This window comes from Microbaculum mangrovi (assembly GCF_051390635.1).
Lineage (GTDB): Bacteria > Pseudomonadota > Alphaproteobacteria > Rhizobiales > Tepidamorphaceae > Microbaculum.
Window position 1 is genome coordinate 395,983 of the sequence record NZ_JBPODT010000002.1, and the last position, 56,020, is coordinate 452,002.

Sequence of the window (56,020 nt, forward strand, 5' to 3'; positions counted from 1 at the left end):
GCTGCGGTCGCGCCGAACAGGTGCAGGAAGCCCGACAGATAGGCCCCGGAAATCGTGGCGCTTGCCGCCGCCGCGCCGGCCAGCGCGAAGCTGGCGGCGAGGAAGGCCGGGATCCACGCCCACATGCCCAGCAGTTCCCACGAATGCGCGGTATAGCCGGCGACCAGCAGCCCGGCCTCCCGGTTGCGCAGAAGCTGGTCGCTCGCCCGCATGTCGACGCCGCGTTCGTGCACCCGGTTCTCGATCGGCCGGAGGAAGGCGATCAGCAGCACCGCGCCGATCATCGGCAGGAGGCTGGAGAGGATGAACCCCATCCGCCAGCCGCCGATGGCGATGCCGAGGCCCACCGCGCCCAGCGAGGTGGCGTAGCCGACCGAGGTCGAGCCGATCAGCCATCCCATGGCGTTGCCGCGCGCCTGCGGCGGCGCCTCGTCGGCGAACAGCACGATCAGCGGCGTGTAGACCCCGCCCTGCGCGAGCCCGACCAGCCCGTAGAGCAGGAAGGCGCTCCACCAGTCGCGCGCCACCAGCCCGAACAGCAGGCTCGTCGCAGCCGCCGCGATCGCCGAGACGATCGCCATCCGCTTTGCCCCGTAATGGTCGGTCGCCCAGGCAAAGATGAACAGCGAGACGGCGTAGCCGACGGTGAAGCTGGTGACGATGGCGCCGGCCGCGGTCGCGGTGAGATCCCATTCGCTCTTGAGCAGGGGAATGGCGGCGGCGACCGTCATGAAGGTCGCGAACAGGAACACGCGCGCCACGCAAAGCCCGACGATCCGCGAAAGCGTCAGGGCAGGAGCACGGTCGAGTGCGGCGGCGGTCATGGCGATACGTTTTAGCCGCGGACCGGGCCGGCGAACAGATCGGGCCTGCGCATGGCCCCTATGTTTCGGCTCGCGTGGCGTTTGAGGTGGCTAATATTTGGTGTGGCGTCCCGCCGACCCGGCGAATACCCTCCCTTTGCCAGGCAAAGGACGGTCCGGCACCACGAGGATGTTTCGGTAGGCGTTCGGCGTTCGGGAAATCGCTTTAGGCCCTTACCGGAGGTGACGCGTCGTAAACCAAGAGGGCGGTGACCCGATGAATGTGCTTTTGAACATGATGCGCGCCGGCGCGATTGCGGCGCTGGTACTGCCCGCGGCCACTGCCACCGCGCAGGTCTCCGAAGAGACGGTCAAGTCGCTCGGCGTGCCCGACACGATGGAAACGAGCCTCGGCCGGCTCGAGTTCGCGGACGGGGTGCCGACCAGCGAGACGGCCAAGAAGGTCGCCGACGCGATGGCCTTCGCCAATGCGCTGGCCGTCTACAACAACAGCTTTCGCGGGGCCTCCGCGCTGGCGATCGCCAAGGGTCTTCGCGAAGCCGGCGTCAAGGACAACCAGGTCGGCATCTTCTCCACGCTGATGGATGCGAGTTCGCTGTTCCTGACGGCCAACGCCGACACGGTCTACTACATGTCGGTCATCGACCTGACCAAGGGGCCGGTCGTGCTCGAACAGCCGGCGGACGGCCTCGGCACGATCAACGACATGTGGTTCTCGTGGGTCGTCGACATCGGCTTTCCGGGCCCCGACCGCGGTCAAGGCGGCAAGTATCTGCTTGTCCCGCCCGGATATGACGGGCCGCTGCCAGAAGGCGGGTTCTTCGTCGCGCACGCCAGGACGAACTACCTGCTCTATGCGGCCCGCACCTATCTCGTCGACGGCGATCCGGCACCGGCGGTGCAGACCATCAAGGCGAACCTGAGGATCTACCCCTATACGCCGGGCGGATTCGGCACGAGCATCGCTACCGCGCTGGAGGGCGTGGTCCGGCTTGAAGGCAATCCGCCGCCGCCGGAGACGACATTCACCGAGCTGAGCGGCAAGGCGTTCAACACGATTCCGCCGAGCGATTTCGGCTTCTTCGAGCTGATCAACGAGAATTACCAGCAGGAGCCGGCCACCAGCTACGAGGTCGAGCTTGCCGGCCAGCTCGCCGCGATCGGTATCGTGCACGGCAAGCCGTTCGCGCCGGATGAGTCCATGAAGGCGATCCTCACCGACGCCGCCGGGGTCGGCGCCGCCGCGGGGCGCTCGCTCAACTGGCGCTTCGCCGTCTCGCATCCCGACTGGGCCTACTATCCCGACTCCCAGTGGGGAAACATGCTGTTCGAGGGCGGCGCCTTCTTCGAGACCCCACCGCCGCTGTTCGAAGACGGCATGTTCAAGCCGTTTCCGCCGACCGGCGCGCGCACCCTCGATTCGCGCACGGCGTTCTACTACGCCTACACGCTCGATTCGCCGGGTATGATCATGCGCATCCCCGACGTCGGCTCGCAGTACCTGATGGGTTTTCTCGACGCCGACGGGAACCCGTTCGACGGGGCGAAGACCTACAAGGTGACGCTGCCCAAAGGCATTCCGGCCGGCAAGTTCTGGTCGCTGACGCTCTACGACAACCAGACCCGCTCGATGCTGCAGACGCCGCAGAAATTCCCGCGGGCCGGCAGTCAGGCGTATCCCTCGCCGGCGGCCGAGGCCGATGCGGATGGCGCCACCACGGTCTATTTCGGCCCGGAACAACCCGATGGTGTGGCACGGGGCAACTGGATCCAGACCGATCCCGACAAGGGCTGGTTCACGATCCTGCGCCTCTACAGCCCGCTGCCGTCCTTCTTCGACAAGACCTGGCGGCCGACCGAGATCGAGCCGGTCGGGTGAGTGAGCCCGGCTGAATGGCGGCCGGCCGGCTAGCCCGGCCGGTCTGCCGGTTGCCCGCGCGCCTCGATGGGGCGCATCGGCTCCCTGGGGATCCCTTCGACCGTCTCCGCGATCAGGTGGTCGACCACGCGCTGGTGCGCCTCGCGCGGGTCCATGCCGTCGGCGACGGCCTCCCGCCAGATCGCGAGCTGCCGGTCGGCCGAGGTGCCGTCGGCGACGACGGCGCGGGCGTGCTCCACCGCCGCGATGCAGCCGAAATGGGCCGCGTCCTCGCGGATCAGTTCGAGGATTTCCTCCATCAGGTCGCCGAACGGCGTGGTCGAGCCCTTGCCGAAGTCGATCAGCCGGCCCGCCGCGCCGTGGCGCTGCGCCAGCCAGCGGTTTTCCTCGATCAGGAAGCGCGAGTAGTGGCGCCAGCGCTGGTTGTCGCGTCGCAGGCGCCACAGCATGCGCGCCAGGCAGCGGAACAGCGCCGCCACGGCGATGGCGTCGTCGAGACGCGTGCACACGTCGGCGATGCGCATCTCCAGCGTGGGAAACCGGGCCGAGGGGCGCAGGTCCCACCAGACCTTGGTGGCGTCCTCGATCATGCCGGCCCGCACCAGAACGTCGATGGTGCGGCGATACTCGTCCTCGCTGTCGAAGGATTCCGGCAGGCCGGTGCGCGGCATCTCCTTGAACACCGACAGCCGGTAGGACTTCAGCCCCGTCTCGTGGCCCTGCCAGAACGGCGAGGAGGTGGACAGCGCCAACAGGTGGGGGAGGAAATAGGGAAGCTGGTTGAACAGGTCGATCCGCAGCGCCTCGTCCTCGATCGCCACATGCACGTGCATGCCGCAGATCAGCATGCGCCGCACCACCATCTGGATGTCGCGGGCCAGCGCGTTGTACCGGTCCTTGTCGGTATGCTGCTGGCTCGCCCAGGTGGCGAAGGGATGGGTCGAGGCGGCGATCGGGGCGAGGTCGTAGTCGGCCGACACCTCGGCGATGGTGCCGCGCAGGTGCGCCAGTTCCGCCCGGGCGTCCTCGACCCGTTCGCAGACCGGCGTGCCGACCTCGATCTGGCAGCGCAGGAACTCCGGCGTCACCCGCTTCGGCAGGATCTCCTCGCACCGGTCCATCAGCGCCCTCGGCGGATCGACGGCAAGGTCGCGGGTCTGCCTGTCGACGAGCAGGTATTCTTCCTCGACCCCGATGGTGAAGCTGGGTTCGCTGGCGCTCATGGACCGATCTTGCCTCGCCCGGGCGCCCTTGGCCAGCGTGGCGTTCCGCCGTCAGGTCGGATGTTGCCCCGGCGTCACCGTGCCGTTGCCGGAGTCGTCGATGTGGTCGTAGTCCTCATCCTCGAGCGGCACGCGCGGATCGAGCTCCGACACCGCCGGCGAGGTGCGCGGCACGGGGACAAACGGCTCGCGGTCTTCCGGCGGGATCGCGGCGCGCCGGGTCAGGCGGTACACGGTCAGCGCCGCCAGGCCGGCATGGGCCACGGCCGTCAGCGCGAACAGGGCGCCGGGCACGGTGATCTCGACCAGCGCGGCCGCCGCGGTCGGTCCAACCACCGCGCCGACCGTGTAGATCAGCAGCAGCCCGGTCGATACCTGCACCATGTCGGAGGAGTCGGCATGGTCGGCCGTGTGCGCCGAGCTCAGCGAGTAGATCGGCATCGCGCCCGCGCCGAACAGGAAGGCGAGCCCGTAGAGCAGCCAGGGCGAATTGGCCGGCGCGATGGCAAGGCCGATACCGGCGGCCCCGGCGACGATGCAGCAGGCGGCGATGACGTGGCGGCGGTCGACGTGGTCGGAAAGGCGACCCGCCGGCCACAGCACGGCGACGGCGCCGAGGATCGACGCGGTGATGAAGTCGCCGGCGCCGCCCGCGCCCAGTCCCTGCAGGTTCGCGTAGATCGGCCCGATGGTCCAGAACGCGCCGTTCGCCAGCCCCACCGTGAACGCCCCGGCGACGCCCACCGGAGACAGCGCCACCAGCCAGCGCAGCCGCAGCTGCGGCGATTCCGGGACGGGCGGCGACTTCGACCGCGTCAGCGCCACCGGCATCGCCGCCAGCGAGATCATCAGCGCGCTCAGCGAGAACAGCTGGAAGCCTGCCGGCGGATACAGCCGGAGGAACTGCTGTCCCGCCGCCATGCCGCCGAAGTTGATGACGTTGTAGAAGGCCAGCACGCCGCCCCGGTTGGAGTTGTCCGACTTGTCGTTCAGCCAGCTCTCGATGACCGCGTACAGCACCGCGAAGCAGATGCCGGAGGTGCAGCGCAGGATGTTCCAGGTGATCGGTTCCACCACGAGCGCGTGCAAGATGGCCGCGCCCGTCGCCAGCGCCGTGCAGGCACCGAAGGTGCGGATATGGCCGGCGTGCCGGATCAGCCACGGCGCGGCGAAGCAGCCGATCATCATGCCGACGAAGTAGGACGAGCCGATCAGGCCGATCGCCAGGTCGGAAAAGTTGTATCCGGTCGCCGCCAGCGGCACGAGCGTCGATTGCAGGCCCGATCCGGTCAGCAGGATGAACACCGAGATCAGCAGCGCGGCGATCGAGGCGAGGGCGGATCTCATCGGTACCGGCTCCCATATTCGCGAGCGGCAGCAGGACTCGCCGCAGGCCTCAGACGATGGACTCGAGCAGGCGCCCCACCAGATAGGCGAGCATCGCCGCTGTCATGCCGATGGTCAGGGTTTCCGTGCCCGAACGCCACCACGAATACGTCGACCACCGGCTCTTGAACGACCCGATGCCAAAAAAAACGAGCGCCGTCATCCCCGTCGCCAGGATCGGTGCGTTCGGCATCGACAGGACGAACGGCAGCAGCGGCACCGCGCCGCAGATGATGAAGGCCGCGAACGTCCAGAACGCGGCCCTCAAGGGCGATCGCTGGATCGGCGCCAGGCCATGCTCCTCGATGAGCATCGTTTCGACCCAGTTCTTGTCCCGCGAGGTGATCAGCGCGACCAGCGTCTCCAGCTTCGAGCCGGTAAAGCCCTTGTTGCGGTAGATCTGGCGGATCTCCTGGCGCTCGCCGTCGGGATAGAGCTTGATGTGGCGCTCTTCCATCGCCTTCAGCCGCTCGTAGTCCTCGATCTCGGACTGTGTGCCGGAGAAGTTGGCGGCGGCCATCGAGAAGCCGTCGGCGATCAGGTTGGCGATGCCCAGGATCAGCACCACGCGGGTCGGCAGTTCGGCGCCGACCGCGCCGGCCACGACGGCGAAGGTGGTCACGGCGCCGTCGATGCCGCCATAGACCCAGTCGCGCAGGTAGTTGATCTTCGGTCCGTCGGCGAGCCGCTTTTCGATCGCGGCTTCGGAATGCTCGTGCTCGATCCTCATTCAGACGCCAATTCGCGTTTTCGTACCGCCGGTTAGATCGAGGGGGCGGATACACTGGCCACCCCGTGGGTCAGGGTGTATAACCCGCCCGCATCGGCGGTTAAACTGGAGAATGCCGCCGGCACTGCGACAAAAAGCGAGTGGTTTGCGTTATGGCGAAAGCATGGAGCCCCGAGAGCTGGCGGTCGAAGCCGATCGTGCAGGTTCCCGATTATCCCGATCCCAAGGCCCTTGCCGAGGCCGAGGCCACGCTGTCGCGATTTCCCCCGCTCGTTTTTGCAGGCGAGGCGCGCAAGCTGAAGCAGCAGCTTGGACGCGTCGCAGGCGGAGAGGGATTCCTGCTGCAGGGCGGTGATTGCGCCGAGAGTTTCGCCGAGCATCACGCCGACAACATCCGCGACTTCTTCCGGGTCTTCCTGCAGATGTCGGTGGTGCTGACCTTTGCCGCGGCGATGCCGGTGGTGAAGGTCGGGCGCATCGGCGGCCAGTTCGCCAAGCCGCGCTCCTCGTCCGTCGAGAAGCAGGGCGATGTCGAGCTGCCGAGCTACCGTGGCGACATCATCAACGCGCCGGAGTTCACGCCCGAGGCGCGCATCCCCGACCCGGACCGGATGCTGCAGGCCTACCGTCAGGCGGCGGCGACGCAGAACCTGCTGCGCGCCTTCTCCCAGGGCGGCTATGCCAACCTCGAGCATGTCCACAGCTGGACGCTGGGCTTCGTTTCGGGGTCCCCGCAAGGCCACCATTACAAGGAGATCGCCGACCGCATTTCGGAGTCGCTCGACTTCATGCGCGCCTGTGGCGTGACCGCCGACGCGACCCCGCAATTCCGTTCGACCGATTTCTTCACCAGCCACGAGGCGCTGCTGCTCGGCTACGAGCAGGCGATGACCCGCGTCGATTCCACGAGCGGCGACTGGTACGACACCTCGGGCCACATGGTCTGGATCGGCGACCGCACGCGCCAGCCCGATCACGCCCATATCGAGTTCTGCCGCGGCATCAGGAATCCGATCGGCCTGAAATGCGGCCCGAGCCTCGATGCCGACGAGCTGATCAGGCTGATCGACATCCTCAACCCAGAGGACGAGGCCGGCCGGCTGACGCTCATCTGCCGCTTCGGCGCCGACAAGGTGTTCGACCACCTGCCGACGCTGATCCGCAAGGTGCAGGCGGAGGGGCGCTCCGTCGTGTGGTCCTGCGACCCGATGCACGGCAACACCGTCGCCGCGGGCGGTTTCAAGACCCGGCCGTTCGACCGGATCCTTCAGGAAGTGCGCAACTTCTTCGCCGTGCACCAGGCCGAGGGCTCGCACGCCGGCGGCATCCATATCGAGATGACCGGCCAGAACGTCACCGAATGCACCGGCGGCGCCCGGGCGATCTCGGAGGCGGACCTGTCGGCCCGATACCACACCCACTGCGATCCGCGCCTCAACGCCGACCAGTCGCTGGAACTCGCGTTCCTGGTCGCCGAGGGCCTGAAGCAGGAGCGCGCCTCGCGCGGCCGGCCAAAGATCGACAGCGGTGCGGCCGTCGGGTTGTGAAGCGCGGGCCTCATTCCCTCGGATGAGGTTCACCGGGGACGGCGCGCCTGCAGCGCCGTTCCGCTTGGGCTGAGCGGGCCCGTGCCCGCGGCCTTTCGCGACCGCGAAGGCGGTCGCCAGGAGACGCGTGATTTCGTGGTCGATAAGGTCGGCTAATGCGAGATCGCCGACGGTCTGCCGCAGTCGGACGGTAGCGATTGTTGCGTTTTGATCAACAAATCGTGCAGTTTTCCCGTCTTTATCGTGCGTTCGAGAACAATAGATAGTCGTCATCGCTTCTGGATGCGGAGATGACCCATGGCCGCGATGCCTTCGCTGTTCGTGTCGCACGGTGCGCCGAACCTGATTTTGTACGATACGCCCGCGCGGCAATTCCTCGCCGACTACGCCGAGAGTATTGAGCGTCCCACGGCGATCCTGTCGGTATCGGCGCATTTTGAGACCGACCGCCCGGCCGTCGTCGCCGACCCGGCGCCCGACATGATCTACGATTTCGGCGGCTTCGAGGACGAGCTCTACACGCTGACCTATCCCGCCCCCGGCGATCCGGCGCTGGCCGAGCGCGTTGCCGGTTTGCTTTCGGACGCCGACCTGGCGCCCGCGATCGTGCGCAAGCGCGGCTACGACCACGGCACCTGGGTGCCGCTGATGCTGCTCTACCCCGGCGCCGATATCCCCGTCGCCCAGCTTTCGGTGCAGCCGGGCGCGAGCGCCGCGCACCACTACCGGCTCGGCGAGGCGCTGGCGCCGTTGCGCGACGAGGGCGTGCTGATCGTCGGCTCCGGGTCCTTCACCCACAATCTTTACGAAGCGTTCCAGAACCTGAAGCGGGGCGCCGTCGACGCGGAGCGGCCGGACTGGGTCTCGGCCTTCGTCGACTGGATGGTGCCGCGCATCGAGGCCGGCGCGGTCGACGACCTGCTCGACTACCGCACGAAGGCGCCCTTCGCGGTGGAGAACCACCCGACCGACGAGCACCTGTTGCCGCTCTACGTGGCGCTCGGCGCGGCCGGTGCCAGGCCGAAGGGCCACCGCATCCACGAAAGCCACCAGTTCGGCGCGCTGGAATTGGACGCGTTCGCGTTCAACTAGGGCGGACCGCACGCCGCGCCCTTGCCCTTGGATCGCCTGCCCGCTACGCAGGAGCCGCCATTACCGGGGGAGGCGGACATGGGCAAGGCGCAGGACGGCCCGCGCATCGTCGACGAGGAGACCGTCTACGACGGCTTCGTCAGGCTGACCCGCTATACGGTCGAGGCGCCGTGGCACGGCGGGACGCTGCGGTTCGACCGCGAGGTTCATTTCCACGGGCATGTCGCCGCCGTCCTGCCGGTTGATCCGGACCGCAAGGTCGGGCTGCTGATCCGCCAGTTCCGCCTCTCGCCGCTTCTCGACGGCGGCGACGGCTGGCTGTGGGAGGTGCCGGGCGGCCTGCTCGGTGGCGACCCGCCGCCGCGCTGCGCCGTGAAGGAGGCGCAGGAAGAGGCGGGAATTGCGATACAGACGCTTGAATCGCTCGGCGATTTACTGTCCTCTCCCGGAATCGTCCGCGAATGCGTGCATATCTTCTGGGGAACCTACGAAGGACCGCCGCCCGCGGCGACCGGTGGCCTGGATCATGAAAGTGAGATGATCGAGGTCCACGAGCTTCCGATGGCCGAAATCGCCCGCATGACGGAGAACGGCGACATCGTCGACGCGAAATCGGCGATCGCGGTGTTCCGGCTGAAGGCGCGGCGGCCGGATCTGTTCGCCGGCTGACGGCCCGCATGCGGGCGAGCCGGGGACCGGACAGGCGGGAATGGGGACAGGATTGGTCGGCGTCATGACGAACGAACTTGCGATCGCCTGCGCGCAGCTCAACCCGATCGTCGGCGACATCGCCGGCAATCTGGCGCTCGCGCGCAAGGCCCGGGCCGAGGCGGCGGAATTGGGCGCCGACCTCGTCGTGTTCACGGAACTGTTCATCTCCGGCTATCCGCCGGAGGATCTGGTGCTGAAGCCGGCCTTCCAGCAGGCCTGCCGCGACGCCGTGGAGGCCCTTGCCGCCGACACCGCCGATGGCGGTCCGGCCGTTCTCATCGGCGCGCCGTGGCACGAGGACGTGAAGACCTACAACGCCTTCTGCCTGCTCGAGGAGGGCAGTGTGACGGCGACCCGGTTCAAGGTTGACCTGCCCAACTACGGTCCGTTCGACGAGAAGCGCGTGTTCGCGCCCGGCCCGCTGCCAGGCCCCGTGCCCTTTCGCGGCGTCCGGCTCGGGGTGCCGATCTGCGAGGACATCTGGGAGGACGAGGTCGTCGAGTGCCTGGAGGAAAGCGGCGCCGAGCTGCTGATCGTCCCCAACGGCTCGCCGTGGTGGAAATACAAGCACGACCTGCGCCTCAACGTCGTCGTCCAGCGGGTGACGGAATCCAACCTGCCGCTCATCTACGTCAACCAGCTCGGCGGCCAGGACGAGCTGATCTTCGACGGCGCCTCCTTCGGTCTGCACGCCGACCGCACGCTCGCCTTCCAGATGCCGGCGTTCGAGGAAGGCGTCGCGCTGACCCGGTGGAAGCGCGATCGCGGCGAGGGCTGGCGCTGCGTCGAGGGGCCGATGGCCGCGCTCGGGGACAATGACGAGCTGATGTGGCTCGCCTGCGTGAACGGCCTGCGCGACTACGTCGACAAGACCGGCTTTCCCGGCGTGGTGCTCGGTCTGTCGGGCGGCATCGACTCGGCGATCTGCGCCGCGATCGCCGTCGACGCGCTCGGTCCCGAACGCGTCCACTGCGTGATGATGCCATACCGCTACACCTCCAATGCCTCGCTGACCGACGCCGCCGACTGCGCCGAGGCGCTCGACGTGCGCTACGACAGCGTCTCGATCGTCGCGCCCGTCGACGGCTTCACGGCGGCGCTGTCGCCGCTGTTCGACGCGCTGCCCGCCGATACCACCGAGGAGAACCTGCAGTCGCGCGCCCGCGGCACCACGCTGATGGCGATCTCCAACAAGTTCGGGCCGATGGTGGTCACTACCGGCAACAAGTCGGAGATGTCGGTGGGCTATTCGACGCTCTACGGCGACATGAACGGCGGCTTCAATCCGATCAAGGACCTCTACAAGACCGAGGTCTACCGGCTCGCCGCCTGGCGCAACGCCAACCGCCCCCAGGGGTGCCTGGGCCCCGACCATCCCGTGATCCCGACGAACATCATCGCCAAGGCGCCGTCGGCGGAGCTCAAGCCCGGCCAGACCGATCAGGACACGCTGCCGCCCTACGACACGCTCGACGACATCCTCGAGTGCCTGGTCGAGAACGAGATGTCGATCGCCGAGATCGTCGCGCGCGGCCACGACGTGGAGACGGTGAAGCGGGTCGAGAACATGCTCTATGTCGCCGAGTACAAGCGCCGTCAGGCGCCGCCCGGTATCAAGATCACCCGCAAGAACTTCGGTCGCGACCGGCGTTACCCGATCGTCAACCGCTATCGCGACACCGCGATGTGAGGACCTTTGCCACCACGATGTCCGTAACCGTCCGCTTCGCGCCGTCGCCCACCGGCTACCTGCATATCGGCAATGCCCGCACGGCGCTCCTGAACTGGCTCTTCGCGCGCCGCCGCGGCGGCCGTTTCATCCTGCGCCTCGACGACACCGATACCGAGCGCAGCAGGCCGGAATTCGCCGACGCCATCGTCGAGGATCTCGCCTGGCTCGGCATCGTGCCGGACCTGATCGTCCGGCAGTCGGAGCGGCGCGGTGTCCACGACGCGGCGGCCGACCGGCTGCGCGGCCTCGACCGGCTCTATCCCTGCTACGAGACGCCGGAGGAGCTGGAGCGGCGCCGCAAGCGCCAGCTCGCCCGCCATCTGCCCCCGGTCTACGACCGCGCCGCCCGCGCCCTGACCGACGCGGACCGGACGGCGTTCGAGGCGGAAGGCAGGCCGCCGCACTGGCGTTTCCTGCTGGAGGACCGCGACGTGGCCTGGGACGACCTGTGCCGCGGGGCTCAGAACTATGCCGCCGGCTCCCTGTCCGATCCGGTGCTGATCCGCGGCGACGGCAGCTATCTCTACACGCTGCCGAGCGTGGCCGACGACGTCGATCTCGGCGTGACCCACGTCATCCGCGGCGAGGACCACGTCACCAACACCGCGGTGCAGATCGAGATCTTCGAGGCGCTGGGCGCGACGCCCCCGGTTTTCGCCCATCACAACCTGCTCGTCGCCGCCGGCGGGGAGGGGCTGTCCAAGCGCACCGGCGCCCTGTCGCTGCGCAGCCTGCGCGCCGATGGCTACGAGCCGATGGCGGTGGCGAGCCTCGCCGTGCTGAACGGCTCGTCCGAAGCCGTGCAGCCGGTCGCCTCGCTCGACGCCCTTGCCGGGATCGTCGATCTCGACAAGCTGTCGCGGGCGCCGGCGACCTTCGATCCCGCCGAACTCGACGGTCTCAACCACCGCCTCGTCACCGAACTGCCGTATGCCGCGGTTGCCGATCATCTGGACCGGATGGGCATTGGCGGCGGCGAGGCGTTCTGGCTGGCGGTGCGGCCGAACCTAGACAAGGTGTCCGACACGCTTGACTGGTGGCGGCGTATCGAAGGGCCGGTCGCCGCCCTGATCGCTGCCCCGATCACGGATGAGGACCGGGCGTTCCTGGAGGCGGCCGCCGGCCTGCTGCCGGCCGAACCCTGGCCCGACGACGTCTACGCGTCCTGGGTGGGCGCGGTGAAGCGGGAGACAGGCCGCTCCGGCAAGGCGCTGTTCAAGCCGTTGCGGCTGGCCCTGACCGGCGTCGAGCACGGTCCGGAGCTGAAGGCGATGCTGCCGCTGATCGGCCGGGAAAGGGCTATTCTCCGCCTGACCGGTAAAGGGTGAAGCCGGGTCCCACGATGCGCACGGACTTGCCGGCGACCACGCCGACTTTCGGCGCCGACACCGCGATATAGTCCTCCATTCCCGTCACCGTGGCGATGCTGCCGGCCACCGGCGGTTCGTTGCCGGGCCGGTTGCGGGGCACGGGGATCGGCATCGCCGCGGTCGGCAGCGGCTTCAGTTTCTCAGCGACGACGCCCCGGCGCGCCCCGGTATCGCTGAGGATCATCGACCCGTCACGTCCGGGCAGGGCGACGACGACGCGCTCGCCGAGCGCGGCGGTCTGCATGCCCGCCTTGCAGCTGCAGTCGTTGACGAACTCGTTGCGGAAGCGGAAGGCGTTCGGCAGCCTCGAGATCGGCTCGCCGAAGAGGGAAATCGCTTCTTCCGGCCCCTCGCCGGGATTGCGGTGGACATACAGCGCGACGTCCGAGGTCGGACAGCTCGCCTGGCACATCTGGGCATCCATGTCGAAACGGCCCTGCACGGTGGAGAAGCTGATCGGCCAGAAGAACCCGTCGCAGGTGCGCACGCACAGCGTCCGGTAGGTGCCGTAGAAGCCCATCCCGCCGGAGGGCTCCATCATGTAGGGATCGCGTACGTAGGGATCGCGCGTGTAGTCGCGGTTGAAGAAGTCGAACATCCCGCCGCTGCGCCGCGTCGCGTAGCGCTCGTATTGCGGGCCGCACCTGTTGTCGCCGAGCATCGCCAGGAGGCGCCGCCGCTCGCCCTCGTTCACGCCCGTGTCGACCGGCATCAGGTTGCGGCGCTGGCCCTGCAGGCGCTGCAGGTTCGTCTCGAGCCTGTTGATGATCGCGTCGTGATCGCCGCAGCCGGCCGGGCGCTGCGGGCGGAAGAACAGGAAGCCCTTCTGCTGGTCGCATCCCGCCCGCGCCGCCTGCCGGCGCGCAACGTTCAGCATCCGCTGCTGCTCGATGATGTCGGAGTTGTAGCGCTGGATGGTCACCGGCGAGGCGCCCATCGAGCCGCGCTCGAGGTCTACGAGCCGCGCTTCAAGCTTGACGCAAAGGGAATAGTCCTGCGCCAGCGCGGCGCCCGTGGCGACCAGCCCCGAAATCAACAGGCCCGAAATGGCCGGAAGGACCGCTCGGGCGAATCCTGAAACGGAATGACGAACGCTGAACACCCTGTCTGTCCCTGCGGGGTCTGGTGGCCTTGCCCGCCTGTCCCGACGCATCGGTGTCGGCGTATCGGGCGCGGCCGCGGCAGTATGGAAAATCGCCCGGAGTCGGTCAAACATGTCGGTCAAACATGTCGGTCAAACATGTCGATAGAACCCGGCGGTCAAGCTTGTCGGTCTAAGCCGTCCGGATTGGCGGGCGTCACTCCGCGTCCGGCTGGTTCTCCGGCGCCGCGTCGATGAAGGCCGGGAGCGTCGCGCACGCAGCCTCCACGGCCGCGATCTTCGGAAAGGCGCCCAGCGGCACCTTGAAGCGGCGGGCGTTGTATACCTGCGGGACGATATAGAGGTCGGCGAGGCTGACCGTGTCTCCGAAGGCGTACGGTCCCGGCTGGATCAGCTGTTCGATCGCCTCGAAGCCGGCCGTGACCCAATGGGTGTACCAGGCGTCGAGCGCCGGCTGCGCCTGGCCGAACTCGCGTTTCAGGTATCCGAGCGTTCCGGAATTGTTGAGCGGATGGATGTCGCAGCCGACGATCGCCGCGGCCGCGCGCACATGCGCGCGCTGCACGGGGTCCTTCGGCAGCAGCGGCGGATCGGGATAGGCCTCGTCCAGATACTCGAGGATCGCCGGCGACTGGACGATTACGGTGCCGTCGCTCAGTTCGAGGGACGGGATCCGCATCTGCGGGTTGATCGCCCTGTAGGCGGGTTGCTTGTGCTCTCCGCCGTCGCGGACGAGATGCACCGGCACCATGTCGCAGCCGACGGCCTTAAGGTTCAGGGCGATCCGGGCGCGATAGGCGGCCGACGAGCGGAAGTAGGTGTAGAGCTTCACGCCGTGTCGCTCCCGATCGTTCCGCCGATCTCGCGCGCGATCTCGTCGGACCGCTCCATCAGCGTGGTCAGCACCCGTTCAAGTACGGCGGTCTCGTCCGCCGAAAGTCCGCCGGCGAGCTGGTCGCCGAACCGGAGCGCCAGCGGCACCAGCTTGCGATAGGTCTCCCGTCCCTTTTCCGTCAGGGTCAGATAGGCGACGCGCATGTCGGAATCGCTGATCTGCCGGTCGATCAGGCCCTTCTTCTCGAGCTCGGCGACCGCGCGGCTGACCTTGGTCTTGTGCATCCGGCTGTTGCGGCCGATGTCCGTCGAGGTCATCGTCCCGAACTGCCCCAGCGCGGCCATCGTGCGCCATTCCGGATTGGTCAGGCCGTAGCGGTCGGCGTAGAGGCGCGACAGCGACTGGCTGACCTGTTCGGCCAGCATGACCAGGCGATAGGGCAGGAATTCCTCGAGCTTCAGCGTGCGGTCGCCCGCTTCGCCGGAGCCATCGGCGACCGTGTGCACGTTTTCCCCCGGATTCGTTGACAATTGTTTCATTTGAAACTAATACTGCGACAGAATGTCCTGCAACGCTACCCCGAAGATCCGGTTTCCGGGAGCGGCAAGCGGACAATAGGCACCGATAGGGGAGGTGGCAATGGCAAGCGATTACATCCCTGTGAGCCGGGTGGAAGGCAAGGCGTCGCGGCAGGCGCATGCCGATTTGCCGGACGGGACGTTCGAGCGCGAACTCGGCAAGGAAGGGTTCTTCGGCCCCGCGGCGATGATGTACCACAAGCATCCGCCGACGGCCTGGAACAACTGGTCGGGCCCGCTGCGCCCGCGCGCGTTCGACCTCAACAAGCTCGATTCCGGCACCCCGTCGTTCTGGGACGCGCCGGCCGTGCTGCAGAATGCGTCGGTCAAGGTTCGCTACTGGAACCTCGATAAGCCGATGGACTATCTCGCCCGCAACGGCGACGGCGACGAGTTGCTGTTCGTCCATCGCGGCGCCGGCGCGCTGTTCTGCGACTACGGCCACCTGGACTACGCCAAGGGCGACTACCTGGTGCTGCCGCGGTCGACGATGTGGCGCCTGGCGCCGTCGGAGCCGACGCTGGTGCTGGCGATCGAGTGCACCAACGGCTCCTACAAGCTTCCCGATCGCGGCATGCTCGGAAAGCACGCCCAGTTCGATCCGGCGATCCTCGACAGCCCGAAGATCGACGACGCGTTCCTCGCCCAGCAGGACGAGACCGAGTGGAAGGTCCTCATCAAGCGGCGCGGCGAGATCTCGACGGTCACCTATCCGTTCAATCCGCTCGACGCGGTGGGCTGGCAGGGCGATCTGTCGGTGGTGCGCCTCAACGTCAAGGACATCCGGCCTCTGGTCAGCGCCCGCTACCATCTGCCCCCGTCGGCGCACACCACCTTCGTCGGCGACCGCTTCGTGATCTGCACCTTCGTGCCGCGGCCGTTCGAGGAGGACGAGGGCGCTCTCAAGATCCCGTTCTTCCACAACAACGACGATTACGACGAGGTGCTGTTCTACCACGACGGCGACTTCTTCTCGCGCGACAACATCGAGGCGGGGATGGTCACCTGGCATCCGTGCGGCTTCACCCACGGGCCGCACCCCAAGGCGCTGCAGCGCATGTTCGTCCAGCCCAAGAAGGAGACCGACGAATACGCGGTCATGCTGGACACCCGCGACGCGCTGGAGATGGGGCCGGGCGCCCAGGCGGTCGAGAACCCCGACTACGCCGAAAGCTGGAAGGTCGACGGCGCGCCGGTGACCAATCCGGTCGTGCCGCGCCACGCCGCGGAGTAGGCTGCACGGCCGCGGCTGTGTCCTCTCCGCGGGTTGCCGGGGTAGGGTATGGCCGCGATCCGTCGCTACACTTCGTCATGCCCGGGCCCGACCCGGGCATCTCGTCCTTCAATCGCGCCCGAGGAGCCTGACAGTTGAAACTCGCGACCCTTCGTGACGGCACCCGCGACGGCCGCCTTGTCGTCGTGTCCGCCGATCTGAAGCGCTGCACGCCGGCGGGAACCGTGGCCGGCACGCTGCAGCACGCCCTCGACGACTGGGCCGCCGCCGAGCCGGGGCTGCGGCAGATCGCCGAGCAGCTCGATCTCGGCATGATCGCCGGCGAGCCGTTCGATCCCGCCGACAGCATGGCGCCGCTGCCGCGCGCCTTCCAGTGGGCCGACGGGTCGGCCTACGTCAATCACGTCGAGCTGGTGCGCAAGGCGCGCGGCGCCGAGATGCCGGAGACCTTCTGGACCGACCCGCTGATGTATCAGGGCGGCTCGGATTCCTTCATCGGCCCGTGCGATCCCGTCCTCGTCGCCGACGAGGCCTACGGCATCGACATGGAGGCGGAGATCGCCGTTGTCGTCGACGACGTGCCGATGGGCGCGAGCCCCGAGCTTGCCGCCGGCAGCATCCGCCTGATCATGCTCGTCAATGACGTCAGCCTGCGCAACCTGATCCCCGGCGAGCTGGCCAAGGGCTTCGGCTTCTTCCACGCCAAGCCGTCGACGGCGTTCTCGCCCGTCGCCGTCACGCCCGATGAGCTCGGCGCCGCCTGGGACGGCCACCGCGTGTCGCTGCCGCTGCTCACCGCGCTCAACGGCGAGCCGTTCGGCAAGCCGCGCGCCGACGTCGACATGACCTTCGACTTCCCGACCCTGATCGCCCACGCCGCCAGGACGCGGCCGCTGTGCGCCGGCACCATCGTCGGCTCGGGCACCGTCTCCAACAAGCTTGACGGCGGGCCGGGCAAGCCGGTTTCCGAGGGCGGGGCGGGCTATTCCTGCATTGCCGAGATCCGCATGGTCGAGACAATCAACGAGGGCGCGCCCCGGACCGGGTTCCTGAAGTTCGGCGATCGCGTGCGCATCGAGATGACCGACGCCGACGGCCATTCGATCTTCGGGGCGATTGATCAGGAAATCGCAAAATATTCGGCTCCGGGAGCGAATTGATGGTTCGCGCCGCCTCCCTAGTTCCAGTCCAGTCCCCGCATCGAGGGGCATGAGCAAGAACCGGAACTGGAAAGGAATAGGATGTCCAATACCTCGCAGACCCTTGTTATCCCCATGCTGGGGCCGCTCTACAGGGCGCTGTCGCCGCTTTCGGAGCTGCTGCTGCGCCTCGTCGTCGGCGGCTTCCTCATCCCGCACGGCATGCAGAAGGCGTTCGGCGTCTTCGGCGGCGGCGGGTTCGCGGGGACGGCGGGATGGATGGGCAGCATCGGCCTGGCGCCGGGCTGGCTGTTCGCGGCGCTCGCGATCTTCGTCGAAATCGGCTGCGGCGTGCTGATCATGATCGGGTTCCTGACCCGCCCGGCCGCCGCGCTCGCCTGCGGCTTCCTGCTCGTCGCCGCCGTTTCGGTACATGCCGCCAACGGCTTCTTCGGGCAGAATGGCGGCTACGAATATTCCGTCATGTGGGCGGTCGCCGCGCTGTTCTTCGCGGTCCGCGGCGCCGGACCGGTCTCGGTCGACCGCGCGCTTGGCCGCGAATTCTAGAGAAAAAACGGAGGACGCCCAAGGATGGCGAAAACGTTCGCTTCGACCGGAGACACGGCCGAGAAGACCATCACCTTCGCCGAGATCGGCGAGGGTCTCTATGCCTTCACCGCCGAGGGAGACCCCAATACCGGCGTGATCGTCGGCGACGACTCCGTCATGGTGATCGACGCGCAGGCGACCCCGGTCATGGCCCGCAAGGTCATCGAGCGGGTGCGCACCGTCACCGACAAGCCGATCCGCTACGTCGTCTTGTCGCACTATCATGCGGTGCGCGTGCTCGGCGCCTCGGCCTACGACGCCGACGAAGTCCTCGCCTCCGAGGCGACCCGCTCGCTGATCGTCGAGCGCGGCAAGGAGGACTGGGAGTCCGAGCTCGGCCGCTTCCCGCGGCTGTTCCAGGCCGCCGACTCCGTGCCGGGCCTCACCTGGCCGACCATGACGTTCCCGACCCGGATGACCGTCTGGCTCGGCAAGCGCCGCGTCGACCTCGTTCATCTCGGCCGCGGCCACACCGCCGGCGACACCGTCGCCTGGGTGCCGGATTCCAGGGTGATGTTCTCCGGCGATCTCGTCGAGTATCACTCCGCCTGCTATTGCGGCGACGCCCATTTCGCCGACTGGCCGAAGACGCTGGACACGCTCGCCACCTACAACCCGCGCGCCCTGGTGCCCGGTCGCGGCGACGCCCTCGACAGCCCGGAGATGGTCGCCGACGGCATCGCGCTCACCCGCGACTTCCTGACCACGCTCTACGACTCGGTTGCGGAGAGCGCCGCGCGCGGCCTCACCCTGAAGCAGGCCTTCGACCGCGCACGCGAGGTCATGGACCCGAAATTCTCGAAGTTCGCGATCTACGAGCACTGCCAGCCCTTCAACGTCGCGCGGGCCTATGACGAGGCGCGCGGCCTCGACCATCCGCGCATCTGGACCGCCGAGCGCGACCGCGAGATGTGGGAGGCGCTGCAGGGCTGAATCACCAACAGGCTCAAGAACAACGCCAGAAAGGCAATCGCGGAGTCGGGAGGGAACAATGGGTGAAACGCAACACCGCCACGCCGTATTCAGCTTCGGCTACAGCCGCTCGGCCGATCAGGACGCCTCCGCGCCGGTCCGCCATCCGGTGATCATCGTCGGCGCCGGTCCGGTCGGCCTGTCCGGCGCCATCGATCTGGCCCAGCGCGGCATCCCGGTCGTGGTGCTCGACGACGCCGACCGCATCGGCGAGGGCTCGCGCGGTCTGTGCTATTCCAAGCGCTGCCTGGAGATCCTCGACACGCTCGGGGCGGGCGAGGCGGTTGCCGGCAAGGGCGTCGACTGGAAGCTCGGCAAGGTCTATTTCCACGACCAGGAGGTCTACGAGTTCGACCTGCTGCCGGAGCCCGGCCACAAGATGCCGGCCTTCGTCAACCTGCAGCAGTACTACCTCGAGAAATACCTGGTCGAGCGCGTCGAACAGCTCGACATCGTCACCGTGCGCTGGCGCAACAAGGTCACGGCCGTCGAACAGGACGCGGATGGCGTCATCATCGACATCGAGACGCCGGAGGGGCCGTACCGGCTCGTCGCCGACTGGCTGATCGCGGCCGACGGCGCCAACTCGACGCTGCGCCGGCTGATGGACATCGAATTCGTCGGCGAGACCTTCCGCGACCAGTTCCTGATCGCCGACATCAGGATGGAGGCCGATTTCCCGGCGGTCCGGCGCTTCTGGTTCGAGCCGCCGTTCCACAACGGCCAGTCGACGCTTCTGCACAAGCAGCCCGACAACGTCTGGCGCGTCGACTTCCAGATCGGCTGGGACGCCGATCCGAAGGAGGAGACCCGTCCGGAGAAGGTCCGCGCCCGCCTCGACAAGATGATGCAGGGGCGTCCCTACGAGCTCGAATGGGTGTCGGTCTACACCTTCCAGTGTCGCCGCAACGAGCACTTCCTCTACGACCGGGTGATCTTCGCCGGCGACGCCGCCCACCAGGTCTCGCCGTTCGGCGCGCGCGGCGCCAATTCCGGCATCGAGGACACCCACAATCTCGCCTGGAAGCTCGCCCTGGTGCTGAAGGGGGAGGCGCCGGCCTCGCTGCTCGGCTCTTACGATCTGGAGCGCATCCAGGCAGCAGAGACCAATATCGGCCACTCGACGCGCTCCACCGACTTCCTGGTGCCCAAGAGCCCCGGCGACAAGCGCCTGCGCGACGCCGTGCTCGATCTTGCCCGCGAATTCCCGTTCGCGCGCCGGATGGTCAATTCCGGCCGGCTGCATACCGCCGCTCATTACGACAGCCCGCTGACGACGCCCGATAGTGACGAATTCGATGGCACGGTGGCGCTCGGCGACCCGGCCGCCGACGCGCCGCTGGTCGATGCGGCCGGCAAGCCGGTCTGGCTGCTCAACGCCCTGTCGCCCGATTTCACGCTGGTCCGCGTCGCCGACGGCAACAGGCCGAACGTGCCGGAGGGCGTGACGCTCATCACCATCGGCGACGATCTGAACGACGCCTCGGGCCTGTTCAAGGCGCGCTACGACGCCACGCCGGGCGCCTGCTACCTGTTCCGTCCCGACCAGTATCTGACCGCCCGGTTCCGCTCTTACGACCGGTCGCGCGTGGAGGCCGCGCTCAAGCGCGCCAGGGGAGAGATGAATGGCTGATCTCGACACCGCATCGCGTTTCGACAATCCCGACGCCGCCTTTCACGTCCTCGTCGACGCGCATCGCGACCTCGACGCGGAGGCGAGCGCCGAGTTCAACGCCCGCCTCGTCCTGCTGCTGGCCAACCATATCGGCGACCTCGACGTCTTGCGCCAGGCGGTCTCGGCGGCCCGCAAGGCGGCGCGATAGGGCCGACCGAGGGGATGTCGGCCCCGGCGGTTGTCCCGGCGGTGGCCCCGGGGCCACCCTCGGGGATGGTGGCGCGGCTCGCAATTGTCCGTCCGCGCCCCTATCTGAAAACGGACCGCCGACCCGGGAGACGACCATGCGCGCCCTTGCCGCCCTCTGCACCACGCTGATCCTCTTCGCCTTCGCGGCCGCAGCAACGGGCCCCGCTGCGGCACAGGAGGCGGAACCGGAACTGATCTTCAAGAAGTCGACCGTCTGGAAGTTCCTCACCCCGGACCACAAGCTTGCCACTTATGCCCTCGACGATCCCAAGATCGAGGGCGTCGCCTGTCACTTCACGGTGCCGGAAAAGGGCGGCATCAGCGGCATGTTCGGCGTTGCCGAGGAACTGTCGAACGCCTCGCTCGCCTGCCGCCAGGTCGGCCCGGTTTCGTTCAAGGAGAAATTCGAGCAGGGCGAGGAGATGTTCCGCGAGCGCCGCTCGGTCTTCTTCAAGAAGATGCGCATCGTGCGCGGCTGCGACGCCAAGCGCAACGTGCTGGTCTATCTCGTCTATACCGACAAGCTGGTCGAGGGCAGCCCGGAGAACTCCACCTCGACCGTGCCGATCATGCCCTGGGCCGGCGCCGAGGCGCCCCGGTGCGCCGATTTCCTCGAGGAGTAGGGCCGATTTTCGCGAGAAACAGGCGGGTCTCGCGCACCGGAACCGGCCGACTTTGCAGCCGGCAATATTTGCCGGATTATTTTTCCCGCGATACGTGCAGTATCCGCAGGGTCCGCTATTGTGCTACGCAATATCCGGATTTGGCGCTGCAGCGTAAAGGGAGTTTACTTTGCAACCGATTGTTCGTCCCGAGGCCGTCGTCTTCGACGTCGGCAACGTCCTGCTCGACTGGAATCCCGCCTATCTCTACGAAAAGCTGATCCCCGGCGCCGAGGAGCGCGAGTGGTTCCTGACCCACGTGGTCACGCTGGGCTGGCACTTGCACCAGGACCGCGGCCGAAGCTGCGCCGAGGGGATTGCCGACCTGTCCAAGCGGTTTCCGGGCTCTAGCGAGCTGATCGCCGCCTTCTACGAGCGTTGGCTGGAGACGATCGGCGGGCCGATCGAGGGCACCGTCGCGGTGATGGAAGATCTGCGCGCCGCCGGCGTTCCGGTGCACGCGATCACCAATTTCGCCGCCGAGCTGTGGCCGGTCACGGTCGAGGAATACCCCTTCCTTGGCGAGTTCGGCGAGGCCGTGGTGTCCGGCGAGGTCGGCTACGTCAAGCCGGATCCGCGCATCTTCGACGCGCTTGTGGCCCGCACGGGGCTCGCGCCCGAAACGATGGTGTTCATCGACGACCGCACCGACAATGTCGATGCCGCCCGCCAGCTCGGCTTCCAGGCCGTGCACTTCACGACCCCCGAGGCGCTCGTCGCCGATCTCGCCGCTCTCGGTCTGCCGGTCTCAGCCGCCGCAGCCAATGCCGCGCTGCAGGCATAGATCGGCCTGGGTCATCGGCCTTCCGTAGTCCGATTTCACCAGAACCGGTGCCGCGAACAGGAAAACGGTGCCGGCGAACATCGAAACCATCGCCAGCGACATCACGAACTTACCCATCGGAGTGGCCCCTTCGATACGCGGGTGAACAACAACGTGGGCGGACGATAGAACCCCGCGCCTGAGCCGGACCTGAAGCCCCCGTTCATCCGCGGTTCAGACGGGGCAACGCCGTCGTCGGGTGGCCATTGGGAAGGGGCTCTGGCCGTATCGCTGTGACCTCCCCATCCCCACGAGATGCCCGGGCGTGACCCGGGCATCTCGTGCCGCACGCCTGAGATTGCCGGGTCAGGCCCGGCAATGACGTGCAGGAGGAATGGGGTTCCCGCTTTCTGCATCGAGGACAGAATCGCGCGGACGGGCCGGATGGGTCCCGGATCAGGTCCGGGACACGCGTTTGTTCGGATGGCACGGCCGTGGCCAAAAGCAAGGCCGCGTGCTCCGGGCTTGACCCGGAGCCCATGGACCGGAGCCGAGGGACTCGTCCCTGGGACCGGAAGCCAGGCTTCAGGCCCAGCGGCCGTATCGCCGTGTCCTCCCCATTCCCACGTCATGCCCGGGCGTGACCCGGGCATCTCGTGCCGCACGCCCGGGATTGCCGGGTCAGGCCCGGCAATGACGTTGAAGGGGGTTCCCGTTTTCTGCATCGAGGACAGAACCGCGCGGACGGGCCGCATGGGTCCCGGATCGGGTCCGGGACACGCGTTTGTTCGGGCGGCACGGTCGTGCCCAACAGCAGGGTCGCGTGCTCCGGGCTTGACCCGGAGCCCAGGGACCGGAGCCCAGGGACCGGAAGCGAGGCTTCAAGCCCTCGAACCGCATCGCCGTGACCTCCCCTTCACCCACGTCATGCCCGGGCGTGACCCGGGCATCTCGTGCCACACGCCCGGGATTGCCGGGTCAGGCCCGGCAATGACGTGGAGGGAAAAGGCGGGTTCCCGTTTTTCATCCATTAGCGAAGACGCACGGCTTTCCTTCTTCATCTTTCCCGGCGGTGCCGCTTTCGCGGCGGTGCCGCGCGACCCCGGCGCGACCCCGGCGCGACACCGCGACGGTGAGCCCTTGACGCCGGGCCCCGCATGCGCGCATATCGCCACCCATGACGGCTTCACGCGGAATTATCATTCGCTCGATCATTATTTGCGGCTAGCGCACACGCTGGCCGCGGCCGTTCCTTATTTCCTGAAAGCTTAAGGACACTCGGGCGCCCCGGCCGGCAGGCAGGTGAGGGTTTGACGTGAGTTTGCGGCTTTACAACACGCTGACGCGGACGAAGGCGGAATTCCGTCCGCTCGACCCGGCAAATGTGCGCATGTATGTGTGCGGGCCGACGGTCTACGATTTCGCCCATATCGGCAACGCCCGACCGGCGATCGTCTTCGACGTGCTGTTCCGGCTCCTGCGCCACGTCTACGGCGCCGACCACGTCAAATACGTCCGCAACATCACCGACGTCGACGACAAGATCAACGCGCGCGCCGCCCGGGACTATCCCGACCTGCCGCTCAACGCGGCAATCGGCAAGGTCACCGCGTTGACCGAGCGCCAGTATCACGAGGACGTCGACGCGCTCGGCTGCCTGCGCCCCACGGTGGAGCCGCGCGCGACCGAGCATATCGGCGAGATGAAGGCGCTGATCGAGAAGCTGGTCGCGGGCGGCCATGCCTATGTGGCCGAGGACCACGTCCTGTTCGACGTGCCCTCGATGCCCGAATACGGCAAGCTCGCCCGCCGCTCCCTCGACGAGATGCAGGCCGGCGCCCGCGTCGACGTCGCGCCCTACAAGAAGGACGCGATGGATTTCGTCCTGTGGAAGCCGTCGAAGCCCGGCGAGCCGGCCTGGGACAGCCCCTGCGGCATCGCCGCGCCCGGCCGCCCCGGCTGGCACATCGAGTGCTCGGCCATGGCTTGGAAGCACTTGGGCGAGACCTTCGACATCCACGGCGGCGGCGTCGACCTGGTCTTCCCGCACCACGAGAACGAGGCCGCCCAGACCTGCTGCGCCTTCCACTCCGAGCGCATGGCGCAGGTGTGGATGCACAACGGCTTCCTGCAGGTCGAGGGCGAGAAGATGTCGAAGTCGCTCGGCAACTTCATCACCATCCGGGAGCTGTTGGAGAAGGGATGGCCGGGGGAAGTCCTGCGTTTCGCAATGCTAAAAACGCACTATCGTCAGCCGATAAATTGGACGCACAAAGGGATAGTTGAAGCGACCTTGGAGCTCCAAGGAATTAGCAATTGGACAAGCGGCCTCGACTACGAGCCGATTTCCAGTGACGTAGCACCAAGCGTTTTGGACGCACTAAGCGATGACCTGAATACCCCTAAAGCCTTTGCGGAGCTGCACCAATTAATTGGTGCCCTTAAATCGCACTCCGACGCGGACAAGCAGCAAAGCGATTTGCTCGATCAACTGCGCAATTCACTGAGATTACTGGGTATCGGTGATTTGGATGGGTTTGACGCGAACCGGATAATCGCGACGGTCACCCATGGAAAAATCGAAGTCGATGAGGCTGAAGTAAGTGCCCTGATCGCCGCCCGCGCCGCCGCCCGCGCGTCGAAGGACTGGGCCGAGGCCGACCGCATCCGCGACGACCTCGCCGCCAAGGGCATCGCCTTGAAGGACGCCAAGGACCCCGAGACCGGCGAGCTGGTCACCACCTGGGAGATCGCACGATGACCGAAGAGGCCCCAAAACCCGAGGGGAAGCAGGCGGGAAAGCACACCTGGCACGACGACACGCCGTTTCCGAAGCGCTGGATCGGCTATGTCGTGATCAAGGTGATCGTCCTCGTCGTCGCCGTCGGTCTCGGCCTGTGGTGGGCCGGACTCTTGTAAGCTGGCCTGTTGTGAGGAGAGCGCCATGACGACCCGAATCCCGGTGATGACGGGCGGCTGCCAGTGCGGTGCGGTGCGCTATGCCGTCCACGCCGAACCCTACAACCGCCACATCTGCCACTGCCGCATGTGCCAGAAGGCGTTCGGCGGCTTCTTCGCCCCGCTCGTCAACGTGCGCAACGAGGATTTCGAGGTCACCCGCGGCGAGATCGCCATTTTCCGCTCCTCGCGCGACGTCGAGCGCGGCTTCTGCGCGGCCTGCGGCACGCCGCTGACCGTCTTCACCGACGGCGACGACCACCTGAACGTCGCCATCGGCAGCTTCGACGAGCCGGCGCGGCTGATGCCCGAGATCCAGATCGGCATCGAGGCGCGCATGCCCTGGTTCGCCGCGCTGGCGGGCCTGCCGGAGCACACCACCGAGGCTGCGGCGGAAAAATACGGCTTCATGGACGAGCTGGCCGTGATCGCCGCCCATAACCATCAGCATCCCGACCACGACACGACGGACTGGCCGCCGCAAGACCGGCCGCCGGAATCCAGGCCGAAGGAGAGCGAGCGATGAGCCGCGAACGCCTGTATCTGTACGATACGACCCTGCGCGACGGCGCGCAGACGCCCGGAGTCGATTTTTCGGTCGAGGACAAGATCCAGATCGCCGGCCTGATCGAGCGGCTCGGCATCGACTATGTCGAGGGCGGCTGGCCCGGCGCCAATCCCACCGACACCGAGTTCTTTGCCAAGAAGCGCACCGCCAGGGCCCGTTTCGCCGCCTTCGGCATGACCAAGCGCGCCGGCCGCTCGCTGTCCAACGATCCGGGCCTCGCCACCGTGCTCGATTGCGCCGCCGACACCGCCTGCCTCGTCGCCAAGACCTGGGATTTCCACGTCACCGTCGCGCTCGGCACCACGCTGGAGGAGAACCTCGAGGCAATCACCGAATCCGTCGAGGCTGTGGCGGCCAGCGGCAAGGAGCCGATGCTCGACTGCGAGCACTTCTTCGATGGCTACAAGGCCAACCGCGACTACGCACTGGCCTGCGCCAGGGCCGCCTATGACGCCGGCGCCCGCTGGGTCGTATTGTGCGACACCAACGGCGGCACGCTGCCCGAGGAGGTCGCCGCCATCGTCGCCGATGTCGCCCAGGTGGTGCCCGGCGACCGGCTCGGCATCCACGCCCACGACGACACCGGCAACGCGGTCGCCAATTCGCTGGCCGCCGTGCGCGCCGGCGCCCGCCAGATCCAGGGCACGCTCAACGGCCTGGGCGAGCGCTGCGGCAACGCCAATCTGGTCTCGCTGATCCCGACCCTGAAGCTCAAGCCCGCCTACGCCGAGGCCTTCGAGACCGGCGTCGACGACGACGCCCTGGCGCATCTCACGCCGATCTCGCGCACCTTCGACGAGATCCTCAACCGGGCGCCGGCGCGCCAGGCGCCTTATGTCGGCGAGGCGGCGTTCGCCACCAAGGCCGGCCTGCATGCCTCGGCGATTCTCAAGGACCCGGCGACCTACGAGCATGTCGCCCCGGAAACCGTCGGCAACCGCCGCCGCGTTCTCGTCTCTGATCAGGCCGGCCGCTCCAACCTGCTCGCCGAGCTCGACCGGCTCGGTATCCAGGTCGACCGCGAAGACCCGGGCGTCGGCCGGCTGCTCGATGAGGTCAAGCGTCGCGAGGCGGACGGCTGGGCCTACGAGGCCGCCGACGCCTCCTTCGACCTGCTGGCCCGCCGGACGCTGGGCAAGGTGCCCGAGTTCTTCCGCATCGAGAGCTTCCGGGTGCTGGTCGAGCGCCGTTACAACGCGGTCGGCGAACTGGTCACCGTGTCGGAGGCCACCGTGAAGATTACCGTCGACGGTGAGCCGCTGATGTCGGTGGGCGAGGGCAACGGCCCGGTCAACGCGCTGGATCAGGCGCTGCGCAAGGATCTCGGCCGCTTCCAGCGCTTCATCGACGATCTCGAGCTGGCCGACTACAAGGTGCGCATCCTCAACGGCGGCACCGGCGCCACCACCCGGGTCCTGATCGAAAGCCGCGACGCGAAGGGCAACCGCTGGTCGACGGTCGGCGTCTCTCCCAACATCGTCGACGCCTCGTTCCAGGCGCTGGTGGATTCGATCACCTGGAAGCTGCTCAAGTCCGACGCCGCCCCGGCCCGGGCACCGGCAGCGGCGCTGGCCGGCTAAGCCGGGTCCCTAACGCTTCTATGTCATGCCCGGGCGTGACCCGGGCATCTGGTGCCACACGCCCGGGATTGCCGGGTCAAGCCCGGCAATGACGTGGAGGGGAGTGAACGGCGCTCGCCGCCCGGCGGCTTTCCGCATCGAGGCAACACCATGCGGACGGGCCGGATGGGTCCCGGATCAGGTCCGGGACACGCGTTTGTTCGGGTGGTTAGGCCGCGCCCCAGTCGCCGGCCGCGTGCTCCGGACTTGATCCGGAGCCCAACTCGCGGGTGCTGGATTGCAGCGCCGTTCCTTTTTCTACGTTATGCCCGGGCGTGACCCGGGCATCTGGCGCCACACGCCCGGGATTGCCGGGCCAGGCCCGGCAAGGACGCAAAGGAGGAAGGGCGGGCAGACGCCGTCCGCCCGGCGCGACCATCGGCCGCTCGCGTACATATTCACGTTACGGTATATTTCCCTCTCGCCCGCGATATCGGGGGCGCCGAACCGCTTCGAAAAGGGCACGATGCTCAAACGCAACCGCTGGTTCATCATGCTGGCCCTTGTCTATGCGCTGCTGGCGGGGCTCGTCGGCATCGGCCGCATCGAGATGCCCGCGCTGCTTCCCGGCGACGGCGCGCGCCTGCACGGTCATCTAATGCTGTTCGGGTTCGTGACGATGATGATCTACGGGATCGCGCTGCACGTCCTGCCGCGATTTGCCGGGCGGGTCCTGTTTTCCGAGCGCATGGCCGACGCGCAGTTCGTCCTCGCCAATCTCGGGCTCTGGGTGATGATCTACGGCTGGCTGGCGCTCGACGATGTCGCGCTGGGAGTCGGCGGGGTCGTGTCGTGGCTGGCCATGGCCCTGTTCGCAGTCAATATCGCCGCGACGGTGCGGCTGTTCGGCCCGAGGGTGTAGCGACATGATGGAATACCGTGGCTGCGAGTTGCCCGAAGACGTCTATTACGACCTCGACTATCTTTGGGCGCGGCCCGGCGACGACGGGACGTTCACGCTCGGGCTGACCGACCCGGCCCAGACCATGGCGGGCCGCGTCGTCGCCGTCATGTTTCGCAAGGTCGGCACCCACCGCGCGGCTGGCCGCCATGTGGCGACGCTTGAATCGGGCAAGTGGGTCGGCGGCGTGCCGTTGCCCTTCGACGGGACCATCGAGCAGATCAACCAGGCGGTGGTCGACGATCCCGGTATCGTCAACGTGTCGCCTTATACCGACGCATGGCTGCTGATCGCCAGGCCGGACGATCCGGACGAGGCGATGGCCCGGCTCAAGAAAGGGCCCGAGGCGATCGCCGCCCTGAAGGCGTGGATCGACCGCTACGACATCGAATGCATGCGGTGCGTCGACTAGCGGCCCGCCGCAGGCGCGAGGAGACCGGCGGATGAAGGTGCAGCTTCTCGTCTCGGAATGGTGCGAGCCCTGCGACCGCGCCGAGGCGATCTGGCGCGAGGTCGCCGAGATGCGTGAGATCGAGCTCGAGGTGCTCGACATGGCGCAGCCCGAGGGGCGCGCGGTGGCGAAGCGGCTGGGTATCCGGTCCATTCCCGCGCTCGTCATCGACGACGCGCTGAAGGGGCTGGGCGTGCCGACCAGGAGCGCCGCCCTCGAATATGTGGCGGCGGCGCCGCCGCGCGCGCGCACCACGGTGCTCCATGTCGGCCTGGTGATGGGCACGTCGAGCCGGGCGGCGGTGCTGGCGGCGGTGGCCTATCTGCTGGTGGGCGGCGGGTTTTTCGCCTGGTACGGCGGCCTGCCGCAGAGCGAGCCGCCGCGTCTCGCCGCCATCCACCTGTTCACGCTCGGCTTCGTGACGTTCATGATCTATGGCCTCGGTGAGCACCTGCTGCCGCGCTTCACCGGCAATCCGATCCGCTTCGGCGCGGCGGCATGGGCGCAGCAGGGCCTGGCCCATGCTGGGCTTCTGGCCTTCGTCCTGGGCACGCTGACCGAAACGCGCATCCTCCTGTCCGCCGGCGCGACGTTGGCGTGGCTGGCGCTGCTCGTCTTCACCACGCGCATTCTGCCGGTGCTGTGGCCCGCCCCGGCGTCCCGCCCCGCCACCGGCGACGGCGCGGAGGCCGCATCGCCCGGTCCGGCTTCGCAGTGACGTACTGGGGGGGGCGGGCCGCCTTTTTCTACGTCATGCCCGGGCTTGACCCGGGCATCTCGTGCCACATGCCCGGGATTGCCGGGGCAGGCCCGGCAATGACGTGGAGGGGGATGTAGGGGGAGGCCACCTGCCGCACCCGCCTTTCCGCATAGACGGTATCACCGTGCTGAGGGGCCGTATGGGTCCCGGATCAAGTCCAGGGCACGTGTTTGTTCGGGTGGCACGGCCGTGCCCAACAGCAAGGCCGCGTGCTCCGGACGTGATCCGGAGCCCAGGGGTCGAAGCCCCATGCGGCGGAGCCCAAAGGACGCGCTGCCGCGCCTTTTTCTACGTCATGCCCGGGCGTGACCCGGGCATCTCGTGCCACATGCCCGGGATTGCCGGGTCAGGCCCGGTAATGACGTGGGAGGGGCAGGGGGAGAGGGCTCGCCGCACGGGGCTTCCCGCATCAGCGAAAACGCCGCGTGGGCAGGCTGCATGGGCCCTGGATCACGTCCAGGGCACGTGTTTGTTCGGGTGGCACGGCCGTGCCCAACAGCAAGGCCGCGTGCTCCGGACGTGATCCGGAGCCCAGAGGCCGAACCCCATACGGCGGAGCCCAGAGGCCGAACCGCGGTGCGTTTCCCCGTCATGCCCGGGCAATCCGGGCGGCGCGGCTACATCCGCTCGGCGACCTGGGCTTCCGTCAGCGCCGGCTTGGGGGCCTTTGCCGCTTCCTCGCGCAGATGCGGGATCACGTCCTCGATGTTCTCGACGACGATATAGCCCACGTCGAGATCGCGGCGGATGAAGGCTTCCTGGCGCATGTGGTCGAACAGCACCCGCAACGGGTCCCAGTAGCCGCCGATATTGGCGAGCGCCACCGGCTTGGCGTGCTGGCCGAGCTGCGACCAGGTCAGCATCTCGACGGTTTCCTCCAGCGTGCCGATGCCGCCGGGCAGGGCGACGAAGGCATCGGACTGCTCGAACATCAGCCGCTTGCGCTCGTGCATGTCCGGCGTGACCGTCAGCGTCTGCACGTCGCGCAGCATGCGTTCGCGCTCGACCAGGAATTCCGGGATGATGCCGGTGACGGTGCCACCGTGGCGCAGCACCGAGCGGGCGACCGCGCCCATCAGCCCGAGGCTGCCGCCGCCATAGACCAGGCCGATGCCGTTTTCGACGAGCAATTCGCCGAATCGGTCGGCCGTTTCCATGAAGACAGGGTCCCGGCCATCGCTGGAACCGCAGTAAACGCAGATATTCTTGATCTCACTCATCGCTGTATGAGGCCTTTTCGCCGCGAATCCGTCAAGTCGGAGCGGACTTGTCCTTTCCCTTCGCACAATATAGGTGAGGTATGAACAAGTTACGCGCGATTGCCGCCAGTTTCGTGTCACCCTGCGGCAGTCGGGGCCGGAGCAGGGGGACGCCCGGCCGCAGGATAATTCGTCCACCCGCGGAGAGCCGGGTTACATGGGCCATCAGCAGAAACTCATCCTTGCCATCCTCGTGATCCTCATCGTCGCGGGCCTGGGTGGTCTTGGCATCTACTACGCCACGCAAGAGCCGGACCGCTCCGACGTCGCCGGGACGCAGGACACGGATACGGCCGCGGCGCCGGCCGTGGACCAGGCCGGGGCGGGCCAGGAAGCGGCAACGGCGGGCGAGGCGATCGCGCCGAGCTTCGATATCGTCCGTGTCGAGCCCTCCGGCGAGGTGGTCGCCGCCGGCCGTGCGTCCGCCGGCGCGCGAATCGAGCTGCTGCTCGGCGACGACGTGATCTCCAGTGCCCAGGCCAATGCCGGCGGCGAATGGGCGCTGGTGTTCGACGAGCCGCTCAAGCCCGGCAGCTACGATCTGGCACTGCGCGCCACCGGTCCGGCCGGCGCGGGCGGGATGGTTGAGGGCGACCGTGTGACGGTCGTGATCGAAGGGGCGGACAAGACGCCGCTCGTTGCCGTCACCCGTCCCGGCCAGCCCACGGAAGTGCTGCAGACCCCGACGGCGGAACCCGGGGAGACCGTCACCGCAGAGGTGAAGCCACAGGAGCCGGCCGCCGGGTCGGAATCGACGCCCGGACAGCAGGCGCCCGGACAGTCAGCGCCCGAACAGCAGGGAGCGGAACAGCCGGCAGCCGAACAAGCCGGGGGCGAACCGCAGCAGACAGCCGAAGCCGGAACCTCGGCGCAGCCCGGCGCCGAGCAGGCCCAGCAGCCAGGAAGCCAGCAAGCAGGGGCTCAGGAGCCAGCAGGCCAGGAGCCAGCAGACCAGAAACCTGGGGGCCAGCAGCCCGCCTCCGGCGAGCAGGTCGCCGCCGCGACGCCGGAACAGTCCGCCGGCGACGAGCCGGCCGCTCCCGGCGTCGAAATTGCGATCGAGACGGTGGAGGTCGAGGATCCCGACCGGTTGATGCTGGGAGGCCGCGCCGGCGCGGGCCAGGCCGTGCGCGTCTACATGAACAACGAACGGCTCGCGGATGTGGAAACCGGCGCCGACGGACGCTGGACGCTGTCCGCCGAACGTCCGATGCCGCCCGGCCGCTACGAGGTGCGTGCCGACGCGATCGGCGCCGACGGTGCCGTGCGGGGCCGCGCCCAGGTGAAGTTCGACCGGGTTCGGGTCGTCGCGGAAGGCGACCCGGCAGCCGACGCTGAAGCGACCGGGCCGACAGCCGAGCCGACGGTTTCGGGCGCCGCGGGAGGGGCTTCGGAAGGCTCCGAGGTCACCATCGTCTCGCGCACTTCCGGTTCTGGAGCAGCCGAGGGCGGCACCGCGGTCGGCGAAGGGGCGGGCACCTCGGTCGTGGTCATCGCACGCGGCGACAATCTCTGGCGGATCGCCCGGAAGTTATACGGCCAGGGCGTTCGCCACACGGTGATCTACGAGGCCAACAGGAACCAGATCCGTAACCCGCACCTGATCTATCCGGGTCAGGTGTTCACGATCCCCGTCCTGGAGGACGAGGAGGGGCCGAAAGGCTGACGCCGGCGGTTTCGCGCCTTATATAGAACCGTCAAAACAACCGCTTTCCCCGACCGGGCGGACCGATAAACGTGAAGCAATCCCCAATCTCCCGCCCCAGCGGTCGGCAGGTGCGCGCCGACGCGTCGACGATCGAGGTGCTGCGGGACCTGTGGCCCTATATCTGGCCGGTCGACCGGCCCGACCTGAAAGCGCGTGCCGTTTTCGCGCTTTTGATGCTGGTCACCGCCAAGATCATCACCGTGCTGGTGCCCTACACCTACAAATGGGCCGTCGACGCCCTGACCGAGCCGGGTACCTTCGCCGCGCAAGTGCCGGACTGGCTGACGTTTCTGTCCGTTCCGGCGGCATTGGTGATCGCCTACGGTGTCTCCCGCATTCTGATGGCGGCGTTCACGCAGCTGCGCGATGCGCTGTTCGCCAAGGTCGGCCAGCACGCCGTGCGCGTGCTCGCCTTCAAGACCTTCGAGCACATGCACGCCCTGTCGCTGCGCTTCCACCTGCAGCGGCGCACGGGCGGCCTGAGCCGCGTCATCGAGCGCGGCACCAAGGGCATCCAGGACATCGTCCGCCTGGCGATCCTGTCGCTGATCCCGACGATCCTCGAATTCACCCTCGTCGCCGTCGTCGTCGCGTTTCAGTTCGACATGAACTATGTCGCCGTGCTGGTCGTGATGGTTTCGCTTTACCTCGCCTTCACCGTCTGGGCGTCGAACCGGCGCATCGCCATCCGCCGCGTCATGAACGACTCCGACAACGACGCCAGCTCCAAGGCGGTCGACAGCCTTTTGAACTACGAGACGGTCAAGTATTTCGGCAACGAGCGCATGGAGGCGGAGCGCTACGACCGCTCGATGGCGCGCTACGAGAAGGCGGCGACGCGGACCTATACGTCGCTGGCCGTCCTCAACGGCGGGCAGGCGGTGATCTTCACCATCGGCATGACCGTGTGCATGGTCATGTCGGCGCGCGCCGTCGTCGCGGGGACCCAGAGCCCGGGCGATTTCGTCATGATCAACGCGCTGTTGATCCAGCTCTACATGCCGCTCAATTTCCTCGGCACGCTCTACCGGGAAATGACGCAAGGGCTCGTCGACATCGAGACGATGTTCGACCTGCTCGACCAGAACCCCGAGATTGTCGACGGGCCGGACGCCCGTCCCCTCCAGGTCCGCGAGGGGACAATCCGTTTCGATGACGTGCACTTCCACTACGATGCCGACCGGCCGATCCTCAAGGGCATCAGCTTCGAGGTGCCGGCCGGGCGCACCGTCGCCATCGTCGGCCCGAGCGGGGCCGGCAAGTCGACGATCTCGCGCATCCTGTTCCGTTTCTACGACATCACCGGCGGCAACGTGACGATCGACGGGCAGGATATCCGCGACGTGACCCAGGATTCCCTGCGCCACGCGATTGGCATGGTTCCGCAGGACACGGTGCTGTTCAACGACACGATCTACTACAACATCGCCTACGGCCGTCCTTCGGCGAGCCGGGACGAGGTGGAAGAGGCCGCCCGACTCGCCCAGATCGACGGCTTCATCGCCCATCTGCCGGAGGGGTTCGAAACCGAGGTCGGCGAACGGGGGTTGAAACTGTCGGGCGGCGAGAAGCAGCGCGTGGCGATTGCCCGCACGATCCTGAAGAGCCCGCCGATCCTGATCCTCGACGAGGCGACCTCGGCGCTCGACACCCACACCGAGAAGGAGATCCAGACGGCGCTCGGCGCGGTGTCGCGCGGCCGCACCGCGCTCGTCATCGCCCATCGCCTGTCGACCATCATCGACGCCGACGAGATCATCGTGCTTGAGAAGGGCCGCATCGTCGAGAAGGGCACCCATCATGTGCTGCTCGCCGAAGGCGGCGTCTATGCGGGCATGTGGAACCGTCAGCGCGAGGCCGCCGAAGCCGCCGAGCGGCTCAAGGAAACGGTGGAAGGCGACGCGGAAGGCTATCTGGACATCAACCGGCATGCCCGGGTCGACTACCTTCCGGCCAACGAGGAAAACGACGCATGAGCCATTCGATAGTATCTGCGATCCGTAACGCCTTCGTGCCGGTGCATCGCGAGGGGTATCCGTTCATAGCGATCTGCGCCGTCGCCGCGCTGATCCTGTTCGTGCTTGACTCGCCGCTTGCCTGGATCGTCGTGCTGATCGGCTGCTGGGTCGCCTATTTCTTTCGCGACCCGCCCCGGGTCACCCCGCTTGCGCCGAATCTCGTCGTCAGCGGTGCCGACGGGCGGGTGTCGTCCGTGGCCGACGCCGTGCCGCCGCCCGAACTGGGCCTGAGCGACGAGCCGCTGCCGCGCATCTCGGTGTTCATGAACGTCTTCAATGTTCACGTGAACCGCGCGCCGGTGACGGGCCGTATCGCCCGCATCGCCTACAAGCCGGGCAAGTTTCTCAACGCCGAGCTCGACAAGGCGAGCGAGGACAACGAGCGCAACGGGTTCCTGATCGAGACGGATGGCGACGTGACGATCGGCGTCGTCCAGATCGCCGGTCTGGTCGCCCGTCGCATCGTCAGTTTCTCGCACGAAGGCCAGGCCGTGATGGCCGGTGACCGTATCGGCCTCATCCGCTTCGGCAGCCGCGTCGACATCTATCTGCCGCGCGGCTCGACGCCGCTCGTCACCGTTGGCCAGACGGCGATCGCCGGTGAAACCGTGGTCGCTGAGCTTCCCAAAGCCAAGGGCGCCAAGGCGTCCGGCGGCGAGCGCAGTTACCGCGTAACATGAGCGTCTTCGTTCATGACCCGGCCGGCCCTTTGAAGTAAGGTCCGCCCCATGTCGATGCCGTTTCCACCTTTTGACCCGGACGAACCGGGCAGCCGCCGTCGCCGCGCGCTTAGCCGTGTGCCCGTGCGCCAGCTATTGCCGAACATGATCACGTTGCTGGCGCTGTGTTCGGGGCTGACCTCGATCCGCATGAGCTTCGAGGACAAGTTCGACGTGGCGATCGCCGCGATCGTGCTCGCGGCCGTCCTCGACGCGCTGGACGGGCGGGTGGCGCGCATCCTGAAATCGACCTCGCGCTTCGGTGCGGAGCTCGATTCCCTCGCCGATTTCGTCAATTTCGGAGTCGCCCCCTCGATCCTGCTCTATGCCTGGGCGCTCGACGGCCTTGGCAATATCGGTTGGATCTCCGGCCTTGTCTTCGCGGTCTGCGTGGCGCTGAGGCTTGCCCGCTTCAACGTCGCGCTCGACGACCGGGACCGGCCATCCTGGGCCGGTCGGTTTTTCACCGGCGTGCCGGCGCCCGCCGGTGCACTGACCGTGCTTCTGCCGGTCTATTTGCAGCTTGCCGGCATTCCCGAGTTTCAGGCCGGTGCGCCCGCGGTGCTCGTCTACGAACTCACGATCGGCTTCCTGATGGTTTCGCGTCTGCCGACCTATTCCGGAAAGCAGTTCGGCGAACGCGTGCCGAGCGAGCTGGTCCTGCCCGTCTTCGTCGCGTTCATCCTGATCGTCGCGCTGCTGATCGCCTTCCCCTGGCAGGTGCTCTCCATCGGCACCGTCGCCTATCTTGCGTCGCTGCCTGTCGCCTTTAACGCGCACCGCAAGCTGGCGGGCCGCAAGACTGCCGGAGGCGGGGAAACCGCCCCGGCCACGAAGTCCTCCAAGGACGGGTAGAGGAGGCTACTCGGCCGCCTGCGGAAAGGCCGGTCCGGCATCGGAAAGCGGTGGTTCCTCGTCCCGCTTGGCCGGGGCCCCGCCGCGGCGGCCGCGCCAGTCCTGCCATTTCTCCGCCCAAACCGACGGCATCGCCAGCATCGTCGGCACGACGATCAGTGTCAGGAGGGTCGAGAAGCCGAGGCCGAAGATCACCGCCGTCGACAGCTGCACCCACCAGATCGACGTGATCCCGCCGACCTGGATGAGCCTGTTCACGAAGTCGAAGTTGATCTGCAGGGCCATCGGCACGAGACCCATGATCGTCGTGATCGTGGTCAACAAGATCGGCCGGAGGCGTTGCGCGCAGGTCTTCAGCACCGCATCGAGTCCCGGCATCCCGAGATCACGGTGCATGTGATTGTAGGTGTCGATGAGCACGATGGCGTTGTTGACGACGATGCCCGCCAGCGCCACCACGCCGGTGCCGGTCATGATCACCGAGAACTTCTGGCCCGTGACCAGCATGCCGATCAGCACGCCGACGACGGACATGATCACCGTCGAGAGCGTCAGGAGCGTCTGGTAGAACGAGTTGAACTGGGTGACCAGGATCACGAACATGATGAACAGCGAGGCCATCGCCGCCTTTCCGAGGAAGGCTTCCGCCTCCTTCTGTTCGGCGTCTGCGCCCCGGAACCGGTAGGAAACGCCGACCGGGAAATCCTGCTTGTCGAGCCAGGCGCCGATCTCGCGAACCTTGTCGTCTGGCAGAATACCCTGTTCCTTCAGGACGTTGGCCTTCACCTCCATCGCGAAACGGCCGTTCTGCCGGGAGATCGTCGAGACCTTCGGCTGGGCGGCGCGCTCGACGAAGTTGCGGATCGGCACGATGCCAGCCGGTGTCGAGATGCGCAGCGTATCGAGCCGGTCGATGGTACGCTCGCTCTCGGGCAGGCGGACCCGGATCTCGATCTCGTCGTCGGAATCGTCGGGCCGGTACTTGCCGACCAGGATCCCGTTGGTGACGAGCTGGACCATCGCGCCCACCGAGGCGACGTTGGCGCCGAAACGGCCGGCCTCCTCGCGATTCACCGTCAGTTCCCATTCGATACCGGGCAGGGAACTGCTGTCCTCGATGTCGCGCAGGCCGTCCACCTCGGTTTCCAGGTGCTTGCGCACGAACGTCGCGGCGCCCTTGACGGTTTCGTAGTCGTTGGCTGTCAGTTCGAGCCTGACATCCTTGCCGACCGGCGGGCCGCCGTCGATCTGTCGGATCTCGACGATGATGCCGGCGATTGGCGCGGTGCGCTCGCGGATCTCGGCGAAGATGTCCTCGGCCTTGCGCCTGCAGCAGTAATCCGACAGCTCGATCATCATGTCGCCGATGACGTCGTTGGGCTTGTCCTGCACCCCGGCGGGATTGACCCCGCCCGGGCCGGACTTGCCGATCGTCGTGAACACGGCGTCGATGCCGGAGACTTCCAGTATCTGCTGCTCGACTTCGTCGACCAGGTCGCGCTGTTCCGCGGCCGACAGATTGCCGCGTCCGCGCACCAGAACGACCACCTGCTGCGGTTCCTCGTCGACGAAGAACTGCACCCCGGCATTGTGCTGGCCATAATAGCTGAACACCATGAACGCGACGCCGATGGTGCCGACGATGACCGCGACATGGCCGAGCGGCCGGCTGGCGACCGCCTTGAGTAAACGGACGTAGACGCCGGTGAAGCCGCGGATATCCGAATAGTCGACATCGCTGTCGCCGGCGAGCATGCGGGCCTGATCGAGATCCTTCGGGCGCGCCGACGTCTTGCCGAAGAGGCCGCCGAGAACCGGCAGGAAGATCATCGCAGTCAACAGCGCTGCCGACAGGATGATGACCACCATGATCGGCAGATAGGCCATGAATTCACCCGCAACTCCCGGCCAGAGAAGCATCGGCAGGAAAGCGGCAAGCGTGGTGGCGGTGGACGAGAAGATCGGCCAGAACATGCGTTGAGCCGCGCGCGTATAGGCCTCATTGCGGGGCAGGCCCTCGGCCATCTTTCGGTCGGCATATTCGACGATGACGATGGCGCCGTCGACCAGCATGCCCACGGTCAGCACGAGGCCGAACATGACCATCATGTTCACCGTCATGCCGATCAGGCCGACGATCAGGAAGCCGATCAGGAACGACGTCGGGATCGCGAGCCCGATCAGGATCGCCGAGCGCATGCCGAGCGCGGCCACCACCACGATCATCACCAGCGCGATGGCTGTGAGGATCGAGGACTGCAGCGAGTTCTGCACCTCGGCGATGAATTCGGACTGGTCGAGCGTGAAACCGATCTTGATCGTGTCCGGCCAGTCGGCCGTTGCCTCGGCGACGATGCGACGGACCTCGGCGTTGTTGTCGATGATGTTGGTGCCGGTCCGCTTGATCACCTGGATGGCGATCGCCGGCGCGCCGTTGAAGCGGCTGAAGGCGGTCGCGTCCTGGAAGGTGCGGCGGATCTCGGCGATGTCGGAAAGCGTCACGACCGCGTCGCCATCGACCTTGATCGGCAGGCCGAACACGTCCTGGCCGGTCTCGAAAAGCCCGGGCACCTTGACGTTGAACTTGCCCGACCCGCGGTCAAGGAAGCCGGCCGGGATGAGCTGGTTGTTGGCGGACACCGCCCGGATCAGCTGCTCCTGGGTGACGCCGTAGGATTCCAGCCGGGTGGCGTCGATCACGACCTCGAGCAGCTCGTCGCGATGGCCGACGAGTTTGGCCTCCAGGACGGTCGAAATGCCTTCTATCTCGTCCTGCAGGCGTCGGGCGTGCTGGAGGAGGGTGCGTTCGGGCACGTCGCCGGACAGCGTCACCACGACGGTCGGCAGGAGCGACAGATTAGTCTCGGCGACCTGCGGCTCGTCGGCTTCGGCCGGCAGATCCGCCTTGGCCTGGTCCACCTTCGCGCGCACGTCGGCGAGGGCCGCGTCCTTATCGAAATCGATGTCGAATTCGAGCAGGATCGCGCCGTAGCCTTCGCTGGCGATTCCGGTGATCTCCTTGATCCCGTCGAGGCCGCGCAGGCGCGTCTCCAGCGGACGCACCAGCAGCCGCTCGGCGTCCTCGGGCGAAATGCCCTGCTGCGTCACCGAGACGTAGAAGACCGGAACATCGACGTCGGGATTGGCTTCCTTGGGCAGGCTGGCATAGGCGATCATGCCGGCGATCACCATCGCGACCAGCAGCGTCAGGACCGTCCGTGTGTGCCCTAGGATGGCGGCGAGGGCTTGCATCATTGGGAGGCGTTCCCCGTCTGCGCACTGGTGGAGGCCGTTTCGAAAACCGGCTCCACGCGTTCGCCCGGTTTGACGTAGTCCTGGCCGACGGTGATGATCGTGACGGTGTCCGGCAGGCCGGAGACCCACACGGTCCCGTCCTCGTTGCCCAGGATCTGGACCGGCATGAAGGCGACCCGATTGCCGTCGGTGAGCGTGCGCACGCCGATGACGCCCTTGTCGTCGAGGGTCAGGATCGCCGGCGAGAACCGGTGCGCCTTGGTCGTTTCGAGCGGAATGGCGATTTCGGCGGTAACGCCGTCGCGCAGCCGGCCGTCGGGATTGGAAACCGACAGTTCTATGCGGAACGTCCGGGTCGCTTCGTCGGCCGAAGTCGCCACGAACCGGAGCGTGCCCTCGGCCGTGTCGCCGGTAACCAGCCGCGCCGAACCTGCCATGCCGGGCGCGATGCGGCCCACGTCGCGCTCCGAAACCTGGGCGACGACCAGCATCGGGTCGGCGGCGACGATTTCGGCGCACGGGTCGCCGACGCTGAGCAGGGTGCCGATCTTGGCGGGCAGGTCATCGACGACCCCGTCGAACGAGGCTTTGATTTCCGTGCGCTCCAGGTCGAGCTGCGCCTCCGACAGCACCGCCCTGGCCGCGTGCATGGCGGCCTTCGCGGCACGCACCCGCGTTTCGGCGGCATAGCCCTTCTCGTTGAGCTTGCTGGCCGCGTCGTGGTCGAGTTCGGCCTGGGCGAGCCCGGCCTCGGCGCGCAGGATATTAGCCGTTCGGCTGCCGGCTTCGAGTTTGCAGATCACGTCGCCTGTCGCGACCTGTTGGCCCTTCCTGACCGGAATTTCTTCGACGAGGCCCGGCGTCTGCGCCCGAAGAGTCACGCGCTCGGCCGCCTCGGTGCGGCCGCGGACTTTCAGCTCGGCCGTGCGGTCCACCGAGGCGAGGGTGCCGACGCGAACGCGGAACGGCTTTGCTTCGTTGCCGGATGCGTCCGTATCGGCCGAAAGGCTGCCGTCCTGCGCGTCGGGTTCGGTGACGGCGGTATTGCCCTGGCCGCCGACGATGACCTCTCCGGACGCCAGCCAGCCGGCAATCGCCACGGTGATCACGACGGCCCAGATATACGATTTTCGCATGGGATTGGTCTCCGGCGCCTATACGGCGGCTTCGGTCGCGTCGGCGGTTTCGGTGGCGATCTCGGTGCCGGCACTGGCAATCAGCGCGTCGCGGTTCTTGATCAGATGGGCGCGGCTGGCCTCATAGACCGCCAGACCGTAGCCGATGGTCCAGCGCATGCCCGGATCGTCGCATTGGGCCTCGAGCGAGCGGATCGTCTCGAGCATGCGGTCGAGCTGGGCGACCCGTTCTTCGATCAACCGTGCCATGTGGGCCGGCTCGATATAGGCGGAGCACGTGGACGCCAGCAGGAACTGCGACTTGAAGATATCGGGCTCGACGGACTGGTGCAGCGCATCGACGAAGGCGGCACGCCCGGCCGGCGTGATCGAGTAGACCTTCCGCGCGGGCTTGCCGGGCTGAACCTCGTCGCGGCATTCGACGAACCCTTCCTCGGTCAGCCGGTTCAGCGCGGGATAGATCGCGCCGAAGCTCGTGTCGACGAAATAGCTGAAATCGCCTTCGATCGACTGCTTGCGGATCTCGTAGCCGGTCGCCTCGCCGAAATTGAGGATCGCGAGGCATAGCGTGCGGGCGTTCATTCTCTCATACCCTCTTCGTAAGGTCTGTTTATATATCGGGCGAGCATATGTCTGTCGAGCATATGTTTTATCGATATATAGACGGGGCGGCAAAGGGTCAATGTCGCCGCGGCGTCGCCCCGGGGTGGAACCCGTGGTTAGGTCCGCGCGCCGGGGGTGCGACCAGTCGACGCCTTTCCTTGGTCGGCGCAAAACCCGATTATCGTCGCATCAACGCAAACGAGGATCGCAATGGCCCGGATCAATCCCCTGCCATCGCCAAAGGACGGATCGCGGCGCGGCCAGCCCTCGCTTCTGCGGTTCTTGGCGCTTCATCTCGCGATCGGGGCGTCCGTCGCGGTTCTTGTCGTCACGGCGCTGATTCTGACCGACGCGCACGCGCTCGGCCGCCTGATCATGGAAGACCGTGATCCCGTCGTCGCCATCGCCATGCTGATGATCGGCTTTGTCATCACCATCGGCAGCGCCGCGATGGGGGCCGCGATCATGGGGCTGCCCTATGACAAGGACGACGGGACCAGGGGGCGCAAGGTCGCGGTCCGTGTCACCAACGAGCCGGTCCTTGCCAAGGCGGGCGCTGCCGTTCGGCGCTGAGCCTAGAACGGCACAAAAAAGCGCCGCGGAATCCCACGGCGCCTTTCACAATTCGTAGAGCGGTCGCGTCCTACTGGGAGTATTGCTCCAGGTAGGCGATGACGTCCTCGATCTCGTCTTCCTTCTTCAGGCCGACAAAAGCCATCTTGTTCTTGGGGATGAAGTCCTTCGGCTTGGTGAGGTATTCTTCCAGCGTGTCGTCGGTCCAGACGAGTCCGCCGGCTCCGGCTTCGATCATCGCGTCCGAATACTTGAAATCCGCTCCGGTCCCTGCGGTGCGGCCGATCACGCCATTCAGTGATGGGCCGACCTTGTTCTTCGCGCCTTCACCGACTTCGTGGCAGGCACGGCACTTCTTGAAGACTTTCTCGCCCTTCTCGGCATCGCCGTCGGCATGAGCCGGCAGGGCAAGCACGGCGGCGGCGGCGGCGGCGAGAACGATACGCCTGATCATTAGGCACTCCTTGTTCGTGTCCGGGGGATCGTTGTCGGGTCATCCAAGGTCTGGTTCCGACTGCTTATGATTATCATTGGCGCCATTTTTACGACCGTGTGATCAAAGGGAAATACGACAAATCGGCGCACGGGCACTGGTCAGTCAGCTGTTTCCTCGGTCGCCGGAACGGCGCAATAGATATCGTACAGGACCGAGATTACCCGTTTCACGTCCTCGCTCGCAAGGCGGTAGTAGATCGCCTTGCCCTCGCGTCGCGTCTCGACCAGACCGTCGATTCGAAGCCGCGATAGCTGCTGCGACACGGTCGGCTGGCGCAACGCCAGCATTGATTCCAGTTCGGTTACGGTTTTCTCGCCGCCCGAAAGGATGCACAGGATCAGCAGCCGACTTTCGTGCGATAGCGATTTCAGCAGGCTGCTTGCCTGCCTGGCGCTGGCGAACATCTTGTCCAGCGCATCGGATTGCGGATCGGAAGCGGTCGCGGGGAGGGCCATGGCGGCTTTCGAGCTGTTGTGAACCGAAAATTACACGCCGGCTTGATAAGGCGCGGCCGCTGCCGTGGTCAAGGACGGGCGGTTTTCGTCCGGCTCGATACGGGCGATCAGGTCGTCGAGCTGGGTCCAGAATATGTCCTTGCCGGGATACCCCATGATCCGCCCGACTTCGCGGTTGTCGTCGACAAGGACGAAGGTCGGCGTGTAGCGGACGCGGCTCTTCAGCTCCAGATCGTCGGGCAGCGGGTCGCGACGCAGGTCAAGGCGCCTCAGCGGTGCGATCTGCCCCTGCGGGCTTTCGGCGTAGTCGGGGGCGACCTCCGCATCCCAACGCGCGCACCATACGCAGCCATCGTCCTCGAACATCAGAAGCTCGGCCGAGATTGCCGGCGCGGCGATCACGAGTCCGAGAGCGAATGTGACGATCCGTAGCAACATAGGTCATTGAGGCGGCGTGCCGCCCTCCGGTATTCGGAAGTGCCACGGTATATAGTATCCCGGCAACGGGTTGCGAGCGTTCGTGGACTCACATCGGGAGCAGGTTAATGGGGCTGGACATCACCATCTGGGGCGCCTTCGTCGCCGGGCTGCTGTCTTTTGTCTCCCCGTGTGTCCTGCCACTGGTACCGCCGTATCTGACCTTCCTGGCAGGAGTCACCCTTGACCAGCTGACCGGAGAGGGTCGGACGCGGGTGCCGCGCCTCAAGGTTTTCCTGGCCTCCCTGGCCTTCGTTCTCGGCTTCACCACGGTCTTCGTCGTGCTCGGGGCCAGCGCCTCGGTTATCGGCCGCGTGGTGATGAGCTATCTGGATATCTTCGGCTACATCGCCGGCGCCATCATCATCGTGATGGGCCTGCATTTCCTCGGCGTCTTCCGCATCGGGCTGCTCTACCAGGAGGCGCGGATCCACGTGGAGCGCCGTCCCGCCGGGCTTGTCGGTGCATTCCTTGTCGGCATCGCCTTCGCCTTCGGCTGGACGCCATGCGTCGGGCCGGTGCTGGCGGCGATCCTGTTCGTGGCCGGAACCGAGGATACGGTGGCGGACGGTGCGATGCTGCTCGCCGTTTATTCGCTCGGCATCGGCCTGCCGTTCCTGTTCGCGTCTCTGTTCGCCGGCCCGTTCATGGCGCTGATGCGCCGGTTCCGCTCGCAGATGGGCAAGGTCGAAAAGGCGATGGGCGCGCTGCTGGTGCTGACCGGCATCATGTTCCTCACGGGCCAGATGGCGGCGTTGTCCTACTGGCTTCTCGAGACCTTCCCGGGCCTTGCCAGCATCGGCTGATATCGGCTGCCTGCGGGAGCCCTACTGCTTCAGGCTCCGGATGTAGCCGACGAGGTCCTGCACCTCGATATTGGTCAGCGACATGTTCGGCATCGGCGGGTGCGGCATGCGCATGAAGCTCGCCAGCCGCTCTTCGGTTGCGTCGGGATTGTCGGCCAGCGCCGGGAACGACGGCGGACCGGCCGGCACGGGTTTCGTCTGCTCGCGGTCGATGACGTGGCAGTTGATGCACCAGGTTTCCGCCAGGGCCCGGCCGTGGTCGACATCGACCGGCTGGGCCGTCGCGGGGAGGGCCGTGAGCCCGAACAGGGCGGGCAGGAGGATCGTGAGAGGCTTCATGGATCTCCGTTCGCTGCCGGGCAGCGCTTGTCGCGTTGTTGACGAATGCCGATCATGGACCAGCCCGGGCGCGAGTTAAACCGCTCCCAATGTCGTGCGTCTATGGGTTTCGTGTAATTCGGCCATCACGCGTCCTTTGTCGCTTCGATCCTCGCGGGCTCCGGTGCGTTCTTCGCCTCGCCCGTTGCGTCGGTCGCAGCGGCGGCGCTCGCCTTGGCGGCCTTTGCCGCCATGCGCCACATTTTCCAGCGCGCGTAGCGCTGGCACAGGCCTTCCTCGATCTCGTCGATATTCCAGAACATTGGTAGGCGCCGGCCCGTCGGCTCGACCGGCGCCAGGCTGAGTCCCACCGTCTCGATGTCATCGTCATCGCCGATGTCGCGCACGATCAGCTCGATCGGCCCGAGCAGGATGCGATCGCCGCGTCGCGGTTCGCTGCCGAATTCTCGTGTAAGGAAATCCGCGAGCGTCGTTTCGCCGGGGGCTTCCGGCAGCGTGACTCCGTATTCGCGGGCGATGTCGGCCATGCGCGCCTTACCGTCGAGGGCGAAATCGCCGAAATAGACGCGGTCGGTTTCATCGAGAGCCACCGCGCTGGCGAACAGGCGGTCGAGGAGGCGGATATAGCGCGGCGCGGTGAAGATGTAGACGTAGTCGCCGACTTGCGGCGGGCCGGCCTCGAGCGGCTTCATCGACCGTCCGTCGCGCACGACCAGCGACGGGCGCGCCCAGCGGGGAATGCGTTCGCCGGTCGCCACCGGGCTGTCCTCGACGATGTGGTAGGCGACGAGCTCGTGCGTCGCACGGCCGGGCAGTTCAAGCTCGACCTTCTCGACCGGTCCGATATCCGGCGGCACGACGAGGCCGAGCTTTTTCGCCACCGGCCGGATCGTCCACCCCTGCAGCATCATGGAAGTCAGAACGACGATGAAAGCGATGTTGAAGAATGCCTGGCCGGCGGGGATCGCCGCCATCATCGGCAGGATCGCGAGCAGGATGGACACCGCGCCGCGCAGCCCCACCCATGAGATGAACGCCGTCTCCTCGCGGGTGAAACGAAAGGGCAGCAGGCAGAGCCAAACGGCCAGGGGGCGGGCGACCAGCATCAGGAACAGCGCCACGACGATGCCCTGAACCCAGATCTTACCGAATTCGGACGGCGTCGCCAGCAGGCCGAGGATCAGGAACATGCCGATCTGGGAGAGCCAGGTCAGCCCGTCCTGGAACCTGCGCAGGAGCGGCATGCCCTGACGACCGAGATTGCCGGTCATCATGCCGGCGAGATAGACCGTCAGGAAGCCGCTGCCGCCCGACAGGCTGACCAGCGCGAACATGAGAAGCGCCAGGCCGAGCACGATAACGGGATAGAGGCCCGGCTCGAGCCTCAGACGGTTGATGGTGGTGGCGATCAGCCAGCCTCCGCCGATACCGGCCACGGCGCCGAAGCCGATCTGCCTGACGAAGGCTTCCAGGAATGCGATCACCGGTGCGCCGGTGTCCGGCCCGGCGATGATCATGTCGACCAGCGTTGCCGTCAGGAAGACCGCCATTGGGTCGTTGGAGCCGGATTCCACCTCAAGCGTCGCGCGCACCCGCTCGCGGATCTTGATGCCGCCGACGCGCAGCAGGAAGAAGACGGCGGCGGCGTCCGTCGAGCTGACGATGGCGCCGAGCAGCAACGAGGCCCGCCACGACAGGCCGGCCAGCACGTGGACGACCAGGCCGACGAGCGCCGTGGTGAGCAGCACGCCGATGGTGGCCAGCGTCAACGATGGCCACAGGGCGCGGCTTGCCGTCTCGAAACGGGTGTTGAAGCCCGAATCGAACAGGATCACCGCGAGTGCGACGGAACCAATAAAGTAGGCGACCGGTGCGTTGTCGAAGGACAGCCCGAGACCGTCCACCCCGACCAGCAGGCCGATTCCGAGGAACAGCAGCAGCAGCGGCGCGCCGATGCGGAACGCGATCAGGCTGGTCAGTACGGCCAGCACCAGCAGCGCCGAGCTGATCAGGATGAAAAGGAGCGGTAGATCCAGCATCGCGCCAGTATGTCACCAAATAAGGTGAAAAAGTTCCATATTTGCGGTGAAATCGGGCCGTCGCGTCTTATTCTTGGCGACGGATGACACTAAATTACCGGACCCGGACCGACGGTTTCGAGGCGGACGGCTAGAGAGGGAGTGAGTTATGAACGAGACGACGGGCCAGTCGGCGTCGTTGACGCCCATGCAGTATCTCGATCGCGCAATGGGAGCCCTTCGCGATATCGGTCTGGTGCCGAAGGAAGGCGAGGAAGCGCCGATCGTCGCGCTGCTGAACAAGATCTCCGATCTTGCGCCGGAGAAAACCGTGGTCATTGCCCGGACCCTGCAGCAGGCCTCGTTCTTCAACGAGGTGGTGCGCGAGCAGATTGCGGCGATGAACATCGGCGAGCGCTACGACGACATCACCAAGTCGTTCGATTCCATCCGCGACGACGCGAAGGGGATGGTCGATCAGCTCTCCGACGGCACGATCAGTTCCTGGGAGCGGGTGCAGAACGTCTGGATGAAGGTCAGCCGCGGCGATATCGCCGACCGGTTCGATGACATTCGGGAGAGCTATCTGGACGTTGCCCGCGACACCAAGGACCAGATCGAGCGCGAGCACGTCATCCAGGAAGCCTACAGCGATTTCCGCGGTGCCCTTAAGAACGCCGAGGTGCTGGCGCTGGAGGTCCTGAAGGCCGCCGAGGAGAAGCTCGATGCGGCCGGGAAGATATTGGAGGAAGCCTCGGCCAATGTCGCCGCGGCGACCGACGTGGAGCCCGCCGAACGCGCGCGCCTCGAGCTCGACCGCGACGAGAAGATGCGTGCGATGCAGGACGAGGACAAGCGCTACCAGGTCGCCAAGGACCTCTCGGACAACCTGACCATCGGCTACAACACCTCGGAAGTGGTGATGGCCCGCCTGATGCAGACGACCAACGCCAAGGAGCGGGTCTATCAGCAGGCGATCAGTTTCTTCTCCACCAACGAGACGGTGCTCACCGCGCTGAAGGCCTCGTTCACCGGCCTGTTCGGCCTGAATGAGTCGACCAAGACGCTAGATGCGATGAAGGAGGGCGTGTCCAAGAGCCTGGAAACGCTCGGCGAGATCGGCAATCAGGTGCAGGAAGCCGCGCTGAAGGCCGGCTACGGCCCGACGGTGCGTGCCGACGCGGTGAAGAGCCTTGTCGATTCCGTGATCGGCTTCCAGGAGCGGTCTACCGAGATCATCGCGGAGATGCGCAAGCTCGCCACCCAGAATTCCCAGGAGATTCGCGACGCGGTGGAGGACGGCAAGCGCCGGCTCGCCAAGCTCGCGGCCGAGGGGAAGACACTGGCGTGACGAACCGACCCCCGTTTGAGGTGAGTTGAGAGCCTCAGCGGAACGGACTGGGCGCAATGGCTGATCCTGCACCGAAACAGAAGCGACCCCTCGAAGAGGTCATGCTCGCGATGGACGTGGTCGACACGTTGCGCCATCGCGAGAATCTCGTCGCGCGCGAGCTGAACGAGGAGGAGCGCGACCGCCAGCTGATCGTGCGGTTGCGCGAGATCTATGCCTCGCAAGGTATCGAGGTGACGGACGCGATCCTGGCGGAGGGCGTCAAGGCGCTGAAGGAGCAGCGTTTCGTCTACACGCCGCCCGAGCCGAGCTTCTCCGTATCCCTGGCGAGGCTCTACGTGCGCCGCCGCGCCTGGGGCAAGGCGGCGCTCGGCATCGTCGCCGCGGTCGCGATCGCCTGGGGCGCCGGGCATTTCCTCGTGACCGTGCCTGCAGAGCAGCGTGCCGAAGCGCGGCAGATAGAGCTGACGCAGACTTTGCCCAAGCGGCTCAAGAACTTGTCCGCCGCGATTGAATCAGGATCGCAGGTGCCGGAAGCCAAGCAGATGGCCCAGTCGATCCAGGCGGACGGCGACAAGGCCCTGGCCGAGGACGATCTCGACGGCGCCCGGTCGGCCGTCGCCCAGCTCGAGGATCTGCGCGACCGGCTCGATCAGGAATATGTCCTGCGGATCGTCTCCCGCCCCGGTGCGACCTCCGGCCTGTGGCGCATCCCCGAGGCCAATCCGGACGCCCGCAACTATTACCTGGTCGTGGAGGCGCTCAACCGCAGAGCGCAGCCGGTGACGGTCTCCGTGACCAACGAGGAAACCGGAAAGGCCGAGTCCGTGACCCAATGGGGCGTCCGCGTGCCCGAGTCCACCTTCAACAGCGTGCGTCGGGACAAGGAAGACGACGGCATCATCCAGGAGGACATCCTCGGCGCCAAGCGCCGGGGCACCCTCGAACCCGATTACGCCATGCCGGTCAGCGGCGGCGTGATCACCGAGTGGTAGGCGCGCGCGATGTCGAAGGGCCGCAAGACGCTTGAGCGCATCGATCGCGAAATCGCCGGCTTGCGCCGTGAGGAGGAGAAACTCACCGCCGAGATATCCCGGATGGCCGAGCGGATCGCGGCGCTGCGCGAGAAAGAAATCGAGGCCTTCCGCGCGTTGGCGGCTTTCCGGCTTGGCCAGGACGGCGATGCCGAGCTCGGTGGCCGGCTCGATCGCGCGCAGGCCGAGATCCAGCGGCTCAGGTCCGCTCGGGACTCCGCGCTCGCCAACCTCGCCCAGGAGATAGAGCTGGCCTCCGCGGAGATCGATGCCCTGGAAGCCGACCGCGATCGCCTCTCCCGGCGCATCACCGACCTGCGCGCGCAGGTCGATGCGAAGGACGCGGAACTCCTCGAAAGGCTGAAGGACGATGCATCCTACCTGGAACGCATCGCCGCCGTCGAAACCGCCGAGAAGGTTGCCGTCGAGGCGGAGCGCAAGGCGGAACTCGCCAAGGACGACCGTATCGAGAAGGGCGCGCCCTACGAAGCCGACCCGCTTTTCATGTATCTGTGGAAGCGCGGTTATGGCACCTCGGACTACGGCGGGCGCGGGCTTGCCCGCATGCTCGATGCCTGGGTCGCGCGTCTCGTGCGCTATCACGGCGCGCGGCCGAACTATCACATGCTGCTCGAGCTTCCCGAGCGCCTCGGCGAGCATGCCGTGCGATCGCGCGAGGCGGCCGACGACGAAGCCAGGCGTCTCGTTGCGTTCGAAAGCGAGAAGCGGGGCGAGGCCGGCATTCTCGGACTTGACGAGAATGTCGATGCCGACGAGGCGGAGCTTGCGAAAGTCGCCGAACGGCTGAACGAGCAGATAGGCGTGCGCACGGCGCTCGAGACCAAGCGTGCGGCCGTCAATCGCGGCGAGGACGAGGCATCGAGGTCGGCGATCGACACGATCGTTGGTGCCTTGCAGGACACGAGCCTGAAGCAGCTTCACCGCGCCGCGCTGTTGACGCCCGATCCCACCGACGAGCGGCTCGTCGAGACGATCGACGATTTGCGCGACGATATCGAGGATCTGGAGCACGATCTCGACCGCCGCCGCAAGGTCGAGCGCGATCTCGAGAACAAGCTCGGAGAATTGCAGGAGGTCCGCGGCCGTTTCGTTGGCGAACGCTACGACGATGACCGCTGGGAATTCGACGACGACATGGTCGAGGATTTCCTGAAGGAGCTTCTGCGCGGTGTCATCTCCGGGGCGGCCGTATGGGCGGAAATGCGTCGGCGCGGCAAGTACTCCGACGGCCCGTCGCGACCAGGCCCCTGGGGGCGGGCGCCCGGCGGCGGCTCGATCTTCAAGCCGCGCCGGTCGGGCTCATCGGGCGGATTCGGCCGTGGCGGCTTTGGTCGCGGCGGTTTCCGCACCGGAGGCGGTTTCCGCGGCGGCGGCGGCTTCCGGACGGGCGGGAAGTTCTAGGTTTCCTGAAAATCGATGTCGACAATTCCCGAGCGGCCCGGATCGCGCGCGGTAGGCGCTGTATTCAGGCCTCGTCTACCCGCTTCGAGACGACGTGCCGCCACAGGAACGGCATCAACCCGATCGACAGCGCGATGCGCGCGATATGGTGGCTCGTGATGAAGGCGACGCCGATGTTGAGTGACAGGGCGATCAGGCTCATTTCGGTGACGCCGCCCGGCGCATAGGCGAGGATCAGGGCGGCCAGCGGCTCGTCGACGAACTGCGACAGGGCGAGGGCGGAGACGAGCGTCATCGAGAACATGATCATGGTCGCGAAGATCGCCGCGACCATCAGCTTGCCGGCGGCCTTGATGGATACGCCCGCGAAGCGGGCGCCGAGCGCTGAGCCGACGACGATCTGGGCGAATATGATCAGCCAGACCGGCGGGCTCGCCACGGTGATCTCGGTGGCGTGCAGGATGGCGCTGAGCGCCAGGGGGCCCGAGATCTGCGCGCCGGGCAGGCGTATGAGCCTGCCGCCGAAATAACCGACCACGGCGCAGCCCCCCAACAGCACCAGGTCGCGCAGTTCCATGGTTGCGCTCCCGTCCGGCACCAGGCTCGTCGGCCCGGTCGGCGTATAGATGTGCCGCATCAGGAAGGGCAGTGCGATCACGGAGATCAGTATCCGGGAAAAATGGATCAGCGAGATCGTCCGCCCGTCGCCGCCCTGGCCCTCGCCGATGATCGCCATGTCGATCAGACCGCCCGGGATCGAGGCGAAATAGGAGGTCGCCGGGTCGAACCGGTAGACGCGTCGATAGAACTGGTAGACCAGGCCGGAGGTCGCGACGATGTAGACGACCAGCGCGGACAGCGTGATCCACCATTCGCGCATCCCGGCGACGACCGCCGGCGTGAAGCCCGAGCCGAGCATCACGCCGATGATCGGCACCATCATGGTGCGAAGCCACATGGGCACGTGGACGCTGTGGCCATTGAGCTGGATCCCGGCGATGCCGATCAGGCCGACGACGAGCATCGGACCCATCATCCACGGCAGCGGCAGCCCGGCTTCCGACGTCGCCCAGCCCGCCGCCGCGCCGACGGCGACGGTGGCGAGCGTCTTGGTGGTTGCGATCAGGTGCCCGCTGGCGGCCATGGGGCGGGCATTGGACTGAAGGTGGGAACCATGGAACTGGTTTAGACGCCGGGAGCGCCTGCGACAATCTGACCGAGCCGCAAGGCAGTCATGCGAAAAGGATAGGCGGCCGGTGCGCCGGCGCTTCAGTCGACCCGCAACTTGTCGTCCATGCCGACCTTCGGCGTTTCCTCTTCCGCCGCCTCGCCGGCGGGCACTTTGCCCCTGATCGGCGCGAAATCGGCCGCGGTGATCGTTTCCCGTTCGAGCAGGAGCCGCGCCCCGGCATCGAGATCGCCGCGCCGTTCGGTGAGGATCCTGATCGCGTCCTGGAATGCGTTTTCGACGCGTGTCTTGACCGCGACGTCGATCTCGCGGGCGGTTTCCTCCGAGTATTCGCGCGTCTGGAAGGCGCCGTAGGTTTCGCCGAGGAAGGCCTGACGTTCCTCTTCGTAGACCACCTGGCCGATTTCGCCGGCCATGCCGAAGCGCGTGACCATGCGCCGGGCGATATCGGTCACCTTGGCTAGGTCGTCGGCGGCCCCCGTGGAAATCTCGTCGAAGACGATGTGCTCGGCGGCGCGCCCGCCCATCAGCACCGTCATGCGGTTCTCCAGGTCCGCCGTCGATTGCAGGAATCGGTCCTCGGTCGGCCGCTGGATGGTGTAGCCGAGCGCGCCGACCCCGCGCGGGATGATCGAGACCTTGTGCACCGGGTCCATGCCGGGCAGCGTGGCGGCGACGAGGGCGTGGCCCATCTCGTGATGCGCGACGACGCGCCGTTCGTGCTCGTTGAGCACGCGGCTCTTCTTCTCCAGCCCGGCGATGATCCTCTCGATGGCATTGGTGAAGTCGGCCATCGTCACCTGGTCGCCGCCGCGGCGGGTGGCCAGAAGGGCCGCCTCGTTGACGAGGTTGGCGAGGTCGGCGCCGGTGAAGCCTGGCGTCAGCGCCGCGATCTGGTCGAGCGAGACATCCTCGGCGAGGACCTTCAGCTTCCTGATGTGGACCTGAAGGATCGCCAGCCGGCCGGGCCTGTCGGGCCTGTCGACCAGCACCTGCCGGTCGAAGCGCCCGGCGCGCAGGAGCGCCGGGTCGAGGATTTCCGGCCGGTTGGTCGCCGAGAGCAGGACGATGCCTTCGGACGGATCGAAGCCGTCCAGCTCGGCCAGGAGCTGGTTCAGCGTCTGCTCCTTCTCGTCGTGCCCGCCGAGGGCGCCGCCGGCGCTGCGCGCGCGGCCCAGTGCGTCGAGTTCGTCGATGAAGATGATGCACGGCTTGGCCTTGCGCGCCTGCTCGAACAGGTCGCGCACCCGCGCCGCCCCGACGCCGACGAACATCTCGACGAACTCGGAGCCGGAAATCGAGAAGAACGGAACACCGGCCTCGCCGGCGACCGCGCGGGCGAGCAGCGTCTTGCCGGTGCCGGGCGGGCCGACCAGGAGAATGCCCTTGGGGATGCGCGCGCCGAGCCGGCCGTAGGTCTCCGGGTCGCGCAGGAAGGCGACGATCTCCTTTAGTTCGTCCTTGGCCTCGTCGACGCCGGCGACGTCCTTGAACGTCACCTTGGTGTCGCGCTCGACATAGACCTTGGCCTTGGACTTGCCGACGGTCATCAGCCCGCCGAAGCCCTGCTTGTCGGCAAAGCGGCGGATGAAGAACGCCCACAGCCCGAACAGCAGCAGGACCGGCAGCACCCAGGACAGGAGGTTCGACAGGAACGTGTCCTCGACCCGTCCGTCGAACTTGACCTTGTATTTCTCGAGTTGCTCCGCGACGGCCGGGTCGACCCGGTTGGTGATGAAATAGGTGCGGCCGTCCTCCGGTTCCGCGAACTTGCCGAACAGCTGCTCCTTGCGGACTTCGACCTCCGCGATCTTCCCGTCCTTCAGATACTGTTCGAATTCGGAGTAAGGGATCGGCTCGACCGTCTTCCAGGTCGTGTACCAGCCCTGGAACAGGAGCAGGAGCGCGAGCGCGACGAGCGCGTACCAGAGATTGATCTGATGCTTCTTTTCCAGCTGAGCCATGCCGCTGCCCGATCCTGGCCGATGGGTCAGACTGGTCTATTACAAGCCCGCCCGCCCGTCACCCCGTGCGATCCTTGGCCGCCCGTTTCCGCCGGCTTTGGCGGGGCGAGCCCCCGGGGTCAAAAGTCTGTTCCAGCGCATCACGCGTGGCTTCCTGCTCATGGAAACTGCGAAGGAACGCCGGCAGAGTTGAATCGGATTGTGAGGTCGGCCGCGAGGGCGAACGTCCGGAATCGATGCTTTAACGGCGCGGACTATCCGATTCATCCGACTCGTCTTTTCGCGCTCGCCGCCGCCGGCCGATTGAATCGGATTCTCAGCCGCTTGAATCAATCTGTGAAGTGACCCGGTTGCCGGGCATGCCGTCCCTCGCATAGCCTCTTGCAGCCAGCAGGGGGAGGGCACCGCCCATGTCCGAACGAGCAGTAGCGCAAGCAGACCACGCCGCCGACTACGATGCCCTGATAGATGTGATGCGCCGACGCCGCAGCGTGCGCCGCTTCGAGAAGGGGCACCGGATCGACCGGGACACGCTGATGCGGATCGCCGAGGCAGCCCGCTGGGCGCCGACTGGCGCCAACACACAGTGCTTCGACGTGCTGATCGTCGACGATCCTGACATGCGGGACAAGGTGCTGGAGGTCTTCCTGCGCCAGTCGAACCGGCTGATCGCCCACGTGAAGGGGTTCCCGGCGGTCAAGAAGACCTATCTGGCCAACACGGTCGCCATCGTCGTCGTGCTCGGCGATCCGCGCTGGAAGGCGTCGTTTCCGAATGCCACGGATTCGGACTGGGAAGACGAGTACCACGCCAACAACGAGAACATCCTGCTCGCCTCGATCGGCGCGGCGATCCAGAACGTCCAACTCGCGGTCACCGCGTGCGGGCTGACGTCGGCATGGTTGTCCGGCGGCGGCGAGGCGACGACCAATCGCGAGCTGTCCGAATTGCTCGGTTATCCCGACCCGCTCATTGCCTACGGAACGATCCCGATCGGCTATCCCGAGAAGGACGTTTCGCTGCGCTGGCGCAGGCCGGTAGAGCAGATCGTCCACTGGAACGGTTACGAGAAGGACAAGTTCCGGCCGCAGGAGCTGGTCGATTTCTATGTCGAGAAGCTGCGTCCGTTCGCCATGTATCGGGGCGTCGAGGACATGCGCGACTGGGAGGACTTCGAGGAAAAGGCCGGCGAATGGGCGGATGCGCTTACCGGGCCGACGATCGGTTCGCGTAGCGAGGACAGATAGTGGTGGCGCATAGCGAAGAGGACCTGTCCGGCTGGACGCCCCGGCCGCGCCCCTCCCGCGAGCCGATGCAGGGCCGGCTCGTCCGGGTCGAGCCTTTCGACATCGACAAGCATTCCGTCGACCTGTTCGAGGCCTATCGGCGCGATACGAAAGGCGCGCTGTGGGCCTATCTGCCCTACGGCCCCTTTGCCGACATCGACGCCTATCGCAAGCACGCCCGCACCGTGATGACGGGCGACGATCCGTACTTCCATGCGATCGTGGATCTGTCGACGGGCAAGGCCGTCGGCGTCGCCAGCCTGATGCGCATCGTTCCCGAGCATGGCGTCATTGAGGTCGGCCATATCTGCTATTCGCCGCTGCTCCAGCGCACTCCGGGCGCGACGGAGGCCATGTATCTCATGGCCAGCCGTGTCTTCGACGATCTCGGCTACCGGCGCTGCGAATGGAAGTGCAACGATGCCAATGCGGCCTCGAAGCGCGCCGCCGAACGGCTCGGATTCAGTTTCGAAGGAACGTTCCGCAAGCACCTGGTGGTAAAGGGTAAAAACCGGGACACCGCCTGGTTCTCGATCACCGACGACGAATGGCCGCGCCTGCGCGAGGCGTTCGAGACCTGGCTCGAACCGGCGAACTTCGATGACAAGGGAAACCAACGCCGCAGCCTGCAGTCCTTGACCGCGATGGCGCTGGATACCGCGAAAGGCGGCTAGGTCCTCTCTCGGATATCCTCGGCTTCCGCCTCCCACATGGCACGGACCAGCTTCCAGATGCCCCACAAGTTGAAGGTCGCGATCAGCAGGCCGGCGACGAGGTCGGGCCAGCGCTGGGCGAAATCGGAAATGGCGAGCGCGGCGACGATGACGCCGAGATCGGCGATGAAATCCCAGCGCGTCTGCCGCCAGGTCCAGCGCACGTCGTCGTCGCCGACGTCCATAACCCTGAGCCTCAGCGCGGTGATGACGTTCACCGCCAGCGAGATGGCCGCCACGGCGATCATTAGCCACGGATTGGGCAGCCGGCCGACGCCAAATCGGGTGAAGCCGATCCAGACGATCCAGAGGAAGGCGAACGCCGTCAGGCCGGCCACGATGACGGCGGCGAGGCGGTAGAGGCGCCGGTCGCGGCCTGCGAGCGCCAGCGCGGCGCCGGCGCTCAGGCCGTCGCGAAAGGAATCGATGGCGATCGCCATGACGGCGACGGAGCCGATAAGCAGCGCGACGAGCGCCTCGAAGCCGGCCAGGACGAGGCCGGCGATCGCCGCGAACCGGAGCGCGCCGGCTTCCTCGACGGTGGCGGGGGCGAGAAAGCCCTCGCCCCGGGCGCCGGGCGGTACCGGCTTCTGATCGAGTGGATCGATGTCAGGGATCACGATTTCGAGTCTCCTCGAACGAACATAGGTGATGATCGGCCTCGGCGGTTGCGCCGCGCGCGCGGACACAATAACGCTTCTGTGGTGCCGGCAGAAAGACCGGCGGCAGACGGAGGAAATGATGACTGGAAGGCTGAAGGGCAAGACCGCGTTCATAACGGCCGCCGCGGCTGGCATCGGGCGGGCCACGGCGATGGCCTTCGCTGCCGAGGGCG

54 protein-coding genes (2 of these 54 running past the window's edge) are annotated in these 56,020 nt (G+C 66.7%); 34 read left to right on the forward strand and 20 right to left on the reverse strand.

The window, feature by feature from the left end; genetic code table 11:
* Positions 1-824, reverse strand: partial view of an MFS transporter gene (locus ACSF9G_RS08275; protein ID WP_436640404.1) — the 5' portion only. It extends 421 nt beyond the left edge of the window; only the first 824 of its 1,245 coding nucleotides appear in the window; it begins with the start codon at positions 822-824; its stop codon lies beyond the left edge, outside the window.
* A gap of 256 nt (positions 825-1,080) precedes the next feature.
* Between ACSF9G_RS08275 and ACSF9G_RS08280 the strand changes: the two genes are divergently transcribed.
* On the forward strand, positions 1,081-2,703 hold the full coding sequence (locus ACSF9G_RS08280; RefSeq protein WP_436640406.1) for a DUF1254 domain-containing protein: 1,623 nt from the start codon (positions 1,081-1,083) through the stop codon (positions 2,701-2,703).
* 29 nt (positions 2,704-2,732) lie between these two features.
* On the opposite strand, the gene ACSF9G_RS08285 is transcribed toward ACSF9G_RS08280, so the two are convergent.
* The 3 genes from ACSF9G_RS08285 to ACSF9G_RS08295 are packed head-to-tail and all read right to left on the reverse strand — an operon-like array spanning position 2,733 to position 6,042.
* Positions 2,733-3,926, reverse strand: a complete 1,194-nt coding sequence (locus tag ACSF9G_RS08285) for a carboxylate-amine ligase (protein ID WP_436640408.1) — start codon at positions 3,924-3,926, stop codon at positions 2,733-2,735.
* Between the two features lie 51 nt (positions 3,927-3,977).
* Complete coding sequence (locus ACSF9G_RS08290; RefSeq protein ID WP_436640410.1) at positions 3,978-5,273, reverse strand: MFS transporter; 1,296 nt, start codon at positions 5,271-5,273, stop codon at positions 3,978-3,980.
* Positions 5,274-5,322: 49 nt separating this feature from the next.
* Positions 5,323-6,042, reverse strand: coding sequence for a VIT1/CCC1 transporter family protein (locus ACSF9G_RS08295; RefSeq protein ID WP_436640412.1), 720 nt, complete (start codon positions 6,040-6,042; stop codon positions 5,323-5,325).
* Positions 6,043-6,194: 152 nt separating this feature from the next.
* Between ACSF9G_RS08295 and ACSF9G_RS08300 the strand changes: the two genes are divergently transcribed.
* The 5 genes from ACSF9G_RS08300 (at position 6,195) to gltX (ending at position 12,452) form a co-directional block, all read left to right on the forward strand.
* Complete coding sequence (locus ACSF9G_RS08300; protein WP_436640414.1) at positions 6,195-7,589, forward strand: class II 3-deoxy-7-phosphoheptulonate synthase; 1,395 nt, start codon at positions 6,195-6,197, stop codon at positions 7,587-7,589.
* A gap of 297 nt (positions 7,590-7,886) precedes the next feature.
* Positions 7,887-8,681: a DODA-type extradiol aromatic ring-opening family dioxygenase gene (locus tag ACSF9G_RS08305; RefSeq protein WP_436640416.1), complete on the forward strand. Its 795-nt coding sequence runs from the start codon at positions 7,887-7,889 to the stop codon at positions 8,679-8,681.
* Positions 8,682-8,759: 78 nt separating this feature from the next.
* Positions 8,760-9,350: an NUDIX domain-containing protein gene (locus ACSF9G_RS08310; RefSeq protein WP_436640418.1), complete on the forward strand. Its 591-nt coding sequence runs from the start codon at positions 8,760-8,762 to the stop codon at positions 9,348-9,350.
* A gap of 64 nt (positions 9,351-9,414) precedes the next feature.
* A complete protein-coding gene (locus ACSF9G_RS08315) occupies positions 9,415-11,082 on the forward strand; it encodes an NAD+ synthase (protein ID WP_436640420.1) in 1,668 nt (555 codons plus the stop codon).
* A gap of 17 nt (positions 11,083-11,099) precedes the next feature.
* Complete coding sequence (gene gltX, locus ACSF9G_RS08320) at positions 11,100-12,452, forward strand: glutamate--tRNA ligase (protein WP_436640422.1); 1,353 nt, start codon at positions 11,100-11,102, stop codon at positions 12,450-12,452.
* On the opposite strand, the gene ACSF9G_RS08325 is transcribed toward gltX, so the two are convergent.
* The 3 genes from ACSF9G_RS08325 to ACSF9G_RS08335 form a co-directional block, all read right to left on the reverse strand.
* Positions 12,424-13,596, reverse strand: coding sequence for a DUF2865 domain-containing protein (locus tag ACSF9G_RS08325; RefSeq protein WP_436640424.1), 1,173 nt, complete (start codon positions 13,594-13,596; stop codon positions 12,424-12,426). The genes gltX and ACSF9G_RS08325 overlap by 29 nt on opposite strands.
* A 196-nt stretch (positions 13,597-13,792) precedes the next feature.
* A complete protein-coding gene (gene maiA, locus ACSF9G_RS08330; RefSeq protein WP_436640426.1) occupies positions 13,793-14,428 on the reverse strand; it encodes a maleylacetoacetate isomerase in 636 nt (211 codons plus the stop codon).
* Positions 14,425-14,937 carry a MarR family winged helix-turn-helix transcriptional regulator gene (locus tag ACSF9G_RS08335; protein WP_436640428.1) on the reverse strand — a complete coding sequence of 171 codons (513 nt, stop codon included), beginning with the start codon at positions 14,935-14,937 and terminating at the stop codon, positions 14,425-14,427. Before ACSF9G_RS08335 ends, maiA begins: the two co-directional genes overlap by 4 nt.
* 133 nt (positions 14,938-15,070) lie before the next feature.
* Here ACSF9G_RS08335 and ACSF9G_RS08340 point away from each other — a divergent pair, with 133 nt between their 5' ends.
* The 8 genes from ACSF9G_RS08340 (at position 15,071) to ACSF9G_RS08375 (ending at position 22,273) form a co-directional block, all read left to right on the forward strand.
* Positions 15,071-16,243 carry a homogentisate 1,2-dioxygenase gene (locus ACSF9G_RS08340; protein WP_436640430.1) on the forward strand — a complete coding sequence of 391 codons (1,173 nt, stop codon included), beginning with the start codon at positions 15,071-15,073 and terminating at the stop codon, positions 16,241-16,243.
* Positions 16,244-16,377: 134 nt separating this feature from the next.
* A complete protein-coding gene (locus tag ACSF9G_RS08345; protein ID WP_436640432.1) occupies positions 16,378-17,403 on the forward strand; it encodes a fumarylacetoacetate hydrolase family protein in 1,026 nt (341 codons plus the stop codon).
* An 81-nt stretch (positions 17,404-17,484) separates the two neighbouring features.
* Positions 17,485-17,949 carry a DoxX family protein gene (locus ACSF9G_RS08350; protein WP_436640434.1) on the forward strand — a complete coding sequence of 155 codons (465 nt, stop codon included), beginning with the start codon at positions 17,485-17,487 and terminating at the stop codon, positions 17,947-17,949.
* 24 nt (positions 17,950-17,973) lie between these two features.
* Entirely contained in the window at positions 17,974-18,924 is a 951-nt protein-coding gene (locus ACSF9G_RS08355) for an MBL fold metallo-hydrolase (protein ID WP_436640436.1), read from the forward strand.
* Positions 18,925-18,982: 58 nt separating this feature from the next.
* Positions 18,983-20,596: an FAD-dependent oxidoreductase gene (locus ACSF9G_RS08360; protein ID WP_436640438.1), complete on the forward strand. Its 1,614-nt coding sequence runs from the start codon at positions 18,983-18,985 to the stop codon at positions 20,594-20,596.
* Positions 20,589-20,786, forward strand: coding sequence for a DUF2783 domain-containing protein (locus tag ACSF9G_RS08365; protein WP_436640440.1), 198 nt, complete (start codon positions 20,589-20,591; stop codon positions 20,784-20,786). Before ACSF9G_RS08360 ends, ACSF9G_RS08365 begins: the two co-directional genes overlap by 8 nt.
* A gap of 136 nt (positions 20,787-20,922) precedes the next feature.
* The gene (locus ACSF9G_RS08370) at positions 20,923-21,450 is read left to right on the forward strand and encodes a CreA family protein (RefSeq protein ID WP_436640442.1); all 528 of its coding nucleotides are present in this window, start codon (positions 20,923-20,925) and stop codon (positions 21,448-21,450) included.
* A 169-nt stretch (positions 21,451-21,619) separates the two neighbouring features.
* Entirely contained in the window at positions 21,620-22,273 is a 654-nt protein-coding gene (locus ACSF9G_RS08375) for an HAD family hydrolase (RefSeq protein WP_436640444.1), read from the forward strand.
* Here the strand turns inward: ACSF9G_RS08375 and ACSF9G_RS08380 are convergent.
* Entirely contained in the window at positions 22,238-22,390 is a 153-nt protein-coding gene (locus ACSF9G_RS08380) for a hypothetical protein (protein ID WP_436640446.1), read from the reverse strand. The two genes, ACSF9G_RS08375 and ACSF9G_RS08380, sit on opposite strands and share 36 nt — an antisense overlap.
* Before the next feature lie 852 nt (positions 22,391-23,242).
* Between ACSF9G_RS08380 and ACSF9G_RS08385 the strand changes: the two genes are divergently transcribed.
* From ACSF9G_RS08385 to ACSF9G_RS08420, 8 genes are all read left to right on the forward strand, one after another.
* On the forward strand, positions 23,243-23,524 hold the full coding sequence (locus ACSF9G_RS08385) for a hypothetical protein (RefSeq protein ID WP_436640448.1): 282 nt from the start codon (positions 23,243-23,245) through the stop codon (positions 23,522-23,524).
* Positions 23,525-23,567: 43 nt separating this feature from the next.
* Entirely contained in the window at positions 23,568-25,013 is a 1,446-nt protein-coding gene (gene cysS / locus ACSF9G_RS08390; RefSeq protein WP_436640450.1) for a cysteine--tRNA ligase, read from the forward strand.
* Positions 25,010-25,171: a hypothetical protein gene (locus tag ACSF9G_RS08395; protein WP_436640452.1), complete on the forward strand. Its 162-nt coding sequence runs from the start codon at positions 25,010-25,012 to the stop codon at positions 25,169-25,171. The genes cysS and ACSF9G_RS08395 overlap by 4 nt, the downstream gene beginning before the upstream one ends.
* 25 nt (positions 25,172-25,196) lie before the next feature.
* Positions 25,197-25,736: a GFA family protein gene (locus tag ACSF9G_RS08400; RefSeq protein ID WP_436640456.1), complete on the forward strand. Its 540-nt coding sequence runs from the start codon at positions 25,197-25,199 to the stop codon at positions 25,734-25,736.
* On the forward strand, positions 25,733-27,358 hold the full coding sequence (gene cimA / locus ACSF9G_RS08405) for a citramalate synthase (protein WP_436640458.1): 1,626 nt from the start codon (positions 25,733-25,735) through the stop codon (positions 27,356-27,358). The genes ACSF9G_RS08400 and cimA overlap by 4 nt, the downstream gene beginning before the upstream one ends.
* Positions 27,359-27,863: 505 nt before the next feature.
* Positions 27,864-28,259, forward strand: a complete 396-nt coding sequence (locus ACSF9G_RS08410) for a hypothetical protein (RefSeq protein ID WP_436640460.1) — start codon at positions 27,864-27,866, stop codon at positions 28,257-28,259.
* A 4-nt stretch (positions 28,260-28,263) separates the two neighbouring features.
* Complete coding sequence (locus tag ACSF9G_RS08415) at positions 28,264-28,710, forward strand: biotin/lipoyl attachment domain-containing protein (RefSeq protein ID WP_436640462.1); 447 nt, start codon at positions 28,264-28,266, stop codon at positions 28,708-28,710.
* A 31-nt stretch (positions 28,711-28,741) separates the two neighbouring features.
* Positions 28,742-29,467 carry a glutaredoxin family protein gene (locus ACSF9G_RS08420; protein ID WP_436640464.1) on the forward strand — a complete coding sequence of 242 codons (726 nt, stop codon included), beginning with the start codon at positions 28,742-28,744 and terminating at the stop codon, positions 29,465-29,467.
* Positions 29,468-30,126: 659 nt separating this feature from the next.
* Here the strand turns inward: ACSF9G_RS08420 and ACSF9G_RS08425 are convergent.
* Entirely contained in the window at positions 30,127-30,729 is a 603-nt protein-coding gene (locus ACSF9G_RS08425) for an LOG family protein (protein WP_436640466.1), read from the reverse strand.
* Between the two features lie 196 nt (positions 30,730-30,925).
* Between ACSF9G_RS08425 and ACSF9G_RS08430 the strand changes: the two genes are divergently transcribed.
* From ACSF9G_RS08430 to pssA, 4 genes are all read left to right on the forward strand, one after another.
* Entirely contained in the window at positions 30,926-32,434 is a 1,509-nt protein-coding gene (locus ACSF9G_RS08430; protein WP_436640468.1) for a LysM peptidoglycan-binding domain-containing protein, read from the forward strand.
* A 71-nt stretch (positions 32,435-32,505) separates the two neighbouring features.
* Complete coding sequence (locus tag ACSF9G_RS08435) at positions 32,506-34,452, forward strand: ABCB family ABC transporter ATP-binding protein/permease (RefSeq protein WP_436640470.1); 1,947 nt, start codon at positions 32,506-32,508, stop codon at positions 34,450-34,452.
* Complete coding sequence (locus tag ACSF9G_RS08440) at positions 34,449-35,174, forward strand: phosphatidylserine decarboxylase (RefSeq protein WP_436640472.1); 726 nt, start codon at positions 34,449-34,451, stop codon at positions 35,172-35,174. Before ACSF9G_RS08435 ends, ACSF9G_RS08440 begins: the two co-directional genes overlap by 4 nt.
* A gap of 48 nt (positions 35,175-35,222) precedes the next feature.
* On the forward strand, positions 35,223-36,068 hold the full coding sequence (gene pssA, locus ACSF9G_RS08445; RefSeq protein WP_436640474.1) for a CDP-diacylglycerol--serine O-phosphatidyltransferase: 846 nt from the start codon (positions 35,223-35,225) through the stop codon (positions 36,066-36,068).
* Positions 36,069-36,074: 6 nt separating this feature from the next.
* Here the strand turns inward: pssA and ACSF9G_RS08450 are convergent, their stop codons facing one another.
* From ACSF9G_RS08450 to ACSF9G_RS08460, 3 genes are read right to left on the reverse strand one after another with little or no spacing between them, the layout of a single operon-like run.
* On the reverse strand, positions 36,075-39,323 hold the full coding sequence (locus ACSF9G_RS08450) for an efflux RND transporter permease subunit (protein WP_436640476.1): 3,249 nt from the start codon (positions 39,321-39,323) through the stop codon (positions 36,075-36,077).
* A complete protein-coding gene (locus ACSF9G_RS08455) occupies positions 39,320-40,459 on the reverse strand; it encodes an efflux RND transporter periplasmic adaptor subunit (RefSeq protein WP_436640478.1) in 1,140 nt (379 codons plus the stop codon). The genes ACSF9G_RS08450 and ACSF9G_RS08455 overlap by 4 nt, the downstream gene beginning before the upstream one ends.
* 18 nt (positions 40,460-40,477) lie before the next feature.
* A complete protein-coding gene (locus ACSF9G_RS08460; RefSeq protein ID WP_436640480.1) occupies positions 40,478-41,041 on the reverse strand; it encodes a PadR family transcriptional regulator in 564 nt (187 codons plus the stop codon).
* A 231-nt stretch (positions 41,042-41,272) separates the two neighbouring features.
* On the opposite strand from ACSF9G_RS08460, the gene ACSF9G_RS08465 reads away from it, so the two are divergent.
* On the forward strand, positions 41,273-41,635 hold the full coding sequence (locus tag ACSF9G_RS08465; RefSeq protein ID WP_436640482.1) for a hypothetical protein: 363 nt from the start codon (positions 41,273-41,275) through the stop codon (positions 41,633-41,635).
* 70 nt (positions 41,636-41,705) lie between these two features.
* Here the strand turns inward: ACSF9G_RS08465 and ACSF9G_RS08470 are convergent, their stop codons facing one another.
* The 3 genes from ACSF9G_RS08470 to ACSF9G_RS08480 all read right to left on the reverse strand — a co-directional run bounded on the left by ACSF9G_RS08470 (position 41,706) and on the right by ACSF9G_RS08480 (position 42,952).
* Entirely contained in the window at positions 41,706-42,089 is a 384-nt protein-coding gene (locus tag ACSF9G_RS08470; RefSeq protein ID WP_436640484.1) for a c-type cytochrome, read from the reverse strand.
* Between the two features lie 140 nt (positions 42,090-42,229).
* On the reverse strand, positions 42,230-42,586 hold the full coding sequence (locus ACSF9G_RS08475; protein WP_436640486.1) for a metalloregulator ArsR/SmtB family transcription factor: 357 nt from the start codon (positions 42,584-42,586) through the stop codon (positions 42,230-42,232).
* A gap of 30 nt (positions 42,587-42,616) precedes the next feature.
* A complete protein-coding gene (locus tag ACSF9G_RS08480) occupies positions 42,617-42,952 on the reverse strand; it encodes a hypothetical protein (RefSeq protein ID WP_436640488.1) in 336 nt (111 codons plus the stop codon).
* A gap of 179 nt (positions 42,953-43,131) precedes the next feature.
* On the opposite strand from ACSF9G_RS08480, the gene ACSF9G_RS08485 reads away from it, so the two are divergent.
* On the forward strand, positions 43,132-43,869 hold the full coding sequence (locus ACSF9G_RS08485) for a cytochrome c biogenesis CcdA family protein (protein ID WP_436640490.1): 738 nt from the start codon (positions 43,132-43,134) through the stop codon (positions 43,867-43,869).
* A 21-nt stretch (positions 43,870-43,890) separates the two neighbouring features.
* Here ACSF9G_RS08485 and ACSF9G_RS08490 read toward each other — a convergent pair whose 3' ends face one another.
* Both ACSF9G_RS08490 and ACSF9G_RS08495 read right to left on the reverse strand, forming a co-directional pair.
* Complete coding sequence (locus ACSF9G_RS08490; protein WP_436640492.1) at positions 43,891-44,208, reverse strand: c-type cytochrome; 318 nt, start codon at positions 44,206-44,208, stop codon at positions 43,891-43,893.
* A gap of 125 nt (positions 44,209-44,333) precedes the next feature.
* Complete coding sequence (locus tag ACSF9G_RS08495) at positions 44,334-46,247, reverse strand: potassium/proton antiporter (protein WP_436640494.1); 1,914 nt, start codon at positions 46,245-46,247, stop codon at positions 44,334-44,336.
* A 148-nt stretch (positions 46,248-46,395) separates the two neighbouring features.
* Here ACSF9G_RS08495 and ACSF9G_RS08500 point away from each other — a divergent pair, with 148 nt between their 5' ends.
* Genes ACSF9G_RS08500 through ACSF9G_RS08510 form a run of 3 tightly spaced genes read left to right on the forward strand, consistent with a single transcriptional unit; the run spans position 46,396 to position 50,033 of the window.
* Entirely contained in the window at positions 46,396-47,577 is a 1,182-nt protein-coding gene (locus tag ACSF9G_RS08500; protein ID WP_436640496.1) for a cell surface protein, read from the forward strand.
* Between the two features lie 56 nt (positions 47,578-47,633).
* Positions 47,634-48,572 (forward strand): DUF6384 family protein, encoded by a 939-nt coding sequence (locus ACSF9G_RS08505; protein WP_436640498.1) that lies wholly within the window; start codon positions 47,634-47,636, stop codon positions 48,570-48,572.
* Between the two features lie 9 nt (positions 48,573-48,581).
* Positions 48,582-50,033, forward strand: a complete 1,452-nt coding sequence (locus ACSF9G_RS08510; protein ID WP_436640500.1) for a coiled-coil domain-containing protein — start codon at positions 48,582-48,584, stop codon at positions 50,031-50,033.
* A gap of 64 nt (positions 50,034-50,097) precedes the next feature.
* On the opposite strand, the gene ACSF9G_RS08515 is transcribed toward ACSF9G_RS08510, so the two are convergent.
* Positions 50,098-51,177, reverse strand: a complete 1,080-nt coding sequence (locus ACSF9G_RS08515; RefSeq protein WP_436640502.1) for an AbrB family transcriptional regulator — start codon at positions 51,175-51,177, stop codon at positions 50,098-50,100.
* A gap of 125 nt (positions 51,178-51,302) precedes the next feature.
* Positions 51,303-53,177: an ATP-dependent zinc metalloprotease FtsH gene (ftsH, locus tag ACSF9G_RS08520; protein WP_436642092.1), complete on the reverse strand. Its 1,875-nt coding sequence runs from the start codon at positions 53,175-53,177 to the stop codon at positions 51,303-51,305.
* A gap of 419 nt (positions 53,178-53,596) precedes the next feature.
* Between ftsH and ACSF9G_RS08525 the strand changes: the two genes are divergently transcribed.
* Both ACSF9G_RS08525 and ACSF9G_RS08530 read left to right on the forward strand, forming a co-directional pair.
* On the forward strand, positions 53,597-54,433 hold the full coding sequence (locus ACSF9G_RS08525; RefSeq protein ID WP_436640504.1) for a nitroreductase family protein: 837 nt from the start codon (positions 53,597-53,599) through the stop codon (positions 54,431-54,433).
* 2 nt (positions 54,434-54,435) lie between these two features.
* Complete coding sequence (locus ACSF9G_RS08530) at positions 54,436-55,146, forward strand: GNAT family N-acetyltransferase (protein ID WP_436640506.1); 711 nt, start codon at positions 54,436-54,438, stop codon at positions 55,144-55,146.
* Here the strand turns inward: ACSF9G_RS08530 and ACSF9G_RS08535 are convergent.
* The gene (locus tag ACSF9G_RS08535) at positions 55,143-55,805 is read right to left on the reverse strand and encodes a cation efflux transmembrane domain-containing protein (RefSeq protein ID WP_436640508.1); all 663 of its coding nucleotides are present in this window, start codon (positions 55,803-55,805) and stop codon (positions 55,143-55,145) included. The genes ACSF9G_RS08530 and ACSF9G_RS08535 overlap by 4 nt on opposite strands.
* 121 nt (positions 55,806-55,926) lie before the next feature.
* Here ACSF9G_RS08535 and ACSF9G_RS08540 point away from each other — a divergent pair, with 121 nt between their 5' ends.
* Positions 55,927-56,020: the 5' portion of an SDR family oxidoreductase gene (locus tag ACSF9G_RS08540; protein ID WP_436640511.1), read on the forward strand. It continues 662 nt past the right edge of the window; only the first 94 of its 756 coding nucleotides appear in the window; the start codon lies at positions 55,927-55,929; its stop codon lies off the right edge, out of view.

Excerpts from the sequence above, each read along its gene's own strand:
- ACSF9G_RS08280 (WP_436640406.1), top strand. The coding sequence starts at position 1,081 with ATGAATGTGCTTTTGAACATGATGCGCGCCGGCGCGATTGCGGCGCTG.
- ACSF9G_RS08285 (WP_436640408.1), bottom strand. The coding sequence starts at position 3,926 with ATGAGCGCCAGCGAACCCAGCTTCACCATCGGGGTCGAGGAAGAATAC.
- ACSF9G_RS08290 (WP_436640410.1), bottom strand. The coding sequence starts at position 5,273 with ATGAGATCCGCCCTCGCCTCGATCGCCGCGCTGCTGATCTCGGTGTTC.
- ACSF9G_RS08295 (WP_436640412.1), bottom strand. The coding sequence starts at position 6,042 with ATGAGGATCGAGCACGAGCATTCCGAAGCCGCGATCGAAAAGCGGCTC.
- ACSF9G_RS08300 (WP_436640414.1), top strand. The coding sequence starts at position 6,195 with ATGGCGAAAGCATGGAGCCCCGAGAGCTGGCGGTCGAAGCCGATCGTG.
- ACSF9G_RS08305 (WP_436640416.1), top strand. The coding sequence starts at position 7,887 with ATGGCCGCGATGCCTTCGCTGTTCGTGTCGCACGGTGCGCCGAACCTG.
- ACSF9G_RS08310 (WP_436640418.1), top strand. The coding sequence starts at position 8,760 with ATGGGCAAGGCGCAGGACGGCCCGCGCATCGTCGACGAGGAGACCGTC.
- ACSF9G_RS08315 (WP_436640420.1), top strand. The coding sequence starts at position 9,415 with ATGACGAACGAACTTGCGATCGCCTGCGCGCAGCTCAACCCGATCGTC.
- gltX (WP_436640422.1), top strand. The coding sequence starts at position 11,100 with ATGTCCGTAACCGTCCGCTTCGCGCCGTCGCCCACCGGCTACCTGCAT.
- ACSF9G_RS08340 (WP_436640430.1), top strand. The coding sequence starts at position 15,071 with ATGGCAAGCGATTACATCCCTGTGAGCCGGGTGGAAGGCAAGGCGTCG.
- ACSF9G_RS08350 (WP_436640434.1), top strand. The coding sequence starts at position 17,485 with ATGTCCAATACCTCGCAGACCCTTGTTATCCCCATGCTGGGGCCGCTC.
- ACSF9G_RS08355 (WP_436640436.1), top strand. The coding sequence starts at position 17,974 with ATGGCGAAAACGTTCGCTTCGACCGGAGACACGGCCGAGAAGACCATC.
- ACSF9G_RS08360 (WP_436640438.1), top strand. The coding sequence starts at position 18,983 with ATGGGTGAAACGCAACACCGCCACGCCGTATTCAGCTTCGGCTACAGC.
- ACSF9G_RS08365 (WP_436640440.1), top strand. The coding sequence starts at position 20,589 with ATGGCTGATCTCGACACCGCATCGCGTTTCGACAATCCCGACGCCGCC.
- ACSF9G_RS08370 (WP_436640442.1), top strand. The coding sequence starts at position 20,923 with ATGCGCGCCCTTGCCGCCCTCTGCACCACGCTGATCCTCTTCGCCTTC.
- ACSF9G_RS08380 (WP_436640446.1), bottom strand. The coding sequence starts at position 22,390 with ATGGGTAAGTTCGTGATGTCGCTGGCGATGGTTTCGATGTTCGCCGGC.
- ACSF9G_RS08385 (WP_436640448.1), top strand. The coding sequence starts at position 23,243 with ATGACGTGGAGGGAAAAGGCGGGTTCCCGTTTTTCATCCATTAGCGAA.
- ACSF9G_RS08395 (WP_436640452.1), top strand. The coding sequence starts at position 25,010 with ATGACCGAAGAGGCCCCAAAACCCGAGGGGAAGCAGGCGGGAAAGCAC.
- ACSF9G_RS08400 (WP_436640456.1), top strand. The coding sequence starts at position 25,197 with ATGACGACCCGAATCCCGGTGATGACGGGCGGCTGCCAGTGCGGTGCG.
- cimA (WP_436640458.1), top strand. The coding sequence starts at position 25,733 with ATGAGCCGCGAACGCCTGTATCTGTACGATACGACCCTGCGCGACGGC.
- ACSF9G_RS08410 (WP_436640460.1), top strand. The coding sequence starts at position 27,864 with ATGCTCAAACGCAACCGCTGGTTCATCATGCTGGCCCTTGTCTATGCG.
- ACSF9G_RS08415 (WP_436640462.1), top strand. The coding sequence starts at position 28,264 with ATGATGGAATACCGTGGCTGCGAGTTGCCCGAAGACGTCTATTACGAC.
- ACSF9G_RS08420 (WP_436640464.1), top strand. The coding sequence starts at position 28,742 with ATGAAGGTGCAGCTTCTCGTCTCGGAATGGTGCGAGCCCTGCGACCGC.
- ACSF9G_RS08425 (WP_436640466.1), bottom strand. The coding sequence starts at position 30,729 with ATGAGTGAGATCAAGAATATCTGCGTTTACTGCGGTTCCAGCGATGGC.
- ACSF9G_RS08430 (WP_436640468.1), top strand. The coding sequence starts at position 30,926 with ATGGGCCATCAGCAGAAACTCATCCTTGCCATCCTCGTGATCCTCATC.
- ACSF9G_RS08440 (WP_436640472.1), top strand. The coding sequence starts at position 34,449 with ATGAGCCATTCGATAGTATCTGCGATCCGTAACGCCTTCGTGCCGGTG.
- pssA (WP_436640474.1), top strand. The coding sequence starts at position 35,223 with ATGTCGATGCCGTTTCCACCTTTTGACCCGGACGAACCGGGCAGCCGC.
- ACSF9G_RS08450 (WP_436640476.1), bottom strand. The coding sequence starts at position 39,323 with ATGATGCAAGCCCTCGCCGCCATCCTAGGGCACACACGGACGGTCCTG.
- ACSF9G_RS08455 (WP_436640478.1), bottom strand. The coding sequence starts at position 40,459 with ATGCGAAAATCGTATATCTGGGCCGTCGTGATCACCGTGGCGATTGCC.
- ACSF9G_RS08460 (WP_436640480.1), bottom strand. The coding sequence starts at position 41,041 with ATGAACGCCCGCACGCTATGCCTCGCGATCCTCAATTTCGGCGAGGCG.
- ACSF9G_RS08465 (WP_436640482.1), top strand. The coding sequence starts at position 41,273 with ATGGCCCGGATCAATCCCCTGCCATCGCCAAAGGACGGATCGCGGCGC.
- ACSF9G_RS08470 (WP_436640484.1), bottom strand. The coding sequence starts at position 42,089 with ATGATCAGGCGTATCGTTCTCGCCGCCGCCGCCGCCGCCGTGCTTGCC.
- ACSF9G_RS08475 (WP_436640486.1), bottom strand. The coding sequence starts at position 42,586 with ATGGCCCTCCCCGCGACCGCTTCCGATCCGCAATCCGATGCGCTGGAC.
- ACSF9G_RS08480 (WP_436640488.1), bottom strand. The coding sequence starts at position 42,952 with ATGTTCGAGGACGATGGCTGCGTATGGTGCGCGCGTTGGGATGCGGAG.
- ACSF9G_RS08485 (WP_436640490.1), top strand. The coding sequence starts at position 43,132 with ATGGGGCTGGACATCACCATCTGGGGCGCCTTCGTCGCCGGGCTGCTG.
- ACSF9G_RS08490 (WP_436640492.1), bottom strand. The coding sequence starts at position 44,208 with ATGAAGCCTCTCACGATCCTCCTGCCCGCCCTGTTCGGGCTCACGGCC.
- ACSF9G_RS08495 (WP_436640494.1), bottom strand. The coding sequence starts at position 46,247 with ATGCTGGATCTACCGCTCCTTTTCATCCTGATCAGCTCGGCGCTGCTG.
- ACSF9G_RS08500 (WP_436640496.1), top strand. The coding sequence starts at position 46,396 with ATGAACGAGACGACGGGCCAGTCGGCGTCGTTGACGCCCATGCAGTAT.
- ACSF9G_RS08505 (WP_436640498.1), top strand. The coding sequence starts at position 47,634 with ATGGCTGATCCTGCACCGAAACAGAAGCGACCCCTCGAAGAGGTCATG.
- ACSF9G_RS08510 (WP_436640500.1), top strand. The coding sequence starts at position 48,582 with ATGTCGAAGGGCCGCAAGACGCTTGAGCGCATCGATCGCGAAATCGCC.
- ACSF9G_RS08515 (WP_436640502.1), bottom strand. The coding sequence starts at position 51,177 with ATGGCCGCCAGCGGGCACCTGATCGCAACCACCAAGACGCTCGCCACC.
- ACSF9G_RS08525 (WP_436640504.1), top strand. The coding sequence starts at position 53,597 with ATGTCCGAACGAGCAGTAGCGCAAGCAGACCACGCCGCCGACTACGAT.